The 57266-nt window shown below is 59.2% G+C and carries 51 protein-coding genes and 3 pseudogenes (2 of these 54 cut by a window edge); 26 read left to right on the forward strand and 28 right to left on the reverse strand.

What is annotated here, in order from left to right; translation table 11 throughout:
- The 14 genes and pseudogenes from M2397_RS22280 to M2397_RS22345 form a co-directional block, all read left to right on the forward strand.
- A protein-coding gene (locus tag M2397_RS22280; RefSeq protein WP_259244420.1) for an RND family transporter crosses the window boundary here: on the forward strand, positions 1–2507 show its 3' portion. 22 nt of this gene lie to the left of the window's left edge; the window shows 2507 of its 2529 coding nt (coding positions 23–2529); its start codon lies off the left edge, out of view; it ends in the stop codon at positions 2505–2507.
- 126 nt (positions 2508–2633) lie between these two features.
- The gene (locus M2397_RS22285; RefSeq protein WP_259244421.1) at positions 2634–3833 is read left to right on the forward strand and encodes an MFS transporter; all 1200 of its coding nucleotides are present in this window, start codon (positions 2634–2636) and stop codon (positions 3831–3833) included.
- A gap of 48 nt (positions 3834–3881) precedes the next feature.
- Positions 3882–4922, forward strand: a complete 1041-nt coding sequence (locus tag M2397_RS22290) for an aromatic ring-hydroxylating dioxygenase subunit alpha (protein ID WP_259244422.1) — start codon at positions 3882–3884, stop codon at positions 4920–4922.
- Positions 4919–5872 carry a PDR/VanB family oxidoreductase gene (locus M2397_RS22295; protein WP_259244423.1) on the forward strand — a complete coding sequence of 318 codons (954 nt, stop codon included), beginning with the start codon at positions 4919–4921 and terminating at the stop codon, positions 5870–5872. The genes M2397_RS22290 and M2397_RS22295 overlap by 4 nt, the downstream gene beginning before the upstream one ends.
- A 63-nt stretch (positions 5873–5935) precedes the next feature.
- A complete protein-coding gene (locus M2397_RS22300) occupies positions 5936–6508 on the forward strand; it encodes a cupin domain-containing protein (protein ID WP_259244424.1) in 573 nt (190 codons plus the stop codon).
- Positions 6505–7497, forward strand: coding sequence for a fumarylacetoacetate hydrolase family protein (locus M2397_RS22305; RefSeq protein WP_259244425.1), 993 nt, complete (start codon positions 6505–6507; stop codon positions 7495–7497). The genes M2397_RS22300 and M2397_RS22305 overlap by 4 nt, the downstream gene beginning before the upstream one ends.
- Positions 7488–8495 (forward strand): NAD-dependent epimerase/dehydratase family protein, encoded by a 1008-nt coding sequence (locus M2397_RS22310; protein ID WP_259244426.1) that lies wholly within the window; start codon positions 7488–7490, stop codon positions 8493–8495. Before M2397_RS22305 ends, M2397_RS22310 begins: the two co-directional genes overlap by 10 nt.
- On the forward strand, positions 8482–9267 hold the full coding sequence (locus tag M2397_RS22315; protein ID WP_024074559.1) for a cyclase family protein: 786 nt from the start codon (positions 8482–8484) through the stop codon (positions 9265–9267). The genes M2397_RS22310 and M2397_RS22315 overlap by 14 nt, the downstream gene beginning before the upstream one ends.
- Positions 9264–9995, forward strand: a pseudogene (locus M2397_RS22320) (FadR/GntR family transcriptional regulator). The gene M2397_RS22315 and the pseudogene M2397_RS22320 overlap by 4 nt, the downstream one beginning before the upstream one ends.
- On the forward strand, positions 9992–10942 hold the full coding sequence (locus M2397_RS22325; RefSeq protein WP_259244427.1) for a LysR family transcriptional regulator: 951 nt from the start codon (positions 9992–9994) through the stop codon (positions 10940–10942). The pseudogene M2397_RS22320 and the gene M2397_RS22325 overlap by 4 nt, the downstream one beginning before the upstream one ends.
- Positions 10943–11041: 99 nt before the next feature.
- Positions 11042–12052, forward strand: coding sequence for an ornithine cyclodeaminase family protein (locus tag M2397_RS22330; RefSeq protein WP_259244428.1), 1011 nt, complete (start codon positions 11042–11044; stop codon positions 12050–12052).
- A 28-nt stretch (positions 12053–12080) separates the two neighbouring features.
- The gene (locus M2397_RS22335; protein WP_259244429.1) at positions 12081–13097 is read left to right on the forward strand and encodes a dihydrodipicolinate synthase family protein; all 1017 of its coding nucleotides are present in this window, start codon (positions 12081–12083) and stop codon (positions 13095–13097) included.
- Between the two features lie 16 nt (positions 13098–13113).
- Entirely contained in the window at positions 13114–14583 is a 1470-nt protein-coding gene (locus tag M2397_RS22340; RefSeq protein ID WP_259244430.1) for an NAD-dependent succinate-semialdehyde dehydrogenase, read from the forward strand.
- A gap of 316 nt (positions 14584–14899) precedes the next feature.
- On the forward strand, positions 14900–16033 hold the full coding sequence (locus M2397_RS22345; RefSeq protein WP_259244431.1) for an FAD-dependent oxidoreductase: 1134 nt from the start codon (positions 14900–14902) through the stop codon (positions 16031–16033).
- 47 nt (positions 16034–16080) lie between these two features.
- Here the strand turns inward: M2397_RS22345 and M2397_RS22350 are convergent, their stop codons facing one another.
- A complete protein-coding gene (locus M2397_RS22350) occupies positions 16081–16815 on the reverse strand; it encodes an EthD domain-containing protein (protein WP_259244432.1) in 735 nt (244 codons plus the stop codon).
- A 421-nt stretch (positions 16816–17236) separates the two neighbouring features.
- Between M2397_RS22350 and M2397_RS22355 the strand changes: the two are divergent.
- Positions 17237–17531 (forward strand): annotated as a pseudogene (locus M2397_RS22355) (DUF3100 domain-containing protein); the annotation flags it as partial.
- Here M2397_RS22355 and M2397_RS22360 read toward each other — a convergent pair.
- From M2397_RS22360 to M2397_RS22385, 6 genes and pseudogenes are all read right to left on the reverse strand, one after another.
- Positions 17473–17688 (reverse strand): hypothetical protein, encoded by a 216-nt coding sequence (locus tag M2397_RS22360; RefSeq protein WP_259244503.1) that lies wholly within the window; start codon positions 17686–17688, stop codon positions 17473–17475. The pseudogene M2397_RS22355 and the gene M2397_RS22360 overlap by 59 nt on opposite strands.
- Positions 17615–17824: a hypothetical protein gene (locus M2397_RS22365; protein ID WP_259244433.1), complete on the reverse strand. Its 210-nt coding sequence runs from the start codon at positions 17822–17824 to the stop codon at positions 17615–17617. Before M2397_RS22365 ends, M2397_RS22360 begins: the two co-directional genes overlap by 74 nt.
- A 64-nt stretch (positions 17825–17888) precedes the next feature.
- Positions 17889–20303 carry a TonB-dependent receptor gene (locus M2397_RS22370; RefSeq protein WP_259244434.1) on the reverse strand — a complete coding sequence of 805 codons (2415 nt, stop codon included), beginning with the start codon at positions 20301–20303 and terminating at the stop codon, positions 17889–17891.
- A 100-nt stretch (positions 20304–20403) separates the two neighbouring features.
- Positions 20404–21381 (reverse strand): FecR domain-containing protein, encoded by a 978-nt coding sequence (locus M2397_RS22375; protein ID WP_259244435.1) that lies wholly within the window; start codon positions 21379–21381, stop codon positions 20404–20406.
- On the reverse strand, positions 21382–21897 hold the full coding sequence (locus M2397_RS22380) for a sigma-70 family RNA polymerase sigma factor (RefSeq protein WP_090404572.1): 516 nt from the start codon (positions 21895–21897) through the stop codon (positions 21382–21384). It lies immediately after the preceding gene.
- 115 nt (positions 21898–22012) lie between these two features.
- Positions 22013–22824 (reverse strand): annotated as a pseudogene (locus M2397_RS22385) (MFS transporter).
- A gap of 174 nt (positions 22825–22998) precedes the next feature.
- Here M2397_RS22385 and M2397_RS22390 point away from each other — a divergent pair.
- Positions 22999–25197 (forward strand): TonB-dependent siderophore receptor, encoded by a 2199-nt coding sequence (locus tag M2397_RS22390; protein ID WP_259244436.1) that lies wholly within the window; start codon positions 22999–23001, stop codon positions 25195–25197.
- A 185-nt stretch (positions 25198–25382) separates the two neighbouring features.
- On the opposite strand, the gene M2397_RS22395 is transcribed toward M2397_RS22390, so the two are convergent.
- Positions 25383–26231: an SDR family oxidoreductase gene (locus M2397_RS22395; protein WP_259244437.1), complete on the reverse strand. Its 849-nt coding sequence runs from the start codon at positions 26229–26231 to the stop codon at positions 25383–25385.
- Positions 26232–26318: 87 nt separating this feature from the next.
- On the opposite strand from M2397_RS22395, the gene M2397_RS22400 reads away from it, so the two are divergent.
- A complete protein-coding gene (locus tag M2397_RS22400) occupies positions 26319–26729 on the forward strand; it encodes a helix-turn-helix domain-containing protein (RefSeq protein WP_259244438.1) in 411 nt (136 codons plus the stop codon).
- 106 nt (positions 26730–26835) lie between these two features.
- On the opposite strand, the gene M2397_RS22405 is transcribed toward M2397_RS22400, so the two are convergent.
- Positions 26836–27546, reverse strand: coding sequence for a hypothetical protein (locus M2397_RS22405; RefSeq protein WP_259244439.1), 711 nt, complete (start codon positions 27544–27546; stop codon positions 26836–26838).
- 179 nt (positions 27547–27725) lie between these two features.
- Positions 27726–28904 (reverse strand): aldo/keto reductase, encoded by a 1179-nt coding sequence (locus M2397_RS22410; RefSeq protein WP_259244440.1) that lies wholly within the window; start codon positions 28902–28904, stop codon positions 27726–27728.
- Positions 28905–29092: 188 nt separating this feature from the next.
- Between M2397_RS22410 and M2397_RS22415 the strand changes: the two genes are divergently transcribed.
- Positions 29093–30073 carry an AraC family transcriptional regulator gene (locus M2397_RS22415; protein WP_259244441.1) on the forward strand — a complete coding sequence of 327 codons (981 nt, stop codon included), beginning with the start codon at positions 29093–29095 and terminating at the stop codon, positions 30071–30073.
- 7 nt (positions 30074–30080) lie between these two features.
- On the opposite strand, the gene M2397_RS22420 is transcribed toward M2397_RS22415, so the two are convergent.
- Complete coding sequence (locus M2397_RS22420) at positions 30081–30590, reverse strand: Lrp/AsnC family transcriptional regulator (protein ID WP_131698884.1); 510 nt, start codon at positions 30588–30590, stop codon at positions 30081–30083.
- A 198-nt stretch (positions 30591–30788) separates the two neighbouring features.
- Here M2397_RS22420 and M2397_RS22425 point away from each other — a divergent pair, with 198 nt between their 5' ends.
- The 3 genes from M2397_RS22425 (at position 30789) to M2397_RS22435 (ending at position 32867) form a co-directional block, all read left to right on the forward strand.
- Positions 30789–31805, forward strand: coding sequence for a 1-aminocyclopropane-1-carboxylate deaminase (locus M2397_RS22425; RefSeq protein WP_145337121.1), 1017 nt, complete (start codon positions 30789–30791; stop codon positions 31803–31805).
- Between the two features lie 127 nt (positions 31806–31932).
- Positions 31933–32397: a transketolase gene (locus M2397_RS22430; RefSeq protein ID WP_131698882.1), complete on the forward strand. Its 465-nt coding sequence runs from the start codon at positions 31933–31935 to the stop codon at positions 32395–32397.
- Between the two features lie 47 nt (positions 32398–32444).
- Positions 32445–32867: a hypothetical protein gene (locus M2397_RS22435; protein WP_131698881.1), complete on the forward strand. Its 423-nt coding sequence runs from the start codon at positions 32445–32447 to the stop codon at positions 32865–32867.
- A gap of 46 nt (positions 32868–32913) precedes the next feature.
- Here M2397_RS22435 and M2397_RS22440 read toward each other — a convergent pair whose 3' ends face one another.
- The 7 genes from M2397_RS22440 to M2397_RS22470 all read right to left on the reverse strand — a co-directional run bounded on the left by M2397_RS22440 (position 32914) and on the right by M2397_RS22470 (position 40952).
- On the reverse strand, positions 32914–34068 hold the full coding sequence (locus M2397_RS22440; RefSeq protein WP_131698880.1) for a M20 family metallopeptidase: 1155 nt from the start codon (positions 34066–34068) through the stop codon (positions 32914–32916).
- A complete protein-coding gene (locus tag M2397_RS22445) occupies positions 34065–35489 on the reverse strand; it encodes a M20 family metallopeptidase (protein WP_259244442.1) in 1425 nt (474 codons plus the stop codon). Before M2397_RS22445 ends, M2397_RS22440 begins: the two co-directional genes overlap by 4 nt.
- Positions 35486–36475 carry an ABC transporter ATP-binding protein gene (locus M2397_RS22450; protein WP_131698878.1) on the reverse strand — a complete coding sequence of 330 codons (990 nt, stop codon included), beginning with the start codon at positions 36473–36475 and terminating at the stop codon, positions 35486–35488. The genes M2397_RS22445 and M2397_RS22450 overlap by 4 nt, the downstream gene beginning before the upstream one ends.
- Entirely contained in the window at positions 36472–37488 is a 1017-nt protein-coding gene (locus tag M2397_RS22455; protein ID WP_145337125.1) for an ABC transporter ATP-binding protein, read from the reverse strand. The genes M2397_RS22450 and M2397_RS22455 overlap by 4 nt, the downstream gene beginning before the upstream one ends.
- Before the next feature lie 32 nt (positions 37489–37520).
- Positions 37521–38423 (reverse strand): ABC transporter permease, encoded by a 903-nt coding sequence (locus tag M2397_RS22460; RefSeq protein ID WP_131698876.1) that lies wholly within the window; start codon positions 38421–38423, stop codon positions 37521–37523.
- Between the two features lie 9 nt (positions 38424–38432).
- Entirely contained in the window at positions 38433–39350 is a 918-nt protein-coding gene (locus M2397_RS22465) for an ABC transporter permease (protein WP_131698875.1), read from the reverse strand.
- 81 nt (positions 39351–39431) lie between these two features.
- The gene (locus M2397_RS22470) at positions 39432–40952 is read right to left on the reverse strand and encodes an ABC transporter substrate-binding protein (protein WP_145337126.1); all 1521 of its coding nucleotides are present in this window, start codon (positions 40950–40952) and stop codon (positions 39432–39434) included.
- A gap of 186 nt (positions 40953–41138) precedes the next feature.
- Between M2397_RS22470 and M2397_RS22475 the strand changes: the two genes are divergently transcribed.
- The gene (locus M2397_RS22475) at positions 41139–42056 is read left to right on the forward strand and encodes a LysR substrate-binding domain-containing protein (protein WP_145337127.1); all 918 of its coding nucleotides are present in this window, start codon (positions 41139–41141) and stop codon (positions 42054–42056) included.
- 25 nt (positions 42057–42081) lie between these two features.
- Here M2397_RS22475 and M2397_RS22480 read toward each other — a convergent pair whose 3' ends face one another.
- On the reverse strand, positions 42082–42399 hold the full coding sequence (locus tag M2397_RS22480) for a transcriptional regulator (RefSeq protein WP_145337128.1): 318 nt from the start codon (positions 42397–42399) through the stop codon (positions 42082–42084).
- Positions 42400–42531: 132 nt separating this feature from the next.
- The gene (locus tag M2397_RS22485; RefSeq protein ID WP_259244443.1) at positions 42532–43416 is read right to left on the reverse strand and encodes an NmrA family NAD(P)-binding protein; all 885 of its coding nucleotides are present in this window, start codon (positions 43414–43416) and stop codon (positions 42532–42534) included.
- A 78-nt stretch (positions 43417–43494) separates the two neighbouring features.
- Here M2397_RS22485 and M2397_RS22490 point away from each other — a divergent pair, with 78 nt between their 5' ends.
- Positions 43495–44103 carry a TetR/AcrR family transcriptional regulator gene (locus M2397_RS22490; protein WP_145337130.1) on the forward strand — a complete coding sequence of 203 codons (609 nt, stop codon included), beginning with the start codon at positions 43495–43497 and terminating at the stop codon, positions 44101–44103.
- Positions 44104–44357: 254 nt separating this feature from the next.
- Here M2397_RS22490 and M2397_RS22495 read toward each other — a convergent pair whose 3' ends face one another.
- Positions 44358–45149: an SDR family NAD(P)-dependent oxidoreductase gene (locus M2397_RS22495; RefSeq protein ID WP_259244444.1), complete on the reverse strand. Its 792-nt coding sequence runs from the start codon at positions 45147–45149 to the stop codon at positions 44358–44360.
- A 264-nt stretch (positions 45150–45413) separates the two neighbouring features.
- On the opposite strand from M2397_RS22495, the gene M2397_RS22500 reads away from it, so the two are divergent.
- Positions 45414–46223: a sugar phosphate isomerase/epimerase gene (locus M2397_RS22500; RefSeq protein WP_145337132.1), complete on the forward strand. Its 810-nt coding sequence runs from the start codon at positions 45414–45416 to the stop codon at positions 46221–46223.
- 182 nt (positions 46224–46405) lie between these two features.
- Here M2397_RS22500 and M2397_RS22505 read toward each other — a convergent pair whose 3' ends face one another.
- The 7 genes from M2397_RS22505 to M2397_RS22535 all read right to left on the reverse strand — a co-directional run bounded on the left by M2397_RS22505 (position 46406) and on the right by M2397_RS22535 (position 55548).
- Positions 46406–47212, reverse strand: coding sequence for an IclR family transcriptional regulator (locus M2397_RS22505; protein ID WP_145337133.1), 807 nt, complete (start codon positions 47210–47212; stop codon positions 46406–46408).
- 53 nt (positions 47213–47265) lie between these two features.
- Positions 47266–48264, reverse strand: coding sequence for a Gfo/Idh/MocA family oxidoreductase (locus M2397_RS22510; protein ID WP_145337134.1), 999 nt, complete (start codon positions 48262–48264; stop codon positions 47266–47268).
- 306 nt (positions 48265–48570) lie between these two features.
- Positions 48571–49395 carry a shikimate dehydrogenase gene (locus M2397_RS22515; protein ID WP_259244445.1) on the reverse strand — a complete coding sequence of 275 codons (825 nt, stop codon included), beginning with the start codon at positions 49393–49395 and terminating at the stop codon, positions 48571–48573.
- A 150-nt stretch (positions 49396–49545) separates the two neighbouring features.
- Entirely contained in the window at positions 49546–50973 is a 1428-nt protein-coding gene (locus tag M2397_RS22520; RefSeq protein ID WP_145337136.1) for an MFS transporter, read from the reverse strand.
- Between the two features lie 276 nt (positions 50974–51249).
- Complete coding sequence (locus M2397_RS22525) at positions 51250–52830, reverse strand: aldehyde dehydrogenase (NADP(+)) (protein ID WP_259244446.1); 1581 nt, start codon at positions 52828–52830, stop codon at positions 51250–51252.
- 60 nt (positions 52831–52890) lie between these two features.
- Positions 52891–54438, reverse strand: a complete 1548-nt coding sequence (locus M2397_RS22530; protein WP_259244447.1) for a UxaA family hydrolase — start codon at positions 54436–54438, stop codon at positions 52891–52893.
- 123 nt (positions 54439–54561) lie between these two features.
- Entirely contained in the window at positions 54562–55548 is a 987-nt protein-coding gene (locus tag M2397_RS22535; RefSeq protein ID WP_259244448.1) for a LysR family transcriptional regulator, read from the reverse strand.
- A 120-nt stretch (positions 55549–55668) separates the two neighbouring features.
- Here M2397_RS22535 and M2397_RS22540 point away from each other — a divergent pair, with 120 nt between their 5' ends.
- Together M2397_RS22540 and M2397_RS22545 are read left to right on the forward strand one after the other, a co-directional pair.
- Complete coding sequence (locus tag M2397_RS22540; protein ID WP_145337140.1) at positions 55669–56847, forward strand: fumarylacetoacetate hydrolase family protein; 1179 nt, start codon at positions 55669–55671, stop codon at positions 56845–56847.
- Positions 56848–57136: 289 nt separating this feature from the next.
- Positions 57137–57266, forward strand: partial view of an IclR family transcriptional regulator gene (locus M2397_RS22545; protein WP_145337141.1) — the beginning only. It continues 677 nt past the right edge of the window; 130 of the gene's 807 nt are visible here — the first part of the coding sequence; its start codon is at positions 57137–57139; its stop codon lies off the right edge, out of view.

Here is a 57266-nt window from a genome sequence, read left to right on the forward strand (position 1 = left end):
TCCAGTCCCCTGCGAATGCGTTCGATGACTTTGATCCGCGCTCCGGCTCGGTGCTCGAACGAGCATTGTTCAATCACCGGCTGTGGGTGTTGCTGCTGTGCCTCGCGACCACGCTGGTGCTGGGTTGGCAGTCCAGCCGTGTTGAGCTCAATGCCAGTTTCGAAAAAATGATCCCCACCCATCACCCTTATATCGCCAACTACCTTGAGCACCAGAAGGAGTTGAGCGGGCTGGGTAATGCGGTGCGCATTGCAGTGGTCAACAAGCAAGGCGATATCTACGACAGCGCCTACCTCAAGACCCTGCAGGCATTGAGCGACAAGATCTACCTGCTGCCCGGTGTCGACCGTGCGTACATGAAGTCACTCTGGACGCCAGCCACACGCTGGGTGGCGGTGACAGAAGCTGGCCTGGAAGGTGGGCCAGTCATTCCGGATAACTACGATGGCGGCGCAGCGAGCCTTGCGGCATTGCGGCGCAACGTGCAGCTGTCCAACGAAATCGGTCAGTTGGTGGCGTTCGACCAGGCATCGAGCATCATCCAGGTACCGCTGTTGCAGCGGACCCCCGACGGCAGACCATTGGACTACAGCCAACTGTCGCAACAGTTGGAATCGTTGCGCAGCCAATACCAGAGCGACAGCATCGATATCCGCATCACCGGTTTCGCCAAGAAAGTCGGAGACCTGATTGCTGGTCTGCGGCAGATCCTGATCTTCTTCGCCGTGGCGATCCTGATCACCACGATCGTGCTGTATTGGTACACGCGCTGCACTCGCAGCACCCTGTTGGTGGTGTTCTGCTCCTTGGTGGCAGTGGTCTGGCAGCTCGGCTTGCTGCCGCTGCTGAATTATCAACTGGACCCCTACTCGGTGTTGGTGCCGTTCCTGGTGTTTGCCATTGGCATGAGCCATGGCGCCCAGAAGATGAATGGCATCATGCAGGACATCGGGCGCGGCATGCATCGGGTGGTCGCCGCGCGCTTCACGTTCCGCCGTCTGTTCCTCGCCGGCCTCACCGCGCTGCTGTGTGATGCGGTCGGTTTCGCGGTGCTGATGATCATCAAGATCCAGGTGATCCAGGACCTGGCGATGATCGCCAGTATCGGTGTGGCGGTGCTGATCTTCACCAATTTGATCTTGCTCCCTATCTTGCTTTCCTATGTCGGGGTCAGCGGCCGCGCTGCGCAACTGAGTCTGAAAAGCGAGCACGCCGAACTAGCCGGCCACAATCGCCACGGGTTCTGGCGCTTCCTCGACCTGTTCACCCAGCGCCGGTGGGCGGCGTTGTGCATAGCCGTGAGCCTGGCGCTGGCGACACTCGGTTTTGTGGTCAGCCTGCAATTGCAAGTGGGTGACCTGGATGCGGGCGCGCCCGAGCTGCGGGCCGACTCGCGTTATAACCAGGATGATGCATTCCTGACCCGGCATTACGGCGCCAGCAGCGATCTGTTCGCGGTCATGATCAAGACCCCCGCCAGCGCCTGTTCGCGCTATGACATCTTGAACAAGGTAGACGCCCTCGACTGGCAGTTGCGTACCTTGCCAGGGGTGGACTCGACCAATTCCCTGGCACTGCTCAACCGCCGCATGCTGGTTGGCCTGAGCGAAGGCAGCCCGAAGTGGTATGAGCTGCAGAACAACCAGGCAATGCTCAACATGGTCACCGCCGGGGCGCCGCGCGGGCTGTACAACGAAGACTGCAGCCTGCTGACGCTGTACGTCTACCTCTCCGACCACAAGGCACAAACCCTGAACCGCCTGGTGGATCACGTCGAACAATTCGCCGCGGCGAACAATACCCACGACGTTCAGTTCCTCCTGGCCGCTGGCAATGCCGGGATCGAGGCCGCGACCAACATCGTCGTCAAGCAGGCCAATCGCGAAATGCTGTTCTGGGTCTACGGCGCGGTGATCCTGCTGTGCCTGATCACCTTCCGATCCTGGCGCGCCACGATTTGCGCGGTGATTCCGCTGATGCTCACGTCGATCCTCTGTGAGGCGCTGATGGTCTGGCTGAACATCGGCGTCAAGGTCGCGACCTTGCCGGTAATCGCTCTCGGTGTAGGTATCGGCGTCGACTACGCGCTGTACGTGATGAGCATTCTGCTCGGTCATATGCGCCAGGGCACAAGCCTGTCGCAGGCGTATTACCGCGCACTGCTGTCCACCGGCAAGGTGGTGATGCTGACCGGTGTGACCCTGGCGATCGGCGTAGCGACCTGGATGTTTTCGCCGATCAAGTTCCAAGCTGATATGGGCGTGCTGCTGGCCTTTATGTTCGTCTGGAACATGGTGGGTGCGCTGGTCCTGTTGCCGGCCCTGGCCCACTTCCTGTTGCCGAGCAAGCGGGTGAGTAAGGAGCCGGCCGAGGCCAAACCCAGCCATTCGACGAGCTTGCCGCTGATGCCTGCCGTAGCCGAGGAGGGGGCTTGCGTGAAGCACTCGCTACGCCTGACTTCAGAGCGCGATCAAACGATAACAGACGCCAATCCCGTCGCGTCATAACAACAAGAAAGGACGTTCCCATGCCTCGTGTGCATTTGTTCCAGCGGTCCCTATGGCTTGACCTTTTCGCCGGTCTGAGCGCCTTTGGCATGGCGTTTTGCGCGGCGCAACCTGCGGAGGTGCACGATGAGCGTTGAGCGCCAGGCAGGTTTGCCACAATCATTGTTGCTGTTGCTCGGCAGTTGCCTGCCAGTGCTCGGTGCGGTGCTGCTGGCCCCCGTCCTGCCGCGTATGCAGGAACACTTCGCCGACACACCGGGTGTGGCCGTGCTGGTGCCCATTGCCCTGACGCTTCCGGCGTTGATGATTGCGTTGTTGGCACCCGTGGCCGGGATCATCGCCGACCGACTGGGGCGCAAGCCGTTGCTGATCGTTGCGATGGTGCTCTACACGGTCTGTGGCGTACTGCCGCTATGGCTGGAGTCGCTGGAGGTCATCGTTATCAGCCGCGCCGGCATCGGCGTGGCCGAGGCGGCGATCATGACCTGCTGCACCACGATGATGGGTGACTACTACAGCGGCGCGCGACGTGAACGCATGTTCGCGCTGCAAATGGTCGCGACCTCGTTATCGGCGGCGATCTTCATTGCCGTCGGTGGGGTGCTCGGCGAACACGGCTGGCGTACCCCATTTGCGCTGTATGGGCTGGGGCTGGTGTTTCTGCCACTGATGGTCTGGTTGCTGTGGGAGCCGCGGGCACGGGTCGTCACCGCGACAACAGTGAGCAGGGCATTCCCCTGGCGCCCGCTGGCACCGTTGTATGCCCTGGCATTCCTGGCGGGCTTGAGCCTGTTCATCGTGCCGGTACAAGTCGGTTACCTGCTTAACCTGCTGCATGTCGAAGGCTCACAGCAGATCGGCCTGACCATGGGCGCCAGTCAGTTCGGCGTACTGGTCGGCGCCCTGAGTTTCCGTCTGTTTCGTGGTGTCCCTGCGCACCGGCAGATGCTCCTGGCCTTCGTCGCGGCCGGTATCGGCGGCGGGCTGCTGGCGGTGGCCGACAGTCACGGGCTGGTGGTGATCGCCGTCCTGATCAACGGCCTGGGCATCGGCCTGATGATGCCGACCCTGCTCACCTGGATCATGAGCCAGGTCGACTTCCAGCAGCGCGGCCGCGCCGCCGGGGGCTTTACGTCGATGTTCTTTGCCGGTGAGTTCGCCAGCCCGCTGGTGGTGCTGGCGATCACCGGAGGAGTAATCGGCGCCTTGCCAGCGGCATTGGGGATCGTCGCGGGCGTACAGCTGGTGGTAGCCCTGGCCTGTCTTCGGTTGCGTGGCAGCGGTTCTGGTTTTCCCACTGCGGTGGCCGCAGACCCTGAGCACTGACCTGCCCATTCGACGTTTCAACAAAATAAGAACAACGAGGAGAACATCATGAGTTATTTGCTCAACACCTGGTACATCGCTGGATGGGCGGACGAGCTGGCGCAAGGTGGCATGCTGGGCAGAACCATCGTCGAGCAACCCATCGTGTTCTTTCGCGATAGCCAGGGTGTGATTCAGGCGCTCGCCGATCGTTGCCCGCATCGTTTTGCCCCGCTGCACATGGGCACGATTGTCGGTGATAGCGTTCAGTGCCCTTACCACGGCTTGCGTTTCGATGGCAGCGGCCAATGTACGCACAATCCCCATGGTGATGGGAGTATCCCCAAGGCCGCCTGTGTTCGTGCGTTCGCGGTCGCTGAGCGCCATGGGGCGATCTGGGTGTGGCCTGGCGATCCGAGCCTGGCCAACGATGCACTGATCCCTGATTTTTCCTTCTTCGAGCAGGCGCCGACCGATGCCAAGGGCCACGGGTATTTGCCGACGCGCGCGCATTACGAGCTGTTGGCCGACAACATCATGGACCTGAGCCACGTTGATTTCCTGCACCCCGATACGCTCGGTGGCGGTGCGTTGTCACGCACGCGCGCCACCATCGAAGAGTTGCCCAATGATCGCGTACGCATCAGTTGGTGGGCGCCCGATGATGTCCCCCCGCCGGCTTTCGGCGCTCACCTCGAAGACCCGACCCGGGCAGACGTATGGGCCGAAGTCATCTGGCACGCACCCGGCCTGATGTTGCTGGGCAGTGGCGCCACGCCTCCAGGGCGTCCCAGGGAAGAGGGGCCCGTGACTTGGAACCTGCATCTGATGACACCGCAGGACGCGACGAACACCCATTACTTTTTTGCCAATACGCGCAGTTTCGAGCAGGACAATGCGCAGCTGAATGCCTTCGTCCAGGACATGTTGATCGGTATTTTTGCCGGTGAAGACAAACCCATGGTCGAGGCTCAACAGCGCCAGATCGGCGAGGTTGAACTGCTTGGCCTTAACCCTGTGTTGCTGCCCGTCGATGCTGGGGCGGTGCGTTGCCGACGGGTTTTGCGTCGATTGATTGCCGCTGAGCAGCTAGTGGGTGTCCCGAGATGATCGATGTCATTGTGACCCGCAAGCGTGGCGAAGCCGAAGGCATCTACAGCTTTGAACTCGCCCCGGCCGAGGGCTCCACGCTGCCTGCTTTCAGTGCTGGCTCTCATATCGACGTGCACCTGCCCAATGGCCTGGTGCGCCAGTACTCGCTGTGCAATCACCCCGAAGAACACCACCGCTACCTGTTGGGCGTGTTGCTCGACCCGACGTCTCGCGGCGGTTCGCAGGCCATGCACGAGCACGTACACGAAGGTAGCCGGCTGCGCATCAGCGAGCCGCGCAACCTGTTTCCGCTTGAGCATGGGGCGGGGTACAGCGTGCTGTTCGCGGGCGGTATCGGCATCACGCCGATCCTCTGTATGGCCGAGCGCCTGGCGGGGATCGGCGCGCCTTTCGAGCTGCATTACTGCGGTCGCTCGGCCGGGCGTATGGCCTTTATCGAATATATCCGCCGTTCGACATTTGCCGATTGCGTGCAGGTTCATCTGGACGATGGGGAGGAGGCCCAGCGTCTCGACGCCGTTCGGGTTTTATCCGGGCCCGCCGCCGACCGTCACCTGTACGTCTGTGGCCCCAACGGTTTCATGGAACACGTGCTGGGTACGGCGCGCGCGCAGGGCTGGGCCGAAGCGCAACTGCACCGTGAATACTTTACCGCCGCCGCTGTTCCGGCGGGTGAGGCGGGCGGGTTCGAGGTGCAACTGGCGAGCACCGGGCAGTGTTTCCAAGTGCCTGCCGCGCTCAGCGTTGCCCAGGTGCTGCTGGAGGCTGGCATCGACATCCCGCTGTCTTGCGAACAGGGCATCTGTGGCACCTGCCTCACGCGCGTACTGGAGGGCGAACCGGAGCATCGCGACATGTTCTTGACCGATGCCGAGCGGGCCCGCAACGACCAGTTCACGCCTTGCTGCTCGCGTGCGAGGAGCGCGCGGCTGGTGCTCGATCTTTAAGGTTTTTACATAGATTCATCGTTACCCGCTGGCGCGTTTCGCCAACTGATTGAGGACTAGAACATGCAACAGCTTCCTGGTTTCAAACGTGTGGTCACCGGGCACGATGCCCAGGGCCAGGCAGTGGTCGCGCTCAGCGGACCAACGCCGAACAGTTTTCCGCTCAAGGCTGTACCCGGCACGGTCTTCCATGAGATCTGGAACAGCGGCGCCAGCCCGGCCGTGCTGGATAACGGCGACGACCCCACCAACAAGCCGCTTCAACTGAGCCCCGCACCATTGGGCAGTGTCATCCGCGTGGTGGATATTCCCCCGGACAGTGTGCAGAACCAGGTCAGCGCGGAGGATGCCGCGGCGGCCTTCGCTGAAATCGGCCAGGCCCATGCCGGTACGGGGCAGGCGGATTCCAAACACAAGCTGATGCACCGCACCGAAACGCTCGATTACGGCGTGGTCACGGAGGGCGAGGTCTGGCTGGTGCTGGATGGCGAGGAGGTGCATCTCAAGCGCGGTGACATCGTCGTGCAGCGAGGCACCAACCACGCCTGGAGCAATCGCACCGAGCAGATGGCACGCATGCTCTTCGTCCTGCTTGATGGCCGCTTTGCCCCCGAGCTGCAAGGAGATCAGGTATGAAACTCAGTACCCTCAAGAATCACAGCCGCGACGGTCGCCTGCTGGTGGTGTCGCGTGACCTGGCCTGGGCGGTGGATGCCAGCGATATTGCGGCGACGTTGCAGGATGCCATTGAACGTTGGTCGAGCGTCGAAAACGTTCTACGCGCGCGCTACGACGCCTTGAATGGAGGCACGCTGGCCGATGCCTTCGCTTTCAATCCGCAGCAAGCCGCCGCACCCTTGCCACGTGCCTGGCAGTGGCTGGATGCGTCGTCCTTCCTCAGTCATGGCGAGCGGATGCAGAAGGCTTTTGGGCTTGACCCAATCGAAGGCGTTGAACATACGCCGCTGATGTATCAGGGCTGCGGCGACGATTTCCTGGGCGCCCACGACGACATCGTGCTGCCCAGTGAAACCCACGGTATCGATTTCGAGGGCGAGTTTGCGGTGTTGGTCGATGAGGTCCCCATGGGCTGCTCGGCGCAAGATGCCGTCGACCATATTCGGCTCATTGTGCAAGTCAACGATGTCAGCTTGCGTGCGCTCGCCCCTCGTGAAATGAAGACCGGCTTCGGTTTTATCCAGGCCAAGTCCTCGTCAAGTTTTGCCCCGGTGGCTATCACCCCTGATGAGCTGGGCGAGGCCTGGCGCGACGGGCGTGTGCACTTGCCGCTGAAGGTTGAATGGAATGGCAAGTGGTTCGGCCATGCCCAGGGTGGCGCCATGCATTTCGGCTTTCACCAGTTGATTGCCCATGCGGCGCTGACCCGGCGCCTCAGGGCGGGCTGCCTGATCGGTTCGGGCACCGTTTCCAATGCCGACCCCACGGTTGGCGCTGCCTGCATCGCCGAACGTCGCGCCGTTGAGATGATTGAGCAAGGTGTGCCACAGACCTCCTTCATGCGCTTCGGTGATCGCGTGCGCATGGAAGTCTTCGACCTGCAAGGGCAGTCGGTCTTCGGGGCGATAGACCAGCGTGTCGTGTGCGGGGGTCTCCCATGCGCGTGATGATTACCGGGGCCAATGGTTTTGTCGGCCGGGCGCTGGTCAAGCGATTGCTTCAAACCAATGAATTGCAAGGTCGGGCGATCAGTGCGTTGATCCTTCTGGATAAAGAGTTGGTGGGGTTTACTGACGATAAGCGCCTGCGCCGGCATTGCGGCAGTGTGACCGATGCCGCGTTGTTGCGCCGCGCGCTGGCCGATGGCATTGATGTGGTTTTTCACCTGGTCAGCATCCCGGGTGGGGCTGCCGAGCATCACTATTCATTGGGCTATCAGGTCAACCTGCTGGCGAGCCTGGAGTTGCTTGACCAGTTGCGCGAGCAGCCTGGCGCGCCGGTGCTGGTGTATGCCAGCAGCGTAGCGGTCTACGGCAGCGACCTGCCGGCGCGCATCGATGAGCGTGCGGTGCCGCACCCGCAGTTGAGTTACGGTGCGCACAAGGCGATGGTGGAAATGGCGATCAATGACCTTGCCCGACGAGGCGAGGTAGATGGTCGTGCCGTGCGCCTGCCTGGCATCGTTGCCCGTCCACGTGAACCCAATGGACTGCGTTCGGCGTTCATGAGCGACCTGCTGCACGCCTTTGCCGAAGGCCAGCCGTATTGCTGCCCGGTTTCGCCGCAGGCGCAGGCATGGTGGATGTCCGTGCGGTGTTGCGTGGATAACCTGTTACGGGCCGCCGAACTGCCGGCCGCCCAGCTCGGCGAGTCACGCGTCTGGCAACTACCGCTGTTGCACCTGTCCATTGCCCAGGTCATCGATGCCCTGGCCGCTGCCTACGGCCAGGAACGCCGCTCGCTGATCAGCTTCGCGCCGGATGCTGGGCTGCAATCGTTGTTCGGCAATTTCCCTGCGATGAAAACGCCCCAGTCCCGTGCCCTTGGCTTTCGTCATGACGGCTCTGCCGGCGCCTTGATACGTAACAGTTTGAACGCTGCCTCCCCGACGCGTCGTGCGCGTGGGCGGGTGGCGTTAGGAGTGAGCGAAAATGCAATCAACTAAACGCCGCCTGGTCGACCTTTCCGTTACCCTGGACAACAACCCCTACACCGATCCACCGCCGTTGCTGCCGAAAATCGACTACATGGACCATCAGCAAGGCTGGCCGGAGATGGCCGCGATGTTCCCCGGCCTGTCCAAGGCGCAACTGCCCGGCGACGAATCCTGGGCGGCTGAACGCCTGCAGATCACGACGCACAGCGGTACACATATGGACGCCCCTTGGCACTATGCCTCGACCACGGACGGTGGCAAGCCGGCTTTCGGCATCGACGAGTTGCCGCTGGACTGGTGCCTGCAGCCCGGCGTGAAACTGGATTTTCGTCATTTGCCTGATGGCCATGTGGTCAGCGCCGCCGAAGTGCAAGCTGAGCTGGCGCGGATCGACCATGTGCTCCAGCCGTTGGACATTGTCCTGGTCAACACCCGTGCGGGTGCGCTGTTCGGTCAGCCAGGGTATCTGGACGCCGGGGTCGGTATGGGCCGCGAGGCTACGTTGTACTTGCTCGAGCGCGGCGTGCGCGTGGTCGGCACCGATGCCTGGAGCTGGGATGCGCCGTTCAAGTACACACGCGAACGCTTCGCCGCCACGGGCGATGCCTCGATCATCTGGGAAGGGCACAAGGCTGGACGTGATATCGGCTACGGTCAGATGGAGAAACTGGCCAACCTGGAATGCCTGCCTGCCCATGGTTTCCAGGTGTCCTGTTTCCCCTACAAGATCAGGCACGCTTCGGCCGGTTTCGTCCGAGCCGTGGCGATTTTCGAGGCGTGAGCGTGCCGGCGGCCGCTGGAAAAAAGCGCAGGAGCCTGTCCCAGGGGCTTGAGGCGCTGCTGTCAGGACACATTCTTGAGGGGCGACTGCGTGGCGGTGAATAGTTGCCCACTGAGTTGGCCCTCATGCTTGAGCATGGGGTCAGTAGAACCGTTGTGCGCGAGGCCATGTCGCGTCTACAGGCTGCTGGAATGGTTGAAACACGCCACGGGATAGGGACGTTTGTGCGGGGCAGCGCCCTGTCGCTTGGGGCATTCATCGACCCGGCTACCCTCGGCATCCTCAATGATTCGCTGGCGATCATGGAGTTTCGAATCGGTCTTGAGGTAGAAGCTGCCGGGCTGTGCGCCCAGCGACGCAGTCCGGATCAGTTGGCCGGGCTACGGGGGCTTCTCGACCAGCTCGGACAGCCAGCCGTCAGTGTCAATGATAGGGCCGCGTTGGATTTCCAGTTCCATCTGAGCATTGCCCAGGCGACAGGTAATCACTACATCGCCAATACACTGGCCAACCTGGGCGTAATCATCATTCCGCGCAGTCGATTGGATTCTGCGCGTCTGTTTCATGATGAGCCTTTGCGCTATGAGCTGCGCATGCAAAGCGAGCATGAACAGATATATCAGGCGATCCTCAATCAGGACGCTGAATACGCGCGCTCAGCCATGCGCCTGCATCTTCAGGACAGTCGTGAGTATCTGCATCAGGCACGCCAAGAGTTGATGCCATGAAGGACCTTCAGAGTGTCGACGTACCTGGCAATGGCTCGCACTCTCCGGCAACAGCGCTGACCATCATCGATCCTCGCTGGACGTTGTTCGTGCGTGTCGTGGCGGCTGGAAGTCTCAGCAAAGCCGCCGTACTGCTGGATATGCCTCAGTCCATGGTGAGTCGCAATATTGCCTTGCTCGAGTCGCAATGTGGCGAACGCCTGTTTCATCGCACCGGGCGTGGGGTGGTCCTGACCGAATTTGGAGAGCAACTGCTGCCTTGCATATCGGAGCTTCTTGCGGACGCTGAAGGCCTTGCCGATGACATTCGCAACCTGCGTGGAAAACCGGTGGGCGAGGTGGTCGTGGGTATGTTGCCTTCTGCGGTACGCCGGTTTGCGGGGACGCTTTTTTCTGCGGTGCGCGCGCAGATGCCAGGCGTGAGGTTGCATCTGATCGAGGGCGCGAGCGCTCAACTCGAAGAGCAGTTGCACGATGGTCGTCTGGATATGGCGCTGGTGCTGCGAGAAAGCGAGGCAAGCATCGGGCAAGCCCACCTGCTGGCCAGGCTACCGCTGCATCTGGTGGGGCCCGCCGTTGATCCTCTGTTCGTCAATCGAGATATTGCGTTAAAAAATCTATCGGGGTTGCCATTGGTCGTGCCTGGGCGACCGCATTTGTTGAGGGCCAGGCTCGACCATCTGGCCACCGAGCAAGGCGTGGAGTTGTGCGTTGCCGTGGAAGCCGACTCGGTCCAGCTCCAGTACGAAGTCGTCGCGGCAGGCGGCGGCTATGCGATTGCCTCTGTGCTGCCGGGCTCGCTGGATCAACGACTGATTTCATCGCGCATTATCGAGCCTGTGCTGGAGCGCTTTGTCGTGCTGGTCGAGTCGCCCCGTCGCCCTTTGACCCGTGCTTCCCGTGAAGTGCGACGGCTGATCTGCACTCTGTCCATGCCATCGATTTAAGCGATAGCTGCTTTGCATCCCCAGCAGTATTCGGCGGGGTGGGCGCCTCGTAGGGTGTCAGTCAACTAACGACTGATCCCCGATTGCGAGGTTAGCGCTATGCATCACGCCCAAAAGTCCCAAGTCATTGCCCCGACGCTTTTTCTCAGCGACGTCGATGTGGCCTCGCTCGCCGACTGGAGTGTCGCCGTGGCGGCGCTCGCCGAGGCGTATGCACGTCCTGCATCGGATGCCATGGTGCCGCCTCGCTCCATGGCCCGGGGCGACGGTATCTGGCTGCGCAGTTTGACCGCTGTACCACCTACTGGCGGCCATATGGGCTGCAAGCTGATTGCTGCATCCACAAGGGCACGTTGCGCCAGCTATCTGATCGCGTTGTTCAATCAGCAAACCATGGCGCTCAGTGCCCTGATCGATGGCAATCGGGTAACGGGGTTGCGCACTGCTGCAACTGCTGCGCTGGCGGTCGATTTGCTGGCGCCCCAACGAGCGCTGCGGGTGGGCGTGATTGGTGCCGGATTTGAGGCGCGTGGCGCGCTTGACTGCCTCAAGTCCGTGCGCAATGTCGCCCAGGTCAGGGTGTTCAGTCCAACGCCTGCGAGCCGTGAGCGGTTTGCTGAAAGCTTCAGGCCAGGGCTGGATATCCAGGCGGTGAATACCGCGCAGGAGGCCGTTCAGGACTGTGATGTGGTGATTTGCGCCGCCCGCAGTCGTGACGAGTCTCCCGTTCTGCAAGGGGCGTGGCTCCCTGCAGGCGTCACTGTCGTGTCATTGGGTTCCACCTTGCCTGAGCAACGGGAGGTTGACCCGGTCACGATGGAGCGAGCGGTCTGCATCGTCGCGGATATGCCGCAAGAGGTACTCCACGATACGGGTGACGCCATTGCTGCGATCAGTGCCGGCGTTTATGTCGCCGACAAATTGGTCGCGCTGTCGGACCTGGTGGCGGGGCGTGTCAACCCGCGCCAGAACGCAAGCGACATCGTCCTCTACAAATCGGTGGGCTCGGCGCTGCAGGACGTCGTCATCGCACAGGCGCTATACGAGCGCGCCAGGCAACAAGGTCTCGGCATCGAGCTGGCTGCCAGCATTGTCCCTGTCTCGAAATAACCCCTCCACTGCTCGAAGGAAAATCATCATGGCTACATACAAGAAAGCGGATGCCCGTGCCTGGGCGCAGGAAAACCTGGTGGGCTGCTCGGCGGTCACCATCCCAAGTTTCAGCGCTGACCTGAAGCGTCTCAATGAGCGTGGCATACGCCACGACATCGAACATACGGTGGGGCTGGGCTACAGCGCCACGTTGCTGTGCAGCGAACTGGCAATCTCGGCCCAGGAGAACGCCCAGTTCACCGCCTGGGCCCGTGAATCCGGGAAAGACCTGATCCTGTTCTTCCACGCAGCCTTCGGCACCCTGGCTGAGAACATCGAAGCGGTGAAACTCGCCGAGAACGCCGGTGCCGACATCGTCCTGCTCTCTTATCCGCCACAGTTCTGGCCGACCAGCGAGCAGGAAATCTACGACTACACCAAGGCATTCTGTGACGCCACGGACCTCGCCGTCATGCTCTTCCCGATTCCGCTCTGGGGCTTTGAACGAGTGCATCCAGCGGGTATGTCGCTGGAGTTGGTCCGCCGCTTGTTGGCCGATTGCCCGAACATCGCCGCCATCAAGTCCGAGCAAGGATTCCCATTGCCGGCGGGCATCTGCGAGATGTACCACCACTTCCGTGACCAAGTGGTGATCAGTTGCCCGATCGAAGGCGACGCAATCCCCCTGATGAGCCTGATGAAGTTGCAGTTTTCCGGCACCAGCAACACCGCCTGGATGAGCGACTACTACCCGAAAGCGTTCGAACTGGCACGCACGGGGCGCTTCGAAGAGGCGATGGAGTTGTATTGGAAGGTCAATCCGGCACGCAGCGCCAACGGCGCCGCCGCGCAAAGCTATGCCGGCGGCACTGGTGTGCTCAATCGCACGATGTGGAAATACCAGGATTGGCTCGCCGGCTTCAACGGCGGCCCACTGCGTGCCCCGGCGATGCGCGTGCCGGATCGCTTCATGAAGTCGCTGCGTCAAGGGTTGGTCGCGTCGGGGTTGCCGGTGACTTCGGATCCTGACAGCGCGTTCATGATCGGGCGTCATCCGTGCTGATCGGGAGGGTTGCACAGTGAAGCATTTACTTAAGGATCCCACGCTGTGGCGTGACGGTGCCTATATCGCCGGTGAGTGGCTGGCCGAGACGCCGCACGGTCACTACACACTGCGTAATCCGGTGGACCAAACGGTGCTGGCCGAGTTGCCGCGCTGCCGTGAAACTGAAGTCCGGCACGCCATCGACGCGGCGCATGAGGCCTTTGGCCCATGGCGTCGCCTGACGGCCAAACGCCGTGGCGAGGTGTTGCGCCGCTGGTATGAGTTGATGGTTGAACATCGGGAGGACCTTGCCACGCTGATTACCCTGGAGGAGGGCAAGCCTCTGGAGGAGGCACGGGGGGAAGTCGATTACGCGGCGTCTTTTGTGCGCTGGTTTGGCGAAGAAGCCACACGGGTGCGCGGTGATCTGATTCCGGGCGTAAAAGACACTCAGCGCATTGTGGTACTGCGCGAACCCATCGGGGTTTGCGCCGCGATCACGCCCTGGAACTTCCCCGCTGCGATGATTACGCGCAAGGCCGCTCCGGCCCTCGCGGCCGGTTGCACGATGGTGGTGAAACCGGCCAGCCAGACACCCCTGACCGCGCTGGCACTCGCCGAACTCGCCCTGCGCGCGGGGGTGCCGGCGGGTGTGTTCAGTGTGATCACGGGCAATGACACCCGCGATATTGCCGGTGAACTCACGGCCAACCCCTTGGTGCGCAAGCTCACCTTCACCGGGTCCACCGAAGTAGGCCGGTTGCTGCTGGCGCAAGCGGCACTGACGGTCAAGAAATGCTCCATGGAGCTGGGCGGCAACGCCCCGTTCATTGTCTTCGATGATGCTGATCTGGATGCTGCCGCTGACGGGGTGATGTTGGCCAAGTTTCGCAACGGTGGGCAGTCCTGTATTGGTGCGAACCGGGTGCTGGTGCAGTCAGCGGTTTATGACGCATTGGCCGAGCGCATCGTCGAGCGCATGGCACGCTTGAAGGTGGGCAATGGCCTGGAGCCGGGTGTACAGGTCGGGCCGTTGATCGATGACGCAGCGGTTCGAAAATCCCAGGCGCTTGTTGATGATGCGCTGGCGCAAGGGGCCCGGCTGCTGTCCGGCGGCAAGCCCCACGCGCTGGGCGGATGCTTCTTCCAGCCCACGTTGTTGACTAATGTGACTCATGGGATGCGGGTCGCTCGCGAAGAGATCTTCGGCCCGGTCATGCCACTGGTGTGTTTTGACACCGATGACGAAGCCATTGCCATGGCCAACGACAGCGAGTTTGGCCTGGCGGCGTATTTGTTCAGCCGTGACGCGGCGCGTATCTGGCGCAACGCCGCACGCATCGAATCTGGCATGGTGGGCATCAACTGCGGCTTGATTTCAAATGAAGTCGCGCCTTTCGGTGGCGTGAAGCAGAGCGGGCTTGGGCGAGAGGGTTCACACCTTGGGATCGACGAGTTTCTTGAGGTGAAGTACCTCTGCTGGGATGGCTTGGAAAGCGTGTGAACAACCGTCGTTAAAGGCCGGTGGATGGCGGTTCGTGTGAGCCGTCGTTCGTCGGCTTTTGTATTTGTTCTGCCGCAAAGGCAGGCACCCCGAGCAATGCCCCCGGCTTACCTGCGAGACCCATCGCCGCCAGCGATACCTCGGATTGTGCAAAGCGATTTCAGCGCTGATATCCGATTCGATAGTCTCGTGGCTGATCCGGCATTTTCCGTCGGCATTCCATGTTCCTGCGGCATTGACGCGATAGCGCCGCAGAGCTCGTCGGGTGCGCCATGCAATGTCTGCCCGAGTGAATAAGAATAATTAGGAGAGCGTGATGATTGCAGCAGTCAACAAGGTCCTGGTGATTGGGGGAGGGTTCTCCGGTATGACCGCGGCTATCCAGCTCGCCCGCCAGGGCGTCGAAGTGGACCTCGTCGAAATCGATCCATTGTGGTGTCCTTTGGGGGCGGGGATTACGCTCAGTGGGCCCACGCTGCGAGCGCTTGATACGGTTGGGATTCTGGAAAGGGTCGCTGGGGAAGGGTACCTGTCGACCAATTTCGATGTGTTTTCACCGGCGGGCGACCTGATCGTGCAATTGGCGCTTCGACCGCCGGTCAGCGATAAACCAATTCCCTGTGGTGGCGGCATTCTGCGTCCGGTACTGGCTCGAATATTTGCCGACAGGACGCGGGAGGTGGGGACCCGTGTGCGCCTAGGCATCACCTACGACAGCGTCATCGAGCATGACGATGGCATTGATGTGTCTTTCACCGACGGGACCACTGAACGCTATGACCTGGTCGTCGCCGCTGACGGCGTGCATTCGCGCACGCGAAAGGAGTTTTTCCCGCAAGCACCCTCGCCAAAACCCATTCATCAGAGCGTCTGGCGCGCGGTGTTGAAGCGTCCGCCGGAAATCGTGCGCCCCACTCATTGGCTGGGCCGCACTAAGGTTGGCGTCAATCCGATCTCTGAAACGCACATGTATATGTTCCTCATGGAAAACCGCGAGTTTTCCGAGTGGATCGATCCGGCCAGTTGGCCGGGTGAAATGGCGCGCCTGCTGAGTGAGTTCCCAGCCCCGATCCTGCAAACGCTGGTGCCCCAACTGTACGAAGCTGGCGCCAATATCGACTATCGCCCACTGGCCAATCTGTTGGTGCCGTTGCCCTGGCACAAGGGCCGTATCGTGCTGATCGGCGACACGGTGCATGCCACCACGCCGCATCTGGCTTCCGGGGCTGGCATCGGTATTGAGAGCGCCATCGTGCTTGCCGACGAATTGCTCGCCAGTAGCAATCTACAGACGGCCTTGAGCCGGTTCGAAGCGCGGCGCTGGGAGCGTTGCCAACTCGTGGTCGAGAACTCCGCGCGCCTGTGCGAGATAGAAAAAAGTGGTGGGGACAAGGAAGAGCATGCGCAGATCATGCGCGAGTCTACTACGACGTTGGCTGAGCCAATTTGAGTGATCGCGACCCTTCAGTTGGAGGAGAAGGGTCGCGATGCAGACCTCTATGAGCAGTGATCGAAAATGACGACCTCTTTGACGTAAGCGAAAAAAGACGCCGATGTCAGCGCCACGCCGTCCTCGGCAAGTTTTTGAAACAACGCACGCTGATACTGCCGAAAGGTCGAAAAGTCCGCTTCATTTTCAAACCACAGACTAGAGGCACCTTCGTATACGTTGATGTTCGGTCCGAAATAGGCCGTCACCTTGTCGCCCTCGGGCAGGTACCGGGAGCGAACATACCGGCGTAGGGCGTTCTGGAAGTCGGGCTGTTCGCGGGTAATGCTCTCGTGAGCTGCGTCCCAAGCGTCGAAAAAACGATCGAGCGCCATGGCTGGATTCTTCTTCAGCAGGATCATCACCTTCCATGGGAGAGGCGCTGTAGCGGTGCTAGCCGTCTCCACTTCATCCATCAATTGAGCGAGCTGCTCGGAAAGGTCAGCGAAGTTCTTTGCATCAGGGCCGACTGTTTGCTGGGTATAGGGATCGCTGAAGGTGTGAATCAAACCTGGCACGTCTTCAAAAAACAGCTCCGTAATGGAGTCTTTGTGGAAGGACTGTACGTAGGCACTGTCGGCGTCAACGCCGAACGCCGCGTCGATGACATGGTTCTGCACGTATCGTTTGACGCCTAACGGTTTGGCTTGAGCGATTGCTCCGTGGGTGTGTTCCACATAGTTTAAAAACTCGGCGTGCGTCATTCCGGGTTTTCTGCGTACGGCGGCAAGGATTTTTATCATGAGGCGTTCTCGCTTTTGGCAGGATTAACGGGGCTTGAACCTTAAATGCACTTCGTGCGGTTGTTATTCATCTGATTGTTTTTCAACACCAAAATATAAGGCCAGGTTTGTCCCGCAAACCAATCGGTATTCGTGTTGGCAGGTATCGCACAATGACATGCTTGATGAGCGCTGAGCTTGTTCGGCTATTGCTCATTGCTGCGGGCTGTCTGTCTTGGAACAGGAAAGTATTTTCGTGCTTTCGCAACGCCCCCGGAGACGCTGCTGAGACGGTCTTCTCAGAGTTCACCCAGGCGCAACGATAAATAAATATCTTGTTATTGGTGCAGGGTCACACGGACCACATACTCGGTTCACGCTCGCGACGTGGCGAACGCCGTTTGGATATCGCTGCGTTGCAACACTCGGTGATAACCGAGCAGTGTCCGCTACAAAAAACTTTATATCTGGGCCGCCGTTATTTTCGTCTGTGCCGAACTGATCGGTTCGCTCAGCATTCCCCTGGATCCAGGGAGGGTCGTGCTTCTTCCTATGGTATGGGCCTTGCTGATCGGCGCTGCCGTAGGGATTGTCAGCAAGCGCGTGCCCGGAACGATTGGCATCGATACCGCGCTCAGGTGTGCGCCGCCTCAATCCTGCAGCCGGCTTTGCAGATTTTCATTGCCAAGCTCGGCTTGGTGGTGGGCGGGTCATTGCCGGTGGTGTTTGCGTCCGGTTGATGATGCACTTGACCAAGGGGGCGCGCTCGACGGCACAGAATTCCTCGATCAGCGACTCGATCAGCTCTGGGCTGAGGGCGTTACGGACCTCGGGGCGGTTGAGTACCGAAGTGGCGACGCGGTTTTCCACCGTGCGATTGATAAGGTCGGACATGGGTGTGCCCGAGCAAATCGGTGACGGTGCTGCGCGTTGCCTGCGGCTCGGCCGCCGTTGACGGCAGTGCCAACCCCAACAAACCCGCAAGCAGCAGACCGGCGAAGACGTGGCTGCGTCGAACAATGGTAACCATGGTTAAAGCCTTTGCAGTGGTCGGGCCGGGTGGCGGTGCAGTTAGCCGTGCCGGGCCGAAGGTTTCAGAAATCGACCGTGGTCGACAGTAGAAGGGTGCGTGGCGAGCCTTGAGAGAACGCACCATAGGAAGCGACGCCCGACCAATACTCACGGTCGAACACGTTCTGTACCGTGGCGCGGAAGGTCGTCGGCCGCTGGGCGATGCGCGTGCTGTAGCGCACGCCCATGTCGAAGCGAGTCCAGGGGGCCAACTGCTGGGTGTTGGCCTGGTTCACATATTGGCTGGCGGTGTACAGCGCCCCGCTGGTCAGCGTCAGCCCCTCGACCCAAGGCACGTCCCACTCGGCCCAGAGGTTGGCTTGCACCTTGGGCACCCCCACCGGGGTGTTGCCCCGGTTGGCCGCAACCGCGCTTTTGGTCAGTTGTGCATCCAGCAGCGTCACCCCGCCGAGTAGGCGTGTGCCTTGTCCGGCCTCACCGGATATGTTCAGCTCCAGGCCCCGGTTGCGCTGTTCGCCTTGAACCGCAAAGGTTGTGCCTGACAGCTCGCCGCTGGGTTTGGTGATCTGGAACAACGCGAGTGTGGACATCACCGTGCCGTAGTCGAGCTTGACCCCGACCTCATGCTGGCGTGAGACGTAGGGGGCAAAGATCTGGCCCGCATTCGAGGCTGTGGCGGGAGCGATATCGCCTTTGCTCAAGCCTTCCAGGTAGTTGTAGTAGAACGACACATGCTCCCAGGGCCGGACAACTGCGCCGAACAGCGGCGTGGTCTTGCCGTCGTCGTAAGCTGTGGTCGCCGTACCCGCCGCGTCGTAGTTGTTGGAGCGGATGGTCTGTTTGCGCAGGCCGGCAGTCACCTGCAGGCGCTGATCGAGCATCGACAAGGTGTCGGCAACCGCGACGCCGGACAATTCGGTCGCCGAGACTTTAGGCGCGGCCGGCGTGGCAATGTCGACCTCGGGCCGGGAGGTAGGGTGGTAAATGTTCGACAGGATCGGCGGGCCGGAAATAATGCCGCGCGACAACTCATCGCGATAGCGCGTGACTTGCAGCGTGGTGCTGTGGCTGATCGGCCCGGTGTCGAAACGCAGTCGGGCACCGGTGTCGACCGTGTAGCGCCGGACCTTGAATGTGTAATAGCCGGGGATCGACGAAGTGTCGCCGGCGGTGTTGATGATGGTCGGGGTCTGGTCGGAAAGACGTGCCACGTTCGATTTCCCACCGCCGGCATGGGCAAACAGGGTCAGTGCGTCGTTCAGGTCATACTCGCCCCCCAGCAATGCTGATCCGTCGCGAGTTCTGGACCACCCCCACGCCTGGCTGACATTGGTACGCCCGTTGGCGGCGTGGAGAATCGGCACGCCGGGCGCGATCAGGAAAGGCCGTGAAGCCGCGTCAAATTGCTCTTGCTGGGCGATCAGGTCCAGGCTGGTACGCAGGCGATCACCCTGGTAATCCAGGGCGATGGCACTGACCCCGACATCCCGCGATTGCTTGTCGATGACGGTGTCACCCTGCTGCACGCGGCCGTTGACGCGCACGCCGAATCGCCGGTCCTCGCCAAACCGCCGACTCAGGTCGATGTGGGTGCCCAGTTGCAGGTCCTGGGCATAGGTGGCCGTGACGCGGGTCAGGTCGTCGTCCAGGGAGCGCTTGGGGACCACGTTGATCACGCCACCGACGGCGCTGTTGGGGGACATGCCGTAGAGGAGGGCGCCAGGGCCTTTGACCACTTCGATGCGTTCGGCGTAGTCGGTGAATACCCGGTAATTGGAAGCCACGCCGTACACACCGTCGAACGCCAGTTCCCCGAGGTTGCCTTCACCCACCGGAAAACCACGGATAAAGAATGAATCGACGATACCCCCCGTCTGGCCGGTGGAGCGAACCGAAGAGTCGCGCTCCAGCACGTCGCCAACGGTGGTCGCCTGCTGGTCTTTGATCAATGACGCGGTATAGGTGCTGATGCTGAACGGCGCGTCCATCACATCCGTATTGCCGAGCAGGCCGAGACGCCCGCCCTCGGCTACCTGGCCGCCCGGGTACACCGCCGGCAGGCTATCGGTATGTTTTTGCGCCGCCTCCACCGTGGTGGCCGACAGTGTCAGCCGGCGCAGCACCAGGGTGTAGCTGCCATCGCTGCGCAACACCATCTCCAGGCCGCTGCCTTCGAGCAAACGCGTGACGGCCTCCTGCGTGGAGTAGGTCCCGTTCAGTTCGGGGCTGGTCAGCCCCTCCGTGATCGACGGCTGGAACGACAGGGCAATGCCGGCATCCACGGCAAAGCTTGAGAGCGTCGCGCCGAGCGGGCCGGGGGCGATGTGGTAGGCCTGCACAGCGACCGCGTCCAATTGGGCCGGTGCACCCGCCAATGCCGGCGGGCACATGGCACCGGCCAGCAGCAGGCTAAGCACGACGCCCTGCACCATCGGTTTGAACGGACGAGCTGGACGCAGGGGCCGTGCTACAGGCATGAAAGGATGACCCATGGACGAGAGGAAAAGGCTGTTCCTGTCTTTGCCAGTCGAGATCGAAAAAAGTATCACCCCGGTCGCCGTTTATTTTTGCGTGAGATCAGGCGGGCGACAGGGTGACCCAATAACCGCGCAAATGACTGTTCGCCAGCACCGGGTAGGTGTGCACCAGCATGCTTAAGGTGCGATTGGTATCACTGATCGGAAAGGCCCCGGAAATGCGCAAGTCGGCGATGGCCGGATCACAGCGCAGGAAACCTCTGCGGTAGCGCGTCAGTTCCGCGACGAAATCCGCCAGGCGCATCTTGTCGGCCATCAACATGCCTTGGGTCCATGAGCCGATGTAGCGATCGGTCGGCGCCAGCTCACCAAAGGTCTGTGAGGAGAAGTCGGTGCGCTGTCCGGCGTTGACGATCAGCGGCGGGGTCTGGCGGTTATCTGCCAATATCACGCTCACCGCGCCGTCGATGACCGCAAGACGCGTGCGTGGGCTCACTTCACGGACGGTAAACCGTGTGCCCAGCGCCTGCATACGCCCCTGGGGGGTGCTGATCAGGAAAGGCCGGGGCAGGCGGGCGGTGTCCACGGCGGTCTGCACCAGGATTTCGCCTTCGCGCAGGTGAATAAGCCGTTGGCGCTCGTCGAATATGACGTCGATGGCGGTAGCGGTGTTCAGGGTGATACGCGAGCCATCGGCCAGGGTCAGTTCGCGGCGCTGGCCAACGTCGGTGCGGTAGTCCGCTGACCATTGCTGCGATTGCGCCAGCTTCCAGCTCCCCCAACCCGCGGGCGCCACCGCCAGCAGGATCGCCAGCTTGCCCATTGCAGCACGACGTTCAGGGCTGTCTGGCCGGTCCAGCGCCGACATCGCCAGGGAGGGCGGCAGGCCGCCGAACTTGCTCTGCAGCAATTGCGCACGTGACCAGGCGCGATCCCGCTCCGGGCTGCTGACCCTCCAGCGCTCCCATTCGGCGTGCTCGTGCTCGCTCAGTTCGCGTTCGCTCAAGCGCATCAGCCACTCGGCGGCTTCTTCGAGTACCTGCGGGTCCAGCGGCGGCTCCTTGCGCAGACCGAGCATTCACTCCACCAGCATCAGGCACTGTACGAAGGCCTGTTTCATGTAGCGCTTGACGGTGATCAGCGATACACCCAACTGCTCGGCGATGTCGTCGTACTTGAGGCCGTTGATCTGCGACAGCAGGAAGGCGCGCTTGACCAGTGGCGCCAGGGTATCGAGCATGGCGTCGATTTCGTGCAGGGTTTCCAGCACCATGAAGTGCGCTTCGGGCGACGGCGCTTCGTGGGCAGGCACGTTCGCCAGTGCATCCAGGTAGGCGCGTTCGAGTGCCTTGCGCTGGTACCAGTTGACCAGGATGCCCTTGGCCACGCAGCTCAGGTACGCCCGTGGCTGGTCAATCACCGTGACCTGTGATGCGAGGATCCGGGTGAAGGTGTCCTGGGCCAGATCCGCCGCATCCATGGCGTTACCCAATTTTCTCTTCAGCGTGGCATACAGCCAGCCGTGATGCCCGCTATACAGGGCCTCGATGGCGCGCAGGTGATTGAGGTGATTCGCGGAAGAGGTTTCGCTCATGGCGGCAGATTTGTGTAATTGAGAAGTATTCTTAATGCTAGTTGACAAACCGACGCGAGCGCAAGCGTGATCATGTCCGGTGATCAGGCGTGTGACATGCGTATCAAGGCGTTAATCAACGATTGGACGGCACGGACACCGGCCAGCTCCGCAACGCAACCATGGGAATCAGCGCCACTGCATAGGCCAGGCACACGAAAAGATAGGTGTATTGCAGGCCGTAGACCTGGCTCAGCAACCCACCGATGGAGATGCCGGCAATCGAGGCGAACTGCGCCATACGCTGTCGGTGCCTGCGGTCGGCGCGCGGGTGGCCACCGCCGGTTTTTTCGGTACGGGAGGCACATCCGGCAACGTCACGGCGGCGATGACGGTACAGAGTGCACAGAGCGCCGAGGCGACGATATTGATCCAGAAAAACGTCGCGAAATCGAGGATCAGGCCACCTACGACCGCGCCCAGCAGTGAGCCGACATTGGTCGATATCTGCAGGATCGAAAATAACCGGGCGCGTCGCGACGGGGCTTCGATACTGACCCCGTAAGCCTGCGCCGGGGCTATATAGCCGGCAAAGGCGCCCTGCAGAAAACGCAGGACCAGGATGACCCCGATGTCACTGGAAAACGCCAGCCCGAGCTGGGGCAGGGACAACCCCGCGAGTGCGCGGATCATCATTAATTTGTGGCCGTAGCGATCGCCGATACGGCCCCAGAATGCACTGGTCAGCATGATGCCCAGCATCGGCCCGACGTACACGGCGATGCTGGCGAAGCTGAAGACCGACTCCGAAGAGGCCAGCCCGCGCAGGTAAACGGGCCAGAACGGCCCGCTCATTTCCATCGCGCCCATGAAGACCAACTGGATCGCGAACAGAAGATAAATGAGGATTCTCACACGCGAACCCTGGATGGCACCTGTTTGGGACATGAATACTCCTTGGTCAGCCACAGGGCCATTTCACGCAAGTGTGTGAGGACCGCAGCGTCCAGTACAACCCTGGGTACCGTGCAAAAAAATTAAACGGGAGGGTGATACTTTTTCGCACGTCGACTGGCATTAGGAGTGATTCCCATTTTCTCTCGTTGAAAGGATCCTCTCGTCATGCCTGTTGCCAGTCGGCCCTGCGGTGAGCGCGTGTTAACACTCGCCATTCGAACCGCCCTGTTGAATTTCGTCATGGTCGCAGCGGGCGCCAACGCCTGGGCTGAGACATCTCCGCCTGCCGCTACGGATGACAGCACGCCCAGCCTGACCCTCGACACCACCACGATCAACGGCCGCTACAACGGCCCGACGGCGCTGCCTGAGGTCCTCCCCGGTGGGCAGGTGGCGCGTGGCGCGCGCCTGGGCATGATGGGCAACAAAGACGTGATGGACACACCGTTCAACGTCACCAGCTACACCGCCAAAACCCTCGCCGACCTGCAAACCGTCACCGTTGCCGATGCCCTGGAACGCGACCCCTCGGTGCGCTCGACCGGCCAGACCGGCGGTATCGTCGATTCGTTTTTCATTCGCGGTTTTGCCATCGGTGAAGGCAACCTGGGTGAGCTGGCCTACGACGGTGTGTATGGCGTAGCGCCCAATTACCGGGTCTTTACCGAGTACGCCGAGCGTGTCGAAGTGCTCAAGGGGCCGGGTGCCTTGATGTATGGCATCTCGCCCAACAGTGGCGTGGGTGGGGTCATCAACATCGTTCCCAAACGGCCGCTGGAGGAAGACCTGACCCGGTTCACCGGCAGCTACGCGTCAGACTCCCAGGCGGGCGGGCACCTGGATATCAGTCGGCGTTTTGGTGAGGAAAACCAGTTCGGCGTGCGCTTTAACGGCAGCTTGCAGGGCGGCGATACGGCGGTGAACGACCAGCATCGCGACGTAGGGATCGGTGCGATTGCCCTGGATTATCGTGGCGAGCGACTGCGCCTGAACTTCGACTACATCAGTCAGAAAGAAAGCTTCGACGGTGCCTCGCGCCCGTTCACCATCGCGCCGGGCGTTGACGTGCCATCCGCCCCCAATGGCCGCACCAGCCTGCCGCAAAAGTGGGGCTGGTCGGATACCAAGGAACAGTCCGCATTGCTCGGTGGCGAATACGATCTGAGCGACAACCTCACCGTGTTCGCCCATGCAGGGGGCGGCAAGTCGGATGTGAAACGCCTGTCCGACCAGGTGCCGCGCATCCTCAATGACGCGGGTGACACCAGCAACGTTCCGGGCTATTACAAGTTCAACGTCGACCGTTCTACCGCCGATGTGGGGATGCGCGGGCTCTTCGCCACCGGCCCGGTAACCCATACCACCACGCTGATGGCGACCCGTTACCAGGATGAGCTGTCGCGGGGCATCAACAACGGCACGACGATCCTCTCCAATATCTACCACCCGGTGGACACGCCCAAGCAATACATCAACGCGCCCAAGGTGTTGCGAATCTCCGAGTCGGAGCTGTCCGGCGTGGCGTTGACCGATACCCTGGGGATGCTGGATGACCGTTTCCAACTGACCCTGGGCGTGCGCCGGCAGTTTATCGAGTCACGTAATTACACTGCCGCCGGCTCCGTCAGCTCTCGTTACAGCGCCAACGCCACCACACCGTTGCTGGGTGTGGTGGTCAAGCCCTGGGAGGACGTTTCCCTCTACTACAACTACGTCGAAGGGCTGAGCAAAGGCGATGCGGCACCCGGCACGGCGAGCAACGCCGGGGAAACCTTTGCGCCGTATGAGTCCAAGCAGCACGAACTGGGGGTGAAGTATGAACACGGCACCTTCATGACCACGCTGGCGTTGTTTCAGATCGAGAAACCTGCCGGTGAACTGGGCGCCAATGGCGTGTATTCGGTGCAGGCCGAACAGCGCAACCGTGGCCTGGAACTCAGCGTGTTCGGCGAAGTGGCCACCGGTACCCGTTTGATGGGGGGCGTGACCTTCCTCGATGGCGAGCTGACCAAGTCGGCGACTGCCGCTAACCAGGGCAACAAGCCGGTCGGCGTGCCTGACATCCAGGCCAACCTGTGGGCGGAATACGATACCCCCTGGCTGGAAGGTTTCACCCTCACCGGTGGTGCGATCTACACCGACAGCCAATACGTCAACCAGGCCAATACTCAGGAACTCGACGCCTGGACCCGCATTGACGCCGGTGCGCGTTACGCCACCAAAATAGAAGGGCGGCCGACGACATTCCGCGCCACGGTACAGAACGTATTCGACCGTGAGTACTGGTCCGGCGTGGCCTCTTATGGTGCGTTTTCCCCGGGGTATCCGCGTACCTTGCAACTATCGGCTACGGTCGATTTTTGACGGGCGCCGGTATGGAGCAATCATGCACCAGCAATAACCTTCAGCCTTGCTGGTCGCCCGACCATCAATGACCCGAATTCGCCATTGCTCAACGGTGCGCAGGGGTTTACAGCCCTTGCGCTCTTTGTTGGCGTGGTTGCTCAGGTGATCGTTCTGCGAACAGGCGGCGCCACGGTGTCCTGCGATCATTGCCCTTTGAGCGCGATTGCCACTGCTGCTGAAAGTGAAGTCGTGGCCCTGCCGATCAGCGTCGAAAGCTGATGGCTATCATCGAAAAGTGCGCCTTGGGATGCGCTGATATCGTAGCCCGCCAGGGCCTGTGCGAGTGGCTCCGGGAGGCCGAAATTGATTAACGCCGAGGCGTAGTCACTTTCAGGCAAGTTCTTGTAGGGAATGTTCCTACCCGTTTGCCGAGAAACCTCGGCTGCGAGTTCCGATAACGTCCAGGCGCTGTCACCCGCCAACTCGTAGATCTTCCCCTCTTGATCGTCGCGGGTGAGCACTACGGCAGCCGCCTGGGCGAAATCTTCCCGTGTCGCCGCAGCAATCTTTCCATCACCTGCACTGCCGATAAATTCACCGGCCGATAACGCGCCGGCGATAAAGCCGGTGTAGTTCTCGGTATACCAACCATGACGCAATATCGTGAATGCCAACCCCGACGCTTTGAGCTCGGCTTCCGTTTGCCGGTGCTCCTCGGCGAGGCTCAATGAAGAGGTATCCGCGTGCAGTAAACTTGTATAAACAACGCGATTCACACCGGCTTGCTTTGCGGCGTTGATGACATTTCGATGCTGTGAAAGTCGCTTACCTATTTCGCTTGAGGAAATGAGTAGAAGCGTGTCGACTCCGTTGAGCGCCGCGACCAGCGTTTTCGGATTGTCGTAGTCGGCAGCACGTACGTTGACGCCTAGATCACTCGCCTTCTCAGGGCTACGCACCAGCGCGATTAGGTTGGACGCGGGTACTTTTTGCTTGAGTTTCTCGACAACGAGGCGGCCAAGTTGGCCGGTGGCTCCGGTGACGGCGATCATGAGGGTTCCTTTTACAAAAAGTGATAGAGCAGGCAGAGTAGGGTCTTAACTAACTTTTCGTAAGTACGTACCTAAAGGTAAGTAAGCATGTCCGATTCCGAGCCCTCTGGCGCAACTCCTCCCGCAACTATGGCCAACCGACTGCGCAGCGGTGAATTATTCGACCCGGATTGTCCCTCAAGGATCGTGCTCCAGCACGTCAGCAGCCGCTGGGGAGTATTAGTATTGGTGGCCTTGCTCGCGGGTACGCATCGCTTCAGCGATCTGCGTCGGAAGATTGGAGGCGTCAGCGAAAAGATGCTTGCGCAGACCCTCCAGTTTTTGGAGCTCGATGGCTTCGTTCTGCGCAAATCTTATCCGGTTGTGCCACCTCACGTTGAGTACAGCCTCACCCCTATGGGAACCGAGGTGGCCCGCCATGTTGAAGGCCTGGTTGACTGGATCGAGGGCAATCTGCCAAGGATTTTGGATGAACAACGCTCTCGCCAGATTTCATAACGGGCTTGCGAGCTACAGGTAAGGCTATGCGTGAGGAAGACCCGGCCGCTTTGCCGTGGTCGGCAAGCGTTGCAGTTACACGCAATGTCCAGGCTGGCCTTTATCTTCACGTTGGATGACTGAGCGAAGGAGGTCTTCTTGCTCTCGCAGCAGAGTTTAACCAGAGCAGAATGGCGGCGAGAGAGGCGGCGACTACCAGCGTAAGCCACATGATGACCAGCAGGGTGAAGGTGACACTGTTGTTTAACTCACGAAAAATGCCGAAGGCAAAAGCCGTGTACCAAGACACTCCTGAAACGGCACCGGATGCCAGAAATAAGGCCGCTCTTTTGCGGGACACGCCGAAGAGCAGGGGGCGAGTCACGTCGCGTAGTGCTTCTGGCAGCACAAGCGCGTGGATGATTATTCCATTGATGGTCAGGACGATCACCACAATGACTTTCGCCCAGAGTTTAGGGTTTTCAAACTTTTCCGGCGATTCCATCGCATAAAGGGCAAGGAAACCAAGGCCTGAAAGCCACAGAAGGCAGAGTCCAATAGTGACCGCGTCGCTGATGAAGTGAAAGGTGCGTCCGATTTCAACCGGGAGGCTGCCCCGGCGCATCCAACGCAAAATCCAGAGGTCCAGCATCGTGGCCCCACCGAGACCGAAGCACATGCCGAGCAGGTGTATACCTATAAGGAGTGTCAGCACTTTTAGCTGTGGGAGTGGAGCCGGCAATGGAACGCTAAGCGCGAGTGTGTCGGCGAGTAAGTGACCGCTGCCGGACAGCGCAAGCAGGCCGCCTAAAATCATGAAAGACGTTCGTATCTTCATTTATTACGGCCTTGGACGAGTGTTTTTAGTTGGACGCGTGCGCAGTTTATTTACTGGAATAGGCTGATCAAGCGGCTGCAATCTGCAGCGTTGCTGCAACCAGGAGGATGAGTGTCGGGTTGAATGAGGCCTGCGACGATAGCGCCACATCAGCAGGTGGCACGGGCGTAGACCCCCGCTCAGGAAGGGACCGGTGCTTGAGCATCGATCAGGTTCCGGCTCTTGAGCTCCTCCCAAAAGGCTGCTGGGATACCGATCTTCATCGCCTGCACATTGGAAACGATCTGCCCCGGCGAGCGGGCACCCGGAATGATCGCAGACACTTGCGGATGTGCTGCCGCGAACTGCAGGGCGGCAGTATGGATGTCGATGCCATGTCGTTTGGCAACCGCCATGATTCGCGCGCGCTTTTCCACCGCTCCGGCAGGCAGATCCAAACTGAAGTTATACCGGCTGCGCCCCCCCAGGAAACCATCGTTCAGTGGTGTTCCAACCACAACGCTGGTGCCCTTCCTGCTCAACGCCGGAAAGGTGTTGCGCAACGCATCGCCGTGGTCAAGGAGGGAATACTGGCAGGCAAGCAACACGATGTCGGGAGTCGGGTCATCACCGGCCATTGCCTGGACCACAGCATTCGGCGTATTGACGCCGAAGCCCCAAGCCTTGATGAGCCCCTCATCACGCATCTTTTCAAGCTCAACCATCGCCCCTGTGCGCGCAATGCGATACGCCGCTTCCCAACCGCCTTCCAGTTCGGTGTTATCGGGCGAGATGTCATGGATAAACACGATATCGATACGCGGCAGCCCCAGCCGCTGCAGGCTGTCTTCCACGGAGCGACGAGCGCCTGCTGCGGTGTAGTCATACCGGTAGTTGAAGGGCGCGGGTGACTTCCAGATGGCATGGTCCGCGCGCGGGCTACCCGCGGCAGTCAAAACGCGTCCCACCTTGGTGGAGACCACGTAGTCGTTTGGATTTTTGCCGTGCAGAAAGCGGCCCACCCGATATTCACTCAAACCAAACCCGTAGAACGGCGACGTGTCGTAAAGCCTTACACCCGCGTCCCAGGCGGCCTGTAGAACCAGGCTGGCCTGCTCGTCGCTGAGCGGTGCAAAGATATTGCCAATCTGTGTCCCGCCCATGCCAAAGCGTTGAGGCGTCATGTATCGCAGGGTAGGCGAGGGCGAATTGGAGGGCAGGTCAGTGCGCACTTGCCGGCCTTCAGTACGCATCACGCTCCCGCGCTCTGTCAGCAAAGAGGGCGCTGGGGCTGCCGAACTTGCGACACTCGATGCTGGCAGCAAAGCGGCTGCAACAGTACCCACTGCCGAGTAAGTAAGAAAATCTCGTCTGTCCATCCTACTTTCCTTTCGCGACCGAGGTTTCACGGGATCATCGAAGCCGGTATTCGTACTAGAAGTTAGAACAGCGAGGGTTGGCCGGGTGACCCTAATACGCCATATTTTTTGCACAATCCTGCCGATGCGCTTGTGTTGGTCACGCACTCTCAGCAGACTCGAACATTCCGTAAACAGGGGCGCATGTAATGACGAGCGGTTCCTTCTCGCAGTTCGGTTCCGGCCATCTGCATTCTCTGGCGTTGCGCGATCCCATACAGCCCAACGAGCGTCTGCAGGCACTTAGACGGCTGATCGAAAAAGTCACTCGGCAGATTGGTTTGAACGAGGTCTGCAAAACATCCATTCTAGGTCTGGCCTTTTATCGAATGGCTGACCTGGGTACGCCCACTTACTGCATTTATGAGCCTTGCGTGGCCATCATTCTGCAGGGGGCGAAGGAGATCACGTTCGGCGAGGAGGCCTGTGAGTTCGGGCAGGGGGCGTTCTTCGTCACGTCGGTCGACATCCCCACATTGGCCCGCGTTACCGCCGCCAGCGAGGAAACCCCCTATTTATCCGTCGTGTTGAAGCTCAACCTTTCCATGCTCAACGAGGTGATCCAGACCTTGGACGCCCCCATGCAGGAAATGGCTACTCAAGCGCGGGGCTTCGTATCCGGTGCGGCGTCGAGTGAGATGCTCGATGCATTCGCTCGACTCGCTACGCTGATCGAACGGCCACTTGAGGCAGGCTTGATGTCGGATCTGATCAAGCGGGAAATATGCGTGCGGCTGTTGTTAAGTGGTGCAGGGCAGTGGTTGCGCAGCGTCACCCGCGACGGTTACCGAGACAAGGGCATCGTGAGAGCCATTGAATGGCTGAAACATCATTACGACAAACCGCTGCACGTGGCCGATCTCGCCGAACGATCAGGAATGGCCAACTCTACGCTGCATCACAGTTTTCGCAAGCTGACAGGCACCAGCCCCGTTCAGTATCAAAAAGCGTTACGGCTGCAAGCCGCACGCAGCCTCATGTTGACCGATCGGGTAGACGTGAACACCGCCGCGTTGCGAGTCGGCTATGAAAGCGTCGCTCAATTCAGCCGGGAATATGCCCGGCGTTTCGGAGCCCCGCCCTCGAGAGACATCAAGCACGTACGGGAGCAGGGCGGAATGCTCGACTAGCGACGCTTCAAAGGGGAATGTGGGTGGTCGACAAGACCTGACGCAACCCCATGAACGATCGAATCTGGCGAACCCCAGGCAGGTAAAGCAACTGCTCCGCGTGGAGCCGGTTGAAACTGTTGCTGTCCTTGGTTCGTATCAACATGAAGTAGTCGAACTCCCCCGTCACCACATGGCACTCCATGCAGCCGGACACTTTTTGTGCGGCTGCCTCGAATGCGGCGAAGGATTCCGGTGTGGAGCGGTCCAGCACCACGCCGATCAACACCACCATCCCCGCATCCAGCGCCACAGTGTCCAGCAGTGCAACGATGCCTTTGATCAGGCCAACTTGCTTGAGCCGCTCGACGCGCCTGAGACACGCCGGTGCACTCAATTTCACCTTCTCTGCCAGCGCCACATTGGAGATGGAGGCATCTCGCTGCAGGGCCTTGAGAATGGCGCGGTCGGTTCGATCCAGCGGCTGCGGCATCGGGGTTGATACGCTTGGCTTCCTGCGAGTATTTATTGCGTTCATAACTGTTTATTCGCAATTAAAGTATGTTCGATATTTATAGCGAGAAATTATAGTTCTTTAAGTGCTAGAAGTTTGCAACACATCTTTTTGGAAATCTTCTTAATATTGAACTCATCGAAGCCCGTCTGAAAGAACCTGGAAGGCAACCTTTGCCTTTCGGTCTGGCGCTTTGATGTCCAGTAATCAAGGAGCAGCGTCATGAACTTGAATCGTTTTAAACGTTATCCGTTGACCTTCGGTCCTTCTCCCATCACGCCCTTGAAGCGCCTCAGTGAACACCTGGGTGGCAAGGTCGAGTTGTATGCCAAACGTGAGGACTGCAACAGTGGCCTGGCCTTCGGCGGGAACAAAACGCGCAAGCTGGAATATTTGATTCCCGAAGCCATCGAGCAGGGCTGCGATACCTTGGTTTCCATCGGCGGTATCCAGTCGAACCAGACCCGCCAGGTGGCCGCCGTTGCCGCTCACCTGGGCATGAAGTGCGTGCTGGTGCAGGAAAACTGGGTGAACTACTCCGATGCGGTGTATGACCGCGTTGGCAATATCGAAATGTCTCGCATCATGGGCGCCGAGGTACGACTGGACGCCGCCGGGTTCGATATCGGCATTCGGCCCAGCTGGGAGAAGGCCATGGACGATGTGGTGGAGCGGGGCGGCAAGCCGTTTCCGATACCGGCGGGTTGTTCCGAACACCCCTACGGCGGCCTTGGGTTCGTCGGCTTTGCCGAGGAAGTGCGAGAGCAGGAAAAACAACTGGGGTTCACGTTCGACTACATCGTGGTCTGCTCTGTGACCGGCAGTACCCAGGCCGGCATGGTCGTCGGTTTCGCCGCGGACGGCCGTTCGAAGAACGTTATCGGCATTGATGCCTCGGCCAAGCCGGAGCAAACCAAGGCACAGATCCTGCGTATCGCCCGGCACACCGCAGAGTTGGTGGAACTGGGCCGTGAGATCACCGAAGACGACGTCGTGCTCGATACACGTTTTGCCTACCCGGAATACGGCTTGCCCAACGAAGGCACGCTGGAAGCCATTCGTTTGTGCGGGAGCCTGGAAGGTGTGCTGACCGATCCGGTGTACGAGGGAAAATCCATGCACGGGATGATTGAAATGGTCCGCCGTGGTGAGTTCCCCGAAGGCTCGAAAGTGCTGTATGCGCACTTGGGTGGGGCGCCTGCGCTGAATGCCTACAGCTTCCTGTTTCGCAACGGCTGATTAACGCCAATAACCAGGGAGCTCACGAAGCGATGGGTGAGTCGGCATCAATATTGAATGTCACGACCCCATCGTCGAATCGCCACCCGGAGCACGTTGCTCCTATCCAACCGCCGGGAGTACCGCCATGCATGCGATAACGCAATCCGCAGTCTGGATCAAGGAGCCTTCGGCGGATGCCGGAGTGGTGATCGTTACCAGCGCCGCGTTGCCCCCGTACATGATCGACAAGCTGCACGTAGCGATAGATGAGTGGGACCAGGTGGCCTATCTAGCCGTCAAACAATCCGAGGCGTTGAGGCTCGACTGGTTGCGGGCAGGGTCCAGCCCGGAGCCGTCTGCCGGGGGCTACGCGTGCCATGCCAGCCAACTGCTGCGCGGCGTCTCCCACGGCAGCTTTTTACTGGATGTCGAAACTGGCACGGATGCCGGCATGACCTGGCTGGGATCCGTCTTTGGTCATCCGTTGCGCGTGGTCGAACTTGGAACAATAGCGTCCTCCACTGCGCACATGGATCAGCAAGTGGAGGCGGTGTTAGCGGCGACCCGAAGCCTGGCGAAAAGCGTGTTGCAGGCACGCGGCGTCATTTAACTGATGTCCTGGTCAATTTGCCTGTTGAAACAATAAAGGCATCGCTTATGAGCCAAACTGCCGATTGTCGTCCCAACGCAATGAAGTGGATGCGCGAGCCGTCAAGTTGCACGCGCATCGTGGTCATCGTGTGCGGACTTGATAGCGTTCATATTGACTTGATTCATCAAGGGTTCAGCTGTTTTGACAATGTTGCGCTGCTCCATGTCGATACGGTGGACACCGTGCCTGGCAAGCGCGTTGATGTGCAAGTGGTCAAGAGTGACTGTTCTTTTGTAGTGCTCGGTGAACTTGATGAACATTTATTGCATGGCCTTTCCATGGGCAAACGATGCATCTACTCCATAGCGCCAGACGGGACGGCCGAATGTTCGGTCATTGCAGCAGTAGAACAGGTCAAAAACTTTGCCAGAGTAAGCCATTCGCGCCACCTTGAAGCGATACCCGACAGCGGCAGGAGCTGCCTGTGAGCCTGTCGGGTCCCCTGACCTCGGCGACGCGTAGAAACCCATGACCTCAAACGCTGTCGCCGACCGCCAGAATGGTCGCCACCAGGGCCAGGGCGCGAGGCACCAGGGTGTCCAGTTCCAGGTATTCACGCTCAGTGTGGACCTTGCCGCCCACTGGACCGAGCCCGCACAGGGTTGGAACGCCCAAGCTGGCGGTGAAGCCGGAGTCGGCGCAACCACCGGTGAATTCGCCTTCGACGCTGAAGCCCAGCGCCAGTGCTTTTTGTTGGTAGAGGTGCAGCAGTCGTTCGCTGTGGCGTGCTTCCATCGGTAGAAAGGTCGTCGCTTCCTTGAGGACGGCGCGGGTGCCGATCACTTCTTCTTCGGCGACGATGGCCTGGATTGCGCTGAAGATCCGATCCCAGTGCTTGAGTTCGATGAAGCGCACGTCCAGCCGCGCGCAGGCGCTGGGCGCGACGGTATTGCTCGACGTACCGCCGGATATCAGCCCAACGTTAGTGGTGATGCCTGCCGGGTAATCGGTCAAGGCATGCAGCTTGACGATCTTGCGGGCCAGGGCCTCGATGGCGCTGGCCCCGTCGGCATGGTTGACCCCGGCATGCGCCGCGCGGCCGCTGACTTCGATGATCAGCGTAGCGCCGCCTTTGCGTGCGCTGACCACGTTGCCGCTGGCCCGGCCGGGTTCGGTATTGAGCACGGCGCGGGCGGCACGGGCGGCGTTTTCGATATGGGGCCTGGCGCTGCCGGAGCCGATTTCTTCGTCGCCGGTGTACAGGACCTGCACCGGATAGGGCAACCGGCCGGCGCGCTTGAGGGCCATGAGGGCGAAGCAATTGAGCACCAGGCCGCCTTTCATGTCGGCGACACCAGGGCCATAGGCGAGGTTGGCGTCGCGGCTGTAGCCGCGAGTCGTGGTGGTGCCTTTGGGGAACACCGTGTCGCGATGGCCCAGCAACAGCACCGGTTTTCCAGAATCGCCTGGCACTTCGGCGAGCAGCACGTCACCAAAACCCTCGACCGGCATGTGCTTGAGCAGGATGCCGTCGGCTTGCAGTTCAGCCGCGAGCAGCGCGCCCACAGCGTCGACGCCCGCCTTGTCATAGCTGTTGGAGTCGGTGTCGACGATACGCTGCAGCAGCGCCTCCATGGCTTCGCGCTGGTCAGCAAGCCAGTCCAGGGCCTGTTGTGGCGTGGCGCTCATTGCGCCTGCTCCCGTAACTGATGTTCCCGCGTCAGGCGTGCCGCGTCGTTGCCCAGGTCCCAGAACAGCCCGGCCATGATTTGCAGGCTTTCCTTGACCACCGGTGCCAGCAAGTGCTCGTTCGGCGCATGTTGCGAGCACGCCGGGTACGAGTGCGGCACCCACAATGTTGGCAAACCGAGCACGTCCGCGAACACGTCGTTGGGCAGCGAGCCACCGAGGTTTGGCAGCAGCGCAGGTTTTTTGCCGGTGGTCTGTGCCAGGGAGCTGAGCGCCCAATCGACCCAAGGGCTCTGCGGATCCAGCCGAGTGGCATGCATCACATCAATGCGGCTTTGCTTGACCTCAACATTGCTGAAGCCATGCGCATCCAGGTGGGTACGTACCGCCGGGATAAAGGTCGTGTAGTCGCTGTCGACCACGAAGCGGATATGGCAGTGGGCGTTAGCCTTGCCGGGAATCGCATGCACCGGGGCGTCTGGGTTGCCGGTCTTGAAGGCGATGACGTCGAGGGTGTTCCAGCCGAACACCTTTTCGCTCAGCGAAAGCGTCGGGTTACCCCAGTTGGCGTCGATGTCCGGATCGCCCGGTCCGCCACCAACGGCAATATCGGCCAGTGCCTGTCGAACCGGCTCCGGTAGTGTCTGAGGCATCAGGCCTGCAACTTTCACCCGACCATGTTCATCGACCATGCTCGCGATGGCATTGGCCAGGATGATGCCGGGATTGGCCAGCAACCCGCCCCAGTTACCGGAGTGATGAGCGCCTTCACGCAAATTGACCACCAGCTCGAAGTTGAACACCCCGCGTGAGCCGAGAAAAATCGTCGGGCGTGATGCCGCCAGGCGCGGGCCGTCCGAGGCGATGAAAATATCCGCTGCAAGCTCTTTGCTGTGCGCGGCACAGAATGCATTCAAGCCCGGCGAGCCTTCTTCTTCGCCCATTTCCAGCAGCAGCTTGACGTTGAAACCCAGCTTGCCTTCGCGCGCCTTTAGCGTTTGTTCCAGGGCGGTCAGGTTGATCAGGTGCTGGCCTTTGTTATCCGCCGTGCCGCGGCCGTACCAGCGATCGCCTTCGGCAATGACTTGCCACGGCGACAGTCCTTCGCGCCATTGCGCCTCATAGCCGCGCACCACATCACCGTGGCCGTAGCTGAGCACGGTCGGCAGGTCCGGGTGTTCAATGCGCGTGGCGATCATGAAGGGGCCGCGTTCTGCCACCGGGTTGTCATGGATCTTGACGCTGAAACCCATCGCCTCGACATGCGGGGTGATGAACTCATTGAGGTAGCGATACAGCTCGGGCTGGCTGTCCGCTGCCTGGCTTTCGGTGTGCAAGGCGACGCTGCGTTGGAGCAGATTGAAGAATTCGCCGTTGTCGAATTGCGCTGTGGTGTTGCTGATAGCCAGTGAACGACTCATGAGTGGACAAGCTCCAGTGTTTGGGCAGAAGTGTCGTGAAGGTGGCAACGCACGTTGCCGCCGATAAGCGGACCGTTGGCCGGGTAGGCCGTTTTGCAGGGGGCGAAGCAGCTCGGGCAGCGCGGATGGAAGGCGCAACCGGACGGCGGTGACATAGGGTTGGGGAAGGTGCCATGCAGACCGATGTCGGGAATGCCCAGGCGCGGATCGGGCGTGAGCACCGAATCCAGCAAGGCGCGGGTATAAGGGTGGCCGGGTTGAGCGAACAACGATTCGCGCGTGCGTTCTTCGACGATGCGCCCCAGGTACATCACGGCGACCCGGTCGGCGAGGTGTTCGATGACCGCCAGGTTATGGCTGATCAGCAGATAGGTCAGGCCGAATTCGCGCTTGAGGTCCTGCAGCAGATTGAGGATCTGCGCCTGCACCGACACATCCAGCGCTGAGGTGGGCTCGTCACAGATCAACACGTCAGGGCGCATGATCAGCGCTCGAGCAATCGCGACCCGCTGGCGTTGCCCGCCGGACAGCTGGCTCGGGTAGCTGTCGATCACCCGCTTGGGCAGGCCGACCACATCAAGCATCGCCTCGGTCTTCCTGCGGCGCTCGGCGGTGCTGCCGATGCCATGCACGATCAGCGGCAGGGTAACGATTTCGCGCAGGGTCTTGCGTGGATTCAGCGAGGAATACGGGTCCTGGAAAATCGGCTGAATACGCCGGGACATTTCCTTGCGATCAGTCGCCGCGAGGTGTTTGCCATTGACCAGCACATCGCCGCTGGTGGGCGGCAATAGACCGAGCAGCATCTTGGCCAGGGTACTTTTGCCGCAACCGGACTCGCCCACCAGACCGAGGGTCTCGCCACGCATCAGGCGCAGGGAAACACCATCCACGGCCTTCAGGGTGGCGGCGGGTTTGAAAAAGCCCGTGTTGATCCGAAACTCGCGGCGGATGTCACACAGCTCCAAAGCGATGTCTTTTTTCATGACCTTGCACGCTCCTGAAGGCGAATCGGTGCCGGGGCCGGGGCGGCGAGCAGGCAGCGCGCCATGTGCCCGTCCTGTTCGACTTCGGGGATGTTTTGCGCGCAGGCCGGCATCGCCTGGCCGCAACGATTGCGGAATGCACACCCTTGCTGTTCGCCGACCAGACTCGGCACCAGGCCTGGAATCGAACCCAGCGCCTCACCCGGTTTGGTCCGGCCAGGGATTGGAATACTCGCCAGCAGACCCCGGGTGTACGGATGCTGCGGGTTCTCGAACAGTTGCAGGGCAGGGGCGGTTTCGACGATTTCCCCGGCATACATCACGGCGACCCGGTCGGCGATCCGTGCCACCAGTCCAAGGTCGTGGGTGATGAAAATCACCGCCAGGCCGAGTTCTTTCTGAATGTCGCGGATCAAGCGCAGGATCTGCGCTTGAATGGTCACGTCCAGCGCCGTGGTGGGCTCATCAGCGATGATCAGGTCCGGTTCGCACATCAACGCCATGGCGATGATCACCCGCTGGCGCAGCCCGCCGGAAAGCTGATGCGGATACTGACGCAAGCGCTCGGTGGCATTGCTGATCCCGACCTTCTCCAGCATCTGCGCGGCGCGCGCCAGGGCCTCCTTGCGTGAGACCTTGCGATGCTGAGTCAGTACTTCGCTGAGTTGATCGCCAATGCTGTAGGCCGGGTTCAGCGAGGTCATCGGCTCCTGGAAGATCATCGCCAGGCGGTTGCCGCGCAGGTCGCACATGCGCCGCTCGCTCTGACCGAGCATGTCGATGCCGTCCAGCGTCAGCCGGGACGCGGTGCGTTTGGCCTTGCGTGGCAACAGGTCCATCAACGCCAACGAAGTCAGGGATTTGCCGCAGCCGGACTCCCCGACGATGCACAGCATTTCACCGCGCTCGACTTCAAAATTCAGACCGCGTACGGCATGCAGCATGTCATCCGGCGTCGGGCTGTTGCCCATGGGGATGTCCACGCGCAGGTTTTCCACATGGAGTAGTGCCATGTTCGGTGCCCTCTATCAGTTACGGCGGTCTATCAGTTACGGCCGTCGGGCAGGATCAGGTCGCGCAGGCCATCGCCGACGAGGTTGATGCCCAACACCAGAATCATCAGGGCGACGCCGGGAATGGCGATGACCCACGGGGAAAAGAACATGTAGGGCTTGCCTTCCGCGATCATCAAACCCCAGGACGGCGTTGGCGGTTGTACGCCCACCCCGAGGAATGAGAGGGCCGACTCCAGCAGGATCGCGTGGGCCATCTCCAGCGTCGCGACGACGATCAGTGCGCCGACCAGATTGGGCAGGATTTCACTCACCAGGATGCGCAGTGTCGAGCAGCCGAGCGCCTGGGCCGACGCGACATATTCAGCATCGCGAATCTGTTGCACCGAGGCCCTGACCACCACCGCGAAGCGATCCCATAACAGGCAGCCGAGCAGCACGATCACCACCTTCAATGAGCCGCCCATCAGCGAGGCCGAAGCCAGCGCGACCATCACCACCGGCATTGCCAGCCGGGTAGTTATCAGGTAGCTGATAAACCCATCGACCTTGCCGCCGTAGTAACCTGCCAACAGCCCCATGACCGTGCCGATAAAGCCGGAAATCAGCGCCGCTGCAATGCCGATGAACAGCGAAATACGTGCGCCGTAGAGCAGCCTCGACAGGTAGTCACGGCCCAGCTTGTCGGTGCCGAGCACGTATTCCCAGGTGCCGTTGGCCATCCATACCGGTGGTTTCATGCGCAGCATCACGTCTTGCGCATAAGGGTCGTAAGGTGCCAGCCACGGCGCGAACAGTGCACCCGCGAAGATGATCAGCAACAACACCGCGCCGATGGCGAAACCACGATGACGCAAGCTCTTGCCAAGAACTCGGCTCAGGCTGCTCGGTGGTGGCAGGTAGTCATTGATCGCGAGGGTAGTGGGGATGCTCATGTAGTCCTCCTAGCGCACACGAATGCGCGGGTCGAGCAGTGCGTTGAGCACATCGGCCAGCAACGTGAGGATGATGTAGATCACTGCAATCAGCAGGACCACAGCCTGTACCACCGGAAAGTCGTCACGGGCGATAGCGTCCCAGGCAAGTTGCCCGATGCCCTGCAGGGAGAACACGGTTTCGATCACCACCGAGCCGCCGAGCATGAAGCCGAACTCCACCGCCGCCAGCGCGACGACCGGAATCAGGGCGTTGCGCAGTGCATGCTTGAACAACACGCGGGCAGGGCGCAGGCCCTTGGCGCGGGCGGTGCGGATGTAATCGGAACTGAGCACATCAAGCATGCCGGCGCGGGTCAGGCGCATGATTGCCGGCGTCGCGTAGTAGCCCAGGGCAATGGCCGGCATGACGAAGTGCAGCAGGGTCGAGTTGCCGGACACCGGCAGCCACTTGAGCGTCACCGCGAACACCACGATCAGCATCAGCGCAAACCAGAAACTAGGCATCGCCTGACCCAGCACCGCGATGCTCAAGGCCAGCCGGTCAATCCAGGTGTCGCGTTTGACCGCAGCCAACACGCCCAGTGGAATGGCCACCAGCAAGGCGATCCCCAGCGCCATGGCACCCAGCCCCAGGGTAATCGGCAAGCGGCTGGCGACGAGGTTGTAGACCGATTCCTGAAAGAAAAACGAGTTGCCCAGGTCCAGCCGTAGCAAATCGCCCAGCCAGTTGAAGTACTGGGTCGGCAGCGGTTTGTTCAACCCGTACTGCACGCGAATCTGCTCGATCTGTTCGCTGGTGGCTTCCGGCCCGCCAATGGCAGTGGCGAGATCTCCGGACAGATGCAAAAGAGAAAAGCTGATCACCGACACGGTAATGGCAACGCAAACAGCGATGCCCAGGCGGCGCAGAAGGAATCCAAGCATGGCAAGTTTCCTCATATCCAATGGATGACAAGTGTGAGGATGTATCCGTGGCGCACGAGAGTCCGTGCGCCCGGTTACGTATTACTTCCACGTGGACTCGACGAAACGCGGCAGCTCATCCGGGTACGGCGTGAACGCAAGTTCGGAGGTGTAGGCGTAGTTCATCGAGTAGTTGAACAGCGGCGCCCAGTAGGCCTGTTCGCTGATGCGCTGCAAGGCCTTGCGGTAGTTGTCCTTGCGCACTTGCGGGTCGAGGGCATTGTCGGCCGTCTGCAACCAGCCCTGGACTTGTGGGTCCTTGATGTTGTCGTCCGGATTGCCCTTGAACCAGGTACCGGCCGACGCCGAGGTGTCGAGGATCGAGAACGAGCCCCATGCCTGAAACGACATGGGCACCTTGCCGCCACGTTGCTGATCGCGCAGGGCGGCGTACTTCAAGTAGCGCAGCTTGGCGTTGATGCCCACTGCGCGCAGGTTGCCGATGATGGCTTCGACGTAATCACGGTCGCGATAAGCGAAGATTTCTGTCTCGAAGCCATTTGGGTAACCGGCTTCGGCGAGCAGCGCCTTGGCCTTGGCGGGGTCATAGTTGTAGACCGTAGCCGCAGTGGTATCGCAACCGAACTGGCCTGGATAACAGGCAACCTGCAAAGGCTTGGCTTCGCCACCCACCAATTGCGTGGCCAGCGCATTGCGGTTGATCGCATGGTTGATGGCCTGGCGCACCTTGAGGTTCTTCATCGGTGAGTTTTCAGTGGAGGTGCCGCGTGCATCAAGAATCAGGAAACCGATGCGCATGGTTTCGCCACTGGTCACGGTCAGGTTCGGCATACCCTTGAGGTCGACCGCCTGATCCGAGGTCACACGCCAGGTCCAGTCGACACCCTCGGTCATCAACTCGGCCAGGCGGGTTTCTGCATCCGGGATCACGCGGAACTTGAGGTGGCTGATATGGGGCTTGCCTTGTGGGCTGTCCGGGAAGTAGTCCTTGTTGATCTCCATGCTCACGCCTTCGCCCGCCACCACGGACACGGCTTTATACGGCCCGGTGCCAATTGGCTTGCGGCTGAATTCGGCCAGGCCGACCTTCTCGAAGTACTGCTTGGGGAACATCGGAACGGCGTTGGACAGGTATTCCAGTGCCGGCGGGAAAGGCTTCTTCAAATACAGGCGGACGCTGTAGTCACCGGTTTTTTCGGCGCTCTTGATCCAGTCTACGTTTTGCACGGTAACGACTTTCGCTTCGGGCGACACCACGTAGTTGAGGGTGAACACCACGTCGTCGGCGGTGAAGGCGTCGCCGTTGTGAAATTTGACGCCTTTGCGCAGCTCAAAGTCGATGGTGGTGTCGTCGACCTGCTTCCAGCTGGTGGCCAGCATGGGTTTGTATTCGCCGCTTTTGGGGTCGCGGTAGATCAGGTTGTCCCAGATCAGCCGGCCGAGAATCACGCCTTCGCGTAAATCGTTGTGATAGGGGCTGATGTTTTCAGGCTCGCTGTCGGAAGCGTAAACCAGGGTGTCGTTGGCTTTGCCGGCATGCGCCGGAAAGCTGCTGATAAGGCCCATCAGCGCAATACTGCAGGCGAAACCTTTGATGCCCATGCCGTCGTCTCCGTTGGCGAGAGTGGTTGAATCAAAGGGCAGCGAATCGCAAATGCGTAAAGGAGGAGGAAAAGGTCGGGCACTGTTTTTTTTGGTCTGGACACGAATGTAGGGAAGGGCTATCAATGCCACAAGCACAATATTTCGATACTTCCTTTGCCGAAAAGGCAATCCATGGGGGCTCCGATGCAGCTGTATGGCGTGCAGTCCACGGCACTGCGCTATTTTCTTGAAGTCGCGCGATGCGGATCGATCAGTGAGGCCTCAATGCGGCTGAATGTGGCGGCATCAGCGGTGAGTCGACAAATTTCCAAGCTTGAGCTGGCCCTGGATGCCAGCCTGTTTGAGCGTCGTGCCCGCGGCATGGTGCTCAGCGAGGCAGGGGCACGACTGGCGGCTTATGCGCGTAAGTCGCAACTTGAGGCCGAGCAGGTGGTGCTGGAAATTACCGAGTTGCATGGCTTGCAACGCGGCCATGTGCATGTTGCCTGCTCGGAAGGATTTGCCCTGGAATACATGCCCAGGAGCATCAGCGCGTTCAGGCGTGAGTACCAGGGTATTCATTTCACGCTGGAGGTCTGTGCGCCCGCTGAAGCGACCGAGAAGGTTCGCTCCGGTGAAGCCGATCTGGCGATGACGTTCAGCCTGACGCCGCAAAAGGAAATCAAGGTCGAACATATCCTGAGCGGGGCGATTTTTGCCGTGGTCTCCAATGCCCATCCCTTGGCCGGGCGTGAATCTGTCAATCTCGCTGAGTTGCAACCCTGGCCCATTGCGTTACCCAAGGCTGACACTACGATACGGCAACTGTTCGACATCTGTTGCGGCGTACAGGGGTTGTTGTTCGATCCGGTATTGACCACCAATTACGTTGCCGCGCTCTACAGTTTCGTCCGTGAAGAGGGAGGCATCAGCCTGGCCAGCGAAATGACCTTGCACCAACAGGTGGCGGACAAGCAGTTGCAATGCTTGCCGATCCTTGATGAAGGCATGCAGGCAAGGCGCATCGAGCTGCAAAGCATGGCTGGGCGCAATCTACCTGCGGCGGTTTCTGCGTTCAGGGATTTTCTGATCGCTGAGCTGACGAAGGCGAAACGTCGTTGAAAATCTGTTCCGTCACCTTTGCAGCTCACGTGCAGCCTGGCGAAGTGAAATGACTGAGTATGGAGTCAAGCAACCCTGGAAAGCGTATTTCAAGCTCATCCTTACGAAGAGCGTTCATGTGGGTTGCACCGACGCTGCGCGTGCGCATCAACCCCGCATCACGTAGAACTCTGAAGTGGTGAGAAGCGCTTGATTTAGGTCGGCCTCCATCCAACTCTCCACAGGTCGCTTCACTCACGCCGGCAAGGTGGCGAATAATTTCCATGCGCACAGGGTCGCTTAACGCATAGAGAACACGCTCAAGAATGAACTCCTTGGCTTCCGGATGTTTGAATGCTCTCATGAACAGCAACCTATAGCTTAAGATTTAAAAGGTGTGCCTCTGCTACATCAGCACTTCAACTACGGTTGCCCTATTAAATAATAGGGGGCTTGCGAGATGGAGCAATGCTCGAGTTCTAATGGTCGGTAATGCCTATTTCTTGAAGGCCTCAAGATTTTCACGGAGCCAGACGGACAGCGAACGCGGTGGGGTACCCATGAGGTCTTCAACAGTAAAGGTTCGTTCTGTCAGTACGGAATCATGGAAGATGCGATCAAGCCCCACGAGAATCTCGGCTACAAACGGGGAGAGTCCATCGGCAACTAACGCTGAATGCTGTGCGACTGGAGACCGATGGGTATAGGTGACTGTGTGGCCTAACAGGCTGGACAATTCCTCGGCAACTTGCGGCATTGTCCAGTTTCGCGGCCCTGTCAGGTGATACGCACGTTGTGAGCCTTCTGCTACTTCCTCCAGTAATGCTATGCGCGCCGAGTCCGCTACATCTCGAGTGTCTATCAGGTTCACACGCCCATTGCCTGCGGCGCCTGCCCAAGTGCCCGTGGCAACAGCGTTGCCAGCACGCTTGAGCACGTCCATGAACGTTGTAGGTCTCAATACGGTAGACGCGATAGGTTGTTGACCCAGGTGTGCTTCTATCAATGAATGCCAAGCAAATGGATTGAGAGGGGTCGATGGCCCCATAACCGAAAGCTTTACGATGTGCTGCACGCCCATTTCTACGGCAGCGTCAATGAGGGCTATCTCGTTGGCGACTTGTTGGGGTGAAGTGCCGTGAGCAATGAACAGTTTCTCGACTCCGACAAGTGCTTTTCTGAGCGTTGACGGCTGATCAAACTCCAATTCGGCAGAGACCACCCCTTGTGGAAAGGTCGTGGATGATGTGTGCCGTGTGAGCGCCAGCAGGGTGACCGGGTCTTGCGCTAACTGACTGATCAATCGCCTGCCTACGCGGCCCGTCGCGCCGGCAACGGCGATGCTCAGTGGTTGCGTCCGATTGGTCGATTGATTGAGCATGATAAAATCTTCCTATATGGTGGAACGATCAGTCCAAGTATCCTGGTCTGATCGTTCCATGTTGTCAACGGAGGATTTATGAGCGGCAAACCGCAATATGACGAAAGTGCTGTCCTGAAGGCGGCGACGGCTGTTTTCTGGCGGCATGGGTACGCCAATGCATCGGTCAGCGATCTGACCGAAGCAACGGGGTTGTCTCGATCAAGTCTGTACCAGCGGTTTCATGATAAGGATGGGCTCTTTAACGAGTCTCTTCAGCTATATACCGGCCGTGTATTAACGCGAATGAGATCGACCCGAGCACAGACCTCCAAGGCAAGCGTAGAAGCACTGCTACGAGAGTTTCTTCCGAAGGCAATTGGCGTGGAGCGTCCGCCTGGTTGCCTGATATCTCGCAGTAACGCTGAGCAAGAAGACCTCACTGCCACAGGAAAGAAAACCGCGAATTTTGCGGCTTGTCAGCAGCGACAGATTTTTGTGGACATTTTGACTCATGGTCAGTTGGAGGGTGAGATAGGGCAGCATGTCGATTTGGAACTACTGGCTTGGTATTACTTCGGAATACTGCAGGCTGTGGTAAACCTGCCTTCAGTCGGAGCGACTAATGAGACACTTGGCGCCCTCATTGATGTCGCGATGTCGGCATGGCCTAAAAGCAAAGATAGTTCGGGTACTGAGACGATATGAGTGAGTATTTGCAGGATCGTTCTGCGGTAAGCGAGCGGCCGAGCTGATGCGCCTGCCTACGCAGAGTATGAGCAAATTTGTTTTGCTAGCAAGGGTGCTCACCATGGATTTTCCAAGGTTCAACCAAAGCGGTGCGGCCGGTCGAAGCCGCACGTAACACTTAAGCCCGTACGGCGTCGCTTACACTCAACTCGCTTTGCTGGGTTCACGCACCGTCTGAACTGAGTGGTGAACTCACTCTTGAGCAATTGTGCTTAGGATTTGGAGCTCGGTCGCCCCGGGATATGGCTCAGTATCGATTTGGAGAAGCCACCATCGACACATATATCCTGTCCCGTGACATAGGCCGATAAGGGGCTAACGAGAAATTCGATCACGTTCGCGATATCCACGGGCTCGCCGATTCTCGCCAGCGGAATGATTGCTTCCCGTGCTTTCTTGATCTGGGGGTCGGCATACATTTTTTCCGACATCGGTGTATGGGTCATGCCTGGGGACACCACGTTGACGCGGATTCCGTCAGGAGCCCACTCCAGCGCGAGCGTCTGGGCCAGCATTGTCAATGCAGCCTTGGTGGGGCTGTACGCGCCTGAACCGGCATGTGGAATCTGGCCAGACATCGACGAGGTAAAACACGCCGAGCCTCGGCTCTCGCGTAGGTACGGGTAGCTGGCTTTGGCAAGCAGCCAGGCGCCGCGAAGATTGACCGAGAACATATCGTCCCAGTCCTCGACGGACAAATCACAGATTGCGCCAGGGCTGGCGACGCCGGCATTCGCAACCAGTGCGTCGAGTCCGCCGAACTCCGCCACTGCAGCCGCCACCAGCTGGCTCGGCACCTCAGGGTTGCCGAGATCTCCGGACAATGCGATGGCGATACCGCCCATGACCTTGATGGATTGAACGACTTCTTCCTGCGTAGTCGTGAGTGTGTGTCCGCATACCGCAATTTTCGGCTGCAAGCCCCGGGCAAGGGCCGCCTCCGCGATCCTCAAGCAGGCAGACGCACCGATACCGCTACTACCGCCACTGACCAAAACTCTCATTGGACACTCCTTCTTATAGTTAGACATTGAGGTAAAAGAGAATTGCAAAATACGAAAATGAATCCAACTTTGCAATCAAATTGACAATGGAATTCGATTCCGATATCGTTTTTTCGCAGTCGGTTACCCTGTCAGTGCAGGCCACCGCTGCCCAGATCCATTCATCGTCGCGTCTTCCCTCTAGCGATAGTGGTCCAGGTACAAAATCCATAATACGAATGGCCGTTTCCTCCAGCGAATACTCACCTGAAAGGATGTTTCGACATGATCATCAGCACGTTCTCCTATCTATGGTCCTCCACGGCAATTGACGCGATTGCGCAGTTGGCCGAGCACGGGCATCGCGTGTTTGAGGTACCCGTCAGCTCGCCACATTGCTGGCCGGTAGAACTCTCGACGGCAGAACGTTCTACCGTAAGCAGGCGTCTTCGTGAGTACGACACAAAGATCAGGTCCCTCAACGCCGGCGGCTATGACGTGAACCTTGCCAGTCCCGCCGCAAACATGCGTCAGAAGAGCATCGAGCACATCAAGTCGGTGATTGACCTGGCTGCGGCCTGGGATACTCAGGAAGTGGTGATATCTCCCGGTACCAGGCGTCCCATGATTTCCCCGCCGCTCGAAAAGACCTACGACTGGATGTACGAGAGTCTGGCGGTTCTGATTCCGATGGCGAAGCAGGCTGGCGTGCGCTTGCTGCTGGAAAATACCCCGTATTGCTTTACCCCCACCATGCCGGAACTGGCAGAGGTTGTAGGCACCCTCAATGATGATGTGGTCAAGGTCGTCTACGACATCGCCAATGCCGCTTACATAGGTGAAGACCCTGTAGCGAGTCTGCTGGCTTACCACGCCGCGATCGACTTTGTGCATGTGTCCGACACCGGTATGGATGTGTGGGGTCATGATCCGGTCGGCACCGGTGTCGTGGACTTTGTCGGATTGGGCGAGGCCGTTCACGCGACCTGCGGTATTGAAAACTGCGTACTTGAAATCATCCGTGAAGAAAACGCTTTGTATGAGCTGAACAAGGGGGTGCAGGATCTTCGTGCCAAGGGTTGGAAAATTCCGTAATCACCTTTGGGTCGCGTGTCGTTGCGGCTTGCGACCTGATTGCTCCAGTGGCCCTGAGGCTTGCACTATCCCCAGGTCCAAGCGACAGCGTTGTCACCCGCAATAGGCCCGCGCGCAATCATAAGCGTTCTGCGGGCCAAGGCCTGCTGGAGCTGTTCATGGTCGCAACGGTAAGCTCGGTGCTACCGCGTAGGCAGTGAATCCTTTCCACTGACCGAGGTCCATAGTGCCCAGTGCTCGCCCACCTTGATGGCTGCGCGCTTCAAGCTTTCTATATGAGCGCCCAGGGTGTCTTCTCGCATACGTGCAATTGGGCCGGCGATGCTCAGGGTGCCCACCGGGAGCGAGCTGTCTGGTCGTGAGCTGTCGAACACAGCTGCCGCCACCACACACACGCCCACTTCACCTTCTTCGCGAACTACTGCGTACCCTTCTTTACGGATCAAGGCGATGTCATCAAAGATGTCGCGAATCGAAACGCGCGCATTTGGCCCCGCGTAGTCTCGAGTGTTCTCGATGTCCCAGGCGGCAAGAATTCGCATTGCGCGCTCATCGCGCATGGTGGAAAGCCACACTTTGCCTGCCGCGGTGGTGTGAGGAATGATTTTTTCATCCAGGGCGCGGCGGTACTGAAGGCCTTTGGTATTTTTCGTGGCCTGCAGTACCCAGGTCAGATGATCCTCAGCAACCTCCGCCAACCGAACGTGCTCGCCGGTTTCGCTGGCCAGATCGTTCAGTAAAGGTTGCATGATCTTGGCGAAGCCCGTTTCAGCAATGTAGCTCACACCCATGCTGGGGATCTTCAGTGTCAGGCGGTAGTGATCCTGTTCGTCCTGATAGACGTAGCCTCGTTCTCGAAGCGCGCTCAATATGCGGTGAGCCGTGGCCATGGCGACTTGGGTCTGCTCGCTGATTTCGGACAGGGCGAGACCGCCTGGATGGGAAAGCAGCAGTTCCAGGGTGTTGAAGTAGCGGCCAATATGTGACAATTTTTCAATCCTCTTTGTTGCTGGCCATGGCCAGCAACCTTGCGTCGTGGGTGCTAGAGCGTGATGGGAGCGCCACCGAGGCGATCTGACTCATAGGCAGCCTCGATGATACTCATGACGCTGTGCATCGTTGCAAGTCCTGCGCCTGTATATGCAGTCTCACGGCCAGGGGCCAGGACGTCGGTTACGAAGTTGTCGTAATACACGTCTGAGTTCAGGCTCATATGAAGGTCACTTGCCTGGCCAGCAGCGTCGGTCAGGCGCATGCCATCCGGGGTCGAGCGCGCGTAGAACTGATCGGTTGACAATGAAAAGGAGTACTCCCGTTGCTCGGGAGTATTCCCCGGGTAGTTGTAGCCAGTCTCGATGGTGCAGATGCAGCCGCTCTCGGTCACCAGCGTCATCATTGAGCCGATCTCTACCGCTGTCAGCTGCGGGTCGCGATACATCATTGCGGACACGCTGCGGATGCGCTCTCCGGAAATCTCCTGAACCAGATCGATGAAATGAACGGCCAGGTTGATCGTGCAACCGCCCCCCGAGCGTTTCGGGTCAAGCATCCAGGAGCAGCTGTTCATCAGGTAGCGTTCGGGTGGCCCGGCGTTGAATCGAAACGACTGGGTTCTCCACTTTGCACCGCTCTCAAGCGCCGCTTGTTTGAGACGGTTCAGTAATTCACTGTGTCTCCAAACCAATGGGACCGCTACGAACAGATCTGCGGCTTCAGCACGTCGATACAGATCCAGCACTTCGTCCCGGTTGAGCCCGCAAGGCTTCTCCATCGCGAACGGAATGTTGCGTTCGATCAATTCTTTGCCCATGGCATACAGCTCATCGTGCGGACCAAAGGCGAACGCAAAATCAGCTTCTTCGTTATCCAGCAGGTTTTTCCAGTGATCGTACGGCTGCGCCCCGAAGCGTTGAGCAAGGGCTGGACCACGCGATCCCGTGGCGTCAGATACCGCCGTGACGGTCACATCAGGCAAACGCTCAAGGGCGTCAAGGTAGAGCGGGGTGTGCCAGTGGCTGACTTCCAGAAGAACGACTTTCAACATTCATTCCTTATAAACAAGAGAGTTTGACTAGCTTGCCGGTGCCCTCGGGATTGCGGGTCAAGTACAAAAATAACAACGTGCGAGCCGCTATTGCGAGGTTGTCCGCAGGCTAGCACGAGTCGATTACGAACGGAAGTCAGTTTCGTTTTGCTGCGGAGTGGTGTGGGCAACTAAGCTGAGATGCAATTTCAACGGGCACGCAAAAATGTGCACATGCGGGGCATGTGCACATCGTTGACTGGTTCGATAGAGGGTATTAAGAGGCGGGGCAGGGTGACGATCGGGGTGGGGTATACGCGATCCTTACAATCCGCTCGAGTAGCGACGTTCTATATCTTCGAAACCAAGAAAGCTTAATGCCAACAGGGCTTGGCCCAAGTGCATAGGGTGGCCATCAAGCGTTCGGCAGCCACGCGATTGCGCTTCCAGCAGCAGGGCGGTCGGCTCGGACCTGGTGATGATGTCGACCACCACTGTAGTTGAGGCCAGCTGCTTTGCGTCTATCGGCAACGGGTCATCAGGGTTCATGCCGAGCGGGGTAGCATTGATCACAATGTCATGGCCTGCAGCATCTGCTGGGCCTACATGCACAGCGCAAGGACCCTCTTTGGCGACACATTGCGCCAGGTCCAGGGCGCGGTGCGCATCCAGGTCAGAAATGATCAACGATCGGGCGCCAGCAGCGGCAACGGCAAACGCGATTGCCCTTCCCGAGCCGCCCGCACCAATAAGCAGAACGGATTTCCCCAACAGGCTGACGCCTTGGCGCTGCATGCCCAGCACGCAGCCAAGCCCGTCGAACACGGCACCCACCCAGCGTCCGTCGCTATCACAGCGAATGACATTGATTGCGCCGATCTGACGCGCAGTAGGGTGAAGAACGTCCACAACGTCAAGCATGCTCTGCTTGTGCGGCATGGTGACCAGTAGCCCGGCAAGGTTGCTCACGGCTCGTATGCCTCTCACAAAGTCAGCCAGGCCTTCGGGACCGACCTCCAGTGGAATGCAGATGGCGTCAGACTGCGCTTCGGCAAATAACCTGTTCAACAGCATTGGGGACTTGGCGCTCTTGAGGGGGGCACCAACTAATCCATATATACGAGTGCTGCCAGTAATACGTGGATGCATGTCAACCTACGGGCGTTGGCAGTGGCACGCCAATTGTCAGTAGGGGATATCGGAACCCGCTACTGACAACATGTGCATTGTTACTGCCGTATTACTCTAAGCGCTGTGCAGAGGAATTGAACAGCGCGGTGGTGGTATCAGGCCAGACTGTCAGGAGCGTGTCGCTGGCACTGATTGGACTGCATTGGCTTGCGATTTGGAATTGGACTGTTCCTGCACCCATTCGTATTCCTCTTTAGACATCGGGACCGCATTAGGGTCACCGAGGTCCTTCAGGCGAATCCGGTATGTTTCGCGGGTAGTAAATGCAGCAATCGCAGAGATTACGCAGATACCGAAGGTCAACGCTCCGATTTTCAGCGGGATATTCTCGGTTCCGGGAGGCGCAATCGATACGAAAAGGGCTGGCAGAAATGCTGTGCACGCTACGCCGATATTCTGACCAATGGCCATGCCGGTAACACGGACGCGTGTACGGAACAGTTCTGGGAACAGGCTTGGGAAGACGCCATTGAAGCCCTGGTAAGCCACGCCCCACATGAGGAGCGACAGTATCAACGAAAGCCATAGGTTGTGAATGCTGATCGCATAGAGATACGCAAATGACAGCAGTCCGCCGCTAAGAACACCCACAATTACCGGAGGCCGGCGACCAATCCTGTCAGAGAGCTTGCCTACGAAGGGGATAAGTATCACGGCACACAGATTGCCTAACACCGGTATCCACATGAATACGCCGGAAGGAAAGCCAATGCCGTAGGCAGGCTGGACTGCATAAGTTGCACCGAATACGGAGGCAACGATTGCAAGGACTGCAGACAGGGCCATGCAAATCACTCGCAACACATCTCGCCAGCTCTGGGTGAACACTTCGACCACAGGTAATTTGCGTGTCTCGCCTTTGGTCTGCGCCTCGGTGAATACCGGCGCTTCATGAACTTCACGGCGAATGATCCATCCGGCGACCAGCACCAGGGCACTGAGCAGGAATGGAATTCGCCAGCCCCATGCAGCAAATTGATCAGCTGGCATGAACTGGGCCAGAGGCAGGAAAACCCCAGCCGCGAGTAGTTGTCCGGCTTGTACGCCTTGAAGCGTAAAGCTTGCGAAATAACCTCGGCGTCCATCGGGGGCGTGTTCCAGGGTCATGGAGCTGGCACACGACACCTCGCCAGCGACTGCAAATCCCTGAATCAAACGCAAAAAAATCAACAGGGCAGGAGCCCAGACACCGATCTGCTGATAAGTAGGAAGCAGTCCGATGCTTACGGTCGAAAAGCCCATCAAGAACATGCAGTAGACCAGTACGGTCTTGCGTCCATGGCGATCGCCCAGGTGCCCTAATACCACGGCTCCGATTGGACGAGCGATGTACCCAACGCCGAAGCTTGCCAGCGAGACGATGATGCCTACGGTCGGATTGTCTGTTGGGAAAAACAGCTGCGGGAAAAGCAAGGCTGCTGCAGTGGCGTAGATGAAAAAGTCGTAATACTCCAGAGCCGAACCGATCCAGCCGCTGGCAGCGGCTTTCCTTGACTGTCGTTTGGAATGAGGCTCAACCAATGTGCTTTGATTCATGACGTGTCTCCGTCTTTTAGATTTTTATTATTGTAACCATGTTCCATTAGTAATGTTGTTACTTTGGAAAGGCGGTTGTCAAGGTGCAGTTGACTGGATGAAACCAGTAATAGAATTCGGCCATGACTTATGCGACGAAACGCTCAATGTGGGCTTCGCGACGGTGCGAACGCAGTGTCTGTAGGGCTTGCACAGCGACTTGACGGGAGGACAACGCTCGTCCGCCCGTCAAGTGCTTTTGAAGTTGTCTACAGCTCTATTGGGACGCCTGTGGGCTTACAAGCTGTCTTGGGAAAGATGCCCGTCGACCAGTCTGAAAATGTTCAGCGGATTCGCGTTCTTGAGAGCGTCTGGCAGCAATGCATCAGGGTAGTTTTGGAAGCAGACGGGTCTCAGGAAACGGTCGATAGCCAACGTGCCGACCGAGGTGCCGCGACTGTCGGACGTCGCAGGATAAGGGCCGCCGTGCACCATTGAATCGCAGACCTCGACACCCGTTGGGTAGCCATTGATGAGGATGCGGCCGACCTTCACCTCCAACAAAGCAGTCAACTCTGCGAATTGCGTCAGGTCTTCTGGCTCACCGATCAAGGTTGCGGTCAACTGTCCGTGAAGGGCATTTATGGCGGCGTTGAGCTGCGATTGGTCATTGACCTCGATGAAGATAGAGGTGGGGCCAAAGATTTCTTCTTGAAGGACCTTGTCGCCGTTCAGCAGTAACTCTACATCGGCCTTGAACAATTGTGGCTGGGCCTGGTGTCCCTGTTGGTTGCTGCCAGCCAGGTGCACGATGCCGGGGTGCGCGTGCAGGTTCTGCAGGCCAGCCGCATAGCTGCGCAGGGTGCCTGCGTTGAGCATTGTCTGCGCCGGTTGGTCGTTTATCAGCGCTGCGACTCTATTCTGAAAGGCACTGAATGCATCCGAGCGAATGCCAACCACCACTCCGGGATTGGTGCAGAACTGCCCACAACCTTGAACCACCGAGGCGGCAAGATCGTGAGCGATACTGTCGGCTCGACGCGAGAGTGCCTGAGGCAGGATCACTACCGGGTTGATGCTCGACATCTCGGCGAAGACTGGAATGGGCTCGGGGCGAGCGGCGGCCATGTCACACAATGCTCTACCACCTTTGAGCGAACCGGTAAAACCAACGCCCTTGATGAGCGGGTGTTTGACCAAGGCTTCGCCTACGCCGCTGCCATAAATCATGTTGAAGACACCGGCGGGCATGCCGCTGCGCTCGGCCGCGCGGATAATTGCGTTGGCAACCTGTTCTGCAGTAGCCATGTGGCCGCTGTGGGCTTTGAATACCACCGGACAACCCGCCGCGAGGGCCGAGGCGGTATCGCCGCCGGCCGTGGAGAAGGCCAACGGAAAGTTACTGGCACCGAACACAGCAACCGGACCGATCGCAGTGCGGTACTGGCGAAGGTCAGGGCGTGGCAATGGCTTGCGGAGGGGTAAAGCTTGGTCGATGCGAGCTCCGTAGAAGTCACCGCGGCGCAGTACATTTGCAAACAGGCGCATTTGGCCACTGGTACGTGCGCGTTCGCCTTGGATACGAGCTGCAGGCAATGCTGTTTCACGGCAAACCAGGGCAATAAACTCATCGTCCAAAGCCTCCAGTTCTTCAGCGATGGCATCGAGGAATTCAGCCCGTTTGCTCGCGCTCAGGCTGCGGTAGCTGGAAAAGGCGTTGTTGGCTGCGCGAGCCGCATCCTCGATTTCTTGCGGCGTCGCCTGGTGGAAGGCATAGGGCAAGGTCTCCCCTGTGCTGGCATCCACACTCTTGACGATCATACTGCCGGCAGCGCTGCGCTGACCGCCGATAAAATTCTGGCCGGTGATGAGGGACATGGTGGTCTCCAGGTTGAATGTGCAAGCGATAGCTGGGCAAGGCGTTCCCAGCACTGAAAATCAGGTGACGGCGCCGATCTGCCAAGGCACGAACTCATTTTGTCCGTATCCGTGTTGTTCGCTCATGCTGCGCTCGCCCGAGGCGATGCGTAGCATGGTTTCAAAGATCGCTGCACCGCACGCTTCGATGGTCAATGTGTCTTCGGCTATTTCGCCGCAGTTGATGTCCATGTCTTCTCGCTGACGCGCCCACAAGGCGCTATTGGTTGCCAGCTTGATTGATGGCGCAGGGGCACAGCCATAGGCCGATCCGCGCCCGGTGGTAAACGCAATCAGGTTGGCACCGCCAGCGACCTGGCCGGTTGCGGAGACGGGGTCATAGCCAGGGGTGTCCATGAAAACCAGCCCGTTGGCAGTGACGGACTGGGCATATTCGTAGACATCCATCAGGTTGCTCGAGCCAGCCTTTGCCACAGCGCCCAGCGACTTTTCCAGGATGGTGGTCAAGCCACCTGCCTTGTTGCCGGCGGAGGGGTTATTGTTTAATTCGGCCCCCATACGCTCGCAGTAGCGTTCCCACCAATGAATTCGAGCGATAAGTTTTTCGCCGACTTCACGGCTGACTGCCCGTCGTGTCAGCAAGTGTTCGGCACCGTATATTTCAGGGGTTTCAGAAAGAATCGCGGTACCGCCACAGGCGACCAGGCGATCCACTGCATTGCCCAACGCAGGGTTGGCCGTAATACCGGAGTAGCCATCCGAGCCACCACACTGAAGCCCAACGATCAGATGACGAGCGCTGACCGACTCATGTTGGATCCGATTGGCCTCGCCAAGCAATTCCTTCACGTGGTCAATGCCACTGGCGATGGCTTTGGACGTACCGCCACTGTCCTGAATATTGAACGTTCGCAGCGTATTGCTACGGGTGAGTCCTTGCGTCGCGAGTAATGAGTCGATTTGGTTCGTCTCGCAGCCCAACCCGATGACCAGCACGGCGGCAAAGTTGGCGTGGGTCGCATACCCCGCCAATGTCCGACGCAACATGCTCAGACCGTCGCCCGCAGGGTCAACGGCGCAGCCGGCAGAATGCGTGAGCGCAACAACACCGTCGACGTTTGGATACGCTTGCAGTGCAGCGGGATTGATGTCCCGACGAAAATGGTCTGCGATGGCCCGGGCGACTGTGGCAGAGCAATTCACTGAGGTAAGAATGCCGATGTAGTTGCGCGTCGCGACGCGTCCATCCGGGCGTACGATACCCATGAACGATGGGGCTTCACTCAGCTTGACGTGGGGCTTCGCATCGACGCTGAACGCATAATCTCGAGTGAATTCCCCCATGGCGAGGTTATGCACATGGATATGCTCGCCTGCTTCTATGTCGACAACGGCAAAACCAATGATTTGCCCATAGCGTCTTACCGGTTGACCGGCTTCGATACGCCGGGAGGCCACTTTATGGCCCGGCACAATCGCTTGAAGGACCGTCACGCCTTCCTGCTCAAGGATTTCGCCCGCGATTAGCGGCCGGCGTGCGATAAGCACATCGTCCAGCGGGTTCAAACGCAGCACAGCTGCTGCGCCGGTTTTCATGATCAGTTCCATCGCATCCTCACGGGCTGCTGGGTGGTGCGCGGTCGCCAATAGCGCCGCAGTTTTGTGGCGGCACTATAGGATTCATAGAAATGGCTGCCTAATGAGAGCTTTCGATTGCTCGATAACTTTGCCTCATCGACTTTTACCGGGATCGGTGCAGGGCCTCTTCTCTGTAGTCGTTTGCCGCAGTTCGGCGAACGCTAATAAGGTCGCAACAAACATCCGCATGGGCTCTGACAGGGGCTCATCCTTGCGGGTGATAACCCCGTAATCCTGAGATTCAACCTTGAAGGGAGTATTGAGGATTTGTAGCTGCCCATTTTGCAGTTGCGACTGGACCATTGACTCGGGGAGCATGGCAAGCATTGGCCCAGACTGCAGCAACTGCAGGAAGGTCTGCATCGAAATGGTCTCCACTGTATTGGTCGGCGGGACTATCCGGAACGTCCTGAACGCGCGCTCCATGCGTTGTCGGATCGGCGTGTTAAAGGGATACATGACCCATGGCCATTCGCTGAGTGCGTCAGTGGGGACCTCCTCAAGTTGGCACAGAGGATGTGTGCTGTTCGCGACAAGGCAGAAGGGTTCAGGTCCCAGCGACGTAAATTCGAAGGGCTGGCAATCCTCATCCGTGAAGCGTGCGATGATTAAATCGAGTTTTTTCTGTTCGAGCATTTCCAGCAAGTGATTGCTGGTTTGTTCGATCACCTCGATAGAAAGGAGGGGGCGCTCACGTTTTATGCTGGCGATAGCTTCAGGCAGCACCACTGATGTTGCGGCGAAAATGGTGCCAATTTTTAAATGACCATGCCCGCCTTTTCGCAGCTTGTTGACTTGGTCGACGAACGATTCCGTGTCTTCCAAGGTAATACGCGCATAACGGGCCACGAACTCTCCTAGTTCAGTAAGGACCAGGTTGCGCGTTTGACGTTCAAACAATGGAAAGCCCAGGAGTACTTCCAGATCGCGAAGCAATTTACTGATGGCCGGTTGCGTAACATTCATGTGTTCTGCGGTTGTGTGCATATTGCGGGTCTTGGCCAGGCTATTGACCAGTACCAGATGTTTGATCTTCAGCCATCGGGTGACACTGGCAAACGTAATTTGATCGTTTTCCATCGGATAAGGCCTTGTCTGTCGATAACGAAACAGCATTGATTGGTGAGTTTCTTTCATTGGGATTTACCGGAGCGGTCCATTACTTTTACGGCTCTGATGGCTGACTGCTCTGGAAGCTCTATGGCGAATTTGAAACTGACGCGCGAAAACACCCTGCCGCTGGATGGCTTGGCCGGAACGCTGATCGGCCGCGCCTGGATCCCGGGTGCGATTGCAGGACCCTCGCCAGTGGTGTTGCGCGATGAAGGTGTGTTTGATCTTTCTGAAACTTTTTCGACGATAAGCGAACTGCTGGAACATACCTCGCCGTTGCTGGCTGTTCGCCAGGCGCCTGGGAGGTACATCGGGACCGTCGAGGAGTTGCTTGAGAACACCGGCAGCCATGCCGATCCCGGCAAGGCATCTCTGTTGCCCCCAGCGGATTTGCAGGTCATCAAGGCGGCCGGGGTAACGTTCGCGTCCAGCATGATTGAGCGGGTAATCGAGGAGCAGGCCCGAGGTGACGCTGCCAACGCCGAAAGTGTTCGCCGCTTGGTGCAGGAAGCGATAGGCGATAACTTGCGGGCAATCAAACCGGGCTCGCCAGACGCGATGCGCCTTAAAGCTGTACTGATCAAGCAGGGCATGTGGTCGCAATATCTGGAGGTCGGTATCGGCCCGGACGCGGAAATTTTCACCAAGGCACCGGTTCTGGCCGCAGTGGGCAGCGGCAGCGAAATCGGAATCCATCACAAGTCTGAATGGAACAACCCCGAGCCGGAAATTGTGCTGGCGGTGAACAGTCGAGGCCAAGTGCATGGCGTCACCTTGGGCAATGACGTCAACTTGCGTGATTTCGAAGGCCGCAGCGCACTGCTGTTGAGCAAGGCCAAGGACAACAATGCGTCCTGTGCGATCGGCCCCTTTATTCGTCTGTTCGATGAAGCGTTTACGCTCGATGACGTGCGCAATTGCGTCGTGGATTTGCAAGTTCAGGGCGAAGACGGCTTTATCCTTGAAGGCAGCAGTTCCATGGCATTCATCAGCCGTGACCCGTTGGATCTCGTGGCCCAGACTGTCGGCGGCGATCACCAATACCCTGATGGCTTCATGCTTTTTCTCGGGACATTGTTTGCGCCTACCCAAGATCGTGAAGAGCCCGGAAGCGGCTTTACGCATAAGCAAGGGGATGAGGTCAGCATAGGTAGCCCGCTGCTGGGCACGCTGCGTAACACCGTCACCTACAGTCATGCGGCTGCGCCCTGGACTTTCGGCTTGCGAGCGATGATGCGCAATCTTGCTGCCCGCGGACTTCTGTAGGTAAGGCGGGGTGGTGAGATGCATTGGGCGTTCTTCCGGGAAGATTGAACATACACAGGTGTACGTCTATTGATAAAAAAGCCGAACCAGAAGGGGCGGTTTTCAATATCTGTCAGGCGTTCACCACGTCCTGGACCCCGTCTGCGGTGGTAGCTCTGTCTCGATAAGGTCAACCGGGTACAAGCGGGTTTGACTTATCAAGAGGTGCCTGCATACTATTGGAACGTCGTTCCATTACGAACAATGTTGCTCACATTCACCTCATTGTCAAAGATAAGTCGAGAAAAATATGAGAGTCGTCAAAGGTGCTGTCGACCGCTGCCTGGAGGCCATTGAGCTGCTGGCACGCGAAGCTCGCTGGATGCGGATGTCCGATATCGCAGCTGAGTTGGGCTTGGAAAAGGGGCCTGCTCATCGCG

This window comes from Pseudomonas sp. BIGb0381 (assembly GCF_024809815.1).
Classification (GTDB): Bacteria; Pseudomonadota; Gammaproteobacteria; order Pseudomonadales; family Pseudomonadaceae; genus Aquipseudomonas.

What these genes read in the sequence shown, in the direction of transcription:
- M2397_RS22365 (WP_259244433.1), bottom strand. Translation starts at nt 17,824, where the DNA reads ATGGTTACCATTGTTCGACGCAGCCACGTCTTCGCCGGTCTGCTGCTT.
- M2397_RS22395 (WP_259244437.1), bottom strand. Translation starts at nt 26,231, where the DNA reads ATGATCGCCGTCACCGGAGCCACCGGCCAACTTGGCCGCCTCGTTGTC.
- M2397_RS22400 (WP_259244438.1), top strand. Translation starts at nt 26,319, where the DNA reads ATGTCCGATTCCGAGCCCTCTGGCGCAACTCCTCCCGCAACTATGGCC.
- M2397_RS22500 (WP_145337132.1), top strand. Translation starts at nt 45,414, where the DNA reads ATGATCATCAGCACGTTCTCCTATCTATGGTCCTCCACGGCAATTGAC.
- M2397_RS22290 (WP_259244422.1), top strand. Translation starts at nt 3,882, where the DNA reads ATGAGTTATTTGCTCAACACCTGGTACATCGCTGGATGGGCGGACGAG.
- M2397_RS22345 (WP_259244431.1), top strand. Translation starts at nt 14,900, where the DNA reads ATGATTGCAGCAGTCAACAAGGTCCTGGTGATTGGGGGAGGGTTCTCC.
- M2397_RS22370 (WP_259244434.1), bottom strand. Translation starts at nt 20,303, where the DNA reads ATGCCTGTAGCACGGCCCCTGCGTCCAGCTCGTCCGTTCAAACCGATG.
- M2397_RS22425 (WP_145337121.1), top strand. Translation starts at nt 30,789, where the DNA reads ATGAACTTGAATCGTTTTAAACGTTATCCGTTGACCTTCGGTCCTTCT.
- M2397_RS22455 (WP_145337125.1), bottom strand. Translation starts at nt 37,488, where the DNA reads ATGGCACTACTCCATGTGGAAAACCTGCGCGTGGACATCCCCATGGGC.
- M2397_RS22300 (WP_259244424.1), top strand. Translation starts at nt 5,936, where the DNA reads ATGCAACAGCTTCCTGGTTTCAAACGTGTGGTCACCGGGCACGATGCC.
- M2397_RS22460 (WP_131698876.1), bottom strand. Translation starts at nt 38,423, where the DNA reads ATGAGCATCCCCACTACCCTCGCGATCAATGACTACCTGCCACCACCG.
- M2397_RS22520 (WP_145337136.1), bottom strand. Translation starts at nt 50,973, where the DNA reads ATGAATCAAAGCACATTGGTTGAGCCTCATTCCAAACGACAGTCAAGG.
- M2397_RS22485 (WP_259244443.1), bottom strand. Translation starts at nt 43,416, where the DNA reads ATGCTCAATCAATCGACCAATCGGACGCAACCACTGAGCATCGCCGTT.
- M2397_RS22305 (WP_259244425.1), top strand. Translation starts at nt 6,505, where the DNA reads ATGAAACTCAGTACCCTCAAGAATCACAGCCGCGACGGTCGCCTGCTG.
- M2397_RS22410 (WP_259244440.1), bottom strand. Translation starts at nt 28,904, where the DNA reads ATGGACAGACGAGATTTTCTTACTTACTCGGCAGTGGGTACTGTTGCA.
- M2397_RS22405 (WP_259244439.1), bottom strand. Translation starts at nt 27,546, where the DNA reads ATGAAGATACGAACGTCTTTCATGATTTTAGGCGGCCTGCTTGCGCTG.
- M2397_RS22295 (WP_259244423.1), top strand. Translation starts at nt 4,919, where the DNA reads ATGATCGATGTCATTGTGACCCGCAAGCGTGGCGAAGCCGAAGGCATC.
- M2397_RS22490 (WP_145337130.1), top strand. Translation starts at nt 43,495, where the DNA reads ATGAGCGGCAAACCGCAATATGACGAAAGTGCTGTCCTGAAGGCGGCG.
- M2397_RS22465 (WP_131698875.1), bottom strand. Translation starts at nt 39,350, where the DNA reads ATGCTTGGATTCCTTCTGCGCCGCCTGGGCATCGCTGTTTGCGTTGCC.
- M2397_RS22440 (WP_131698880.1), bottom strand. Translation starts at nt 34,068, where the DNA reads ATGAGCGCCACGCCACAACAGGCCCTGGACTGGCTTGCTGACCAGCGC.
- M2397_RS22335 (WP_259244429.1), top strand. Translation starts at nt 12,081, where the DNA reads ATGGCTACATACAAGAAAGCGGATGCCCGTGCCTGGGCGCAGGAAAAC.
- M2397_RS22540 (WP_145337140.1), top strand. Translation starts at nt 55,669, where the DNA reads ATGGCGAATTTGAAACTGACGCGCGAAAACACCCTGCCGCTGGATGGC.
- M2397_RS22495 (WP_259244444.1), bottom strand. Translation starts at nt 45,149, where the DNA reads ATGAGAGTTTTGGTCAGTGGCGGTAGTAGCGGTATCGGTGCGTCTGCC.
- M2397_RS22310 (WP_259244426.1), top strand. Translation starts at nt 7,488, where the DNA reads ATGCGCGTGATGATTACCGGGGCCAATGGTTTTGTCGGCCGGGCGCTG.
- M2397_RS22330 (WP_259244428.1), top strand. Translation starts at nt 11,042, where the DNA reads ATGCATCACGCCCAAAAGTCCCAAGTCATTGCCCCGACGCTTTTTCTC.
- M2397_RS22360 (WP_259244503.1), bottom strand. Translation starts at nt 17,688, where the DNA reads ATGTCCGACCTTATCAATCGCACGGTGGAAAACCGCGTCGCCACTTCG.
- M2397_RS22350 (WP_259244432.1), bottom strand. Translation starts at nt 16,815, where the DNA reads ATGATAAAAATCCTTGCCGCCGTACGCAGAAAACCCGGAATGACGCAC.
- M2397_RS22515 (WP_259244445.1), bottom strand. Translation starts at nt 49,395, where the DNA reads ATGCATCCACGTATTACTGGCAGCACTCGTATATATGGATTAGTTGGT.
- M2397_RS22530 (WP_259244447.1), bottom strand. Translation starts at nt 54,438, where the DNA reads ATGGAACTGATCATGAAAACCGGCGCAGCAGCTGTGCTGCGTTTGAAC.
- M2397_RS22420 (WP_131698884.1), bottom strand. Translation starts at nt 30,590, where the DNA reads ATGAACGCAATAAATACTCGCAGGAAGCCAAGCGTATCAACCCCGATG.
- M2397_RS22375 (WP_259244435.1), bottom strand. Translation starts at nt 21,381, where the DNA reads ATGCTCGGTCTGCGCAAGGAGCCGCCGCTGGACCCGCAGGTACTCGAA.
- M2397_RS22470 (WP_145337126.1), bottom strand. Translation starts at nt 40,952, where the DNA reads ATGGGCATCAAAGGTTTCGCCTGCAGTATTGCGCTGATGGGCCTTATC.
- M2397_RS22390 (WP_259244436.1), top strand. Translation starts at nt 22,999, where the DNA reads ATGCCTGTTGCCAGTCGGCCCTGCGGTGAGCGCGTGTTAACACTCGCC.
- M2397_RS22380 (WP_090404572.1), bottom strand. Translation starts at nt 21,897, where the DNA reads ATGAGCGAAACCTCTTCCGCGAATCACCTCAATCACCTGCGCGCCATC.
- M2397_RS22445 (WP_259244442.1), bottom strand. Translation starts at nt 35,489, where the DNA reads ATGAGTCGTTCACTGGCTATCAGCAACACCACAGCGCAATTCGACAAC.
- M2397_RS22430 (WP_131698882.1), top strand. Translation starts at nt 31,933, where the DNA reads ATGCATGCGATAACGCAATCCGCAGTCTGGATCAAGGAGCCTTCGGCG.
- M2397_RS22285 (WP_259244421.1), top strand. Translation starts at nt 2,634, where the DNA reads ATGAGCGTTGAGCGCCAGGCAGGTTTGCCACAATCATTGTTGCTGTTG.
- M2397_RS22480 (WP_145337128.1), bottom strand. Translation starts at nt 42,399, where the DNA reads ATGAGAGCATTCAAACATCCGGAAGCCAAGGAGTTCATTCTTGAGCGT.
- M2397_RS22315 (WP_024074559.1), top strand. Translation starts at nt 8,482, where the DNA reads ATGCAATCAACTAAACGCCGCCTGGTCGACCTTTCCGTTACCCTGGAC.
- M2397_RS22450 (WP_131698878.1), bottom strand. Translation starts at nt 36,475, where the DNA reads ATGAAAAAAGACATCGCTTTGGAGCTGTGTGACATCCGCCGCGAGTTT.
- M2397_RS22435 (WP_131698881.1), top strand. Translation starts at nt 32,445, where the DNA reads ATGAGCCAAACTGCCGATTGTCGTCCCAACGCAATGAAGTGGATGCGC.
- M2397_RS22415 (WP_259244441.1), top strand. Translation starts at nt 29,093, where the DNA reads ATGACGAGCGGTTCCTTCTCGCAGTTCGGTTCCGGCCATCTGCATTCT.
- M2397_RS22475 (WP_145337127.1), top strand. Translation starts at nt 41,139, where the DNA reads ATGCAGCTGTATGGCGTGCAGTCCACGGCACTGCGCTATTTTCTTGAA.
- M2397_RS22535 (WP_259244448.1), bottom strand. Translation starts at nt 55,548, where the DNA reads ATGGAAAACGATCAAATTACGTTTGCCAGTGTCACCCGATGGCTGAAG.
- M2397_RS22325 (WP_259244427.1), top strand. Translation starts at nt 9,992, where the DNA reads ATGAAGGACCTTCAGAGTGTCGACGTACCTGGCAATGGCTCGCACTCT.
- M2397_RS22525 (WP_259244446.1), bottom strand. Translation starts at nt 52,830, where the DNA reads ATGTCCCTCATCACCGGCCAGAATTTTATCGGCGGTCAGCGCAGCGCT.